This window comes from Geodermatophilus sp. SYSU D00705 (genome assembly GCF_054050135.1).
Genome location: NZ_JBJGYT010000012.1, coordinates 1 through 56,104, shown reverse-complemented (window position 1 = coordinate 56,104; position 56,104 = coordinate 1). Strand labels below are relative to the sequence as shown.

Annotated in this window: 53 protein-coding genes, 2 tRNA genes, 1 other RNA gene and 1 riboswitch; of the genes, 37 read left to right on the top strand and 19 right to left on the bottom strand. The window is 74.7% G+C overall.

Going from position 1 to position 56,104, the window contains the following annotated elements; genetic code table 11:
- Positions 1 to 178: 178 nt before the first annotated feature.
- Positions 179 to 652, bottom strand: coding sequence for a DUF6325 family protein (locus ACI78Q_RS11850; RefSeq protein WP_456923568.1), 474 nt, complete (start codon positions 650 to 652; stop codon positions 179 to 181).
- A 631-nt stretch (positions 653 to 1,283) separates the two neighbouring features.
- Here ACI78Q_RS11850 and ACI78Q_RS11845 point away from each other — a divergent pair.
- A complete protein-coding gene (locus ACI78Q_RS11845; protein WP_456923567.1) occupies positions 1,284 to 1,673 on the top strand; it encodes a hypothetical protein in 390 nt (129 codons plus the stop codon).
- Positions 1,674 to 1,764: 91 nt separating this feature from the next.
- Here the strand turns inward: ACI78Q_RS11845 and ACI78Q_RS11840 are convergent.
- A tRNA-Ile gene (locus ACI78Q_RS11840) sits at positions 1,765 to 1,841 on the bottom strand.
- A gap of 402 nt (positions 1,842 to 2,243) precedes the next feature.
- A riboswitch (cyclic di-AMP (ydaO/yuaA leader) is annotated at positions 2,244 to 2,382 on the top strand.
- A gap of 32 nt (positions 2,383 to 2,414) precedes the next feature.
- On the opposite strand from ACI78Q_RS11840, the gene ACI78Q_RS11835 reads away from it, so the two are divergent.
- A complete protein-coding gene (locus tag ACI78Q_RS11835) occupies positions 2,415 to 3,596 on the top strand; it encodes a M23 family metallopeptidase (protein ID WP_456923566.1) in 1,182 nt (393 codons plus the stop codon).
- A gap of 68 nt (positions 3,597 to 3,664) precedes the next feature.
- Here the strand turns inward: ACI78Q_RS11835 and ACI78Q_RS11830 are convergent, their stop codons facing one another.
- Entirely contained in the window at positions 3,665 to 4,558 is an 894-nt protein-coding gene (locus tag ACI78Q_RS11830) for a maleylpyruvate isomerase N-terminal domain-containing protein (protein WP_456923564.1), read from the bottom strand.
- Between the two features lie 93 nt (positions 4,559 to 4,651).
- Here ACI78Q_RS11830 and ACI78Q_RS11825 point away from each other — a divergent pair, with 93 nt between their 5' ends.
- Together ACI78Q_RS11825 and ACI78Q_RS11820 are read left to right on the top strand one after the other, a co-directional pair.
- Entirely contained in the window at positions 4,652 to 4,903 is a 252-nt protein-coding gene (locus ACI78Q_RS11825) for a hypothetical protein (RefSeq protein ID WP_456923563.1), read from the top strand.
- Positions 4,904 to 5,276: 373 nt separating this feature from the next.
- Positions 5,277 to 5,777 carry a DUF3145 domain-containing protein gene (locus tag ACI78Q_RS11820; RefSeq protein WP_456923562.1) on the top strand — a complete coding sequence of 167 codons (501 nt, stop codon included), beginning with the start codon at positions 5,277 to 5,279 and terminating at the stop codon, positions 5,775 to 5,777.
- Positions 5,778 to 5,935: 158 nt separating this feature from the next.
- On the opposite strand, the gene ACI78Q_RS11815 is transcribed toward ACI78Q_RS11820, so the two are convergent.
- From ACI78Q_RS11815 to ACI78Q_RS11790, 6 genes are all read right to left on the bottom strand, one after another.
- On the bottom strand, positions 5,936 to 7,348 hold the full coding sequence (locus ACI78Q_RS11815; RefSeq protein WP_456923560.1) for an acyl-CoA carboxylase subunit beta: 1,413 nt from the start codon (positions 7,346 to 7,348) through the stop codon (positions 5,936 to 5,938).
- A gap of 98 nt (positions 7,349 to 7,446) precedes the next feature.
- A complete protein-coding gene (locus ACI78Q_RS11810; RefSeq protein ID WP_456923559.1) occupies positions 7,447 to 8,688 on the bottom strand; it encodes a beta-ketoacyl-[acyl-carrier-protein] synthase family protein in 1,242 nt (413 codons plus the stop codon).
- A gap of 102 nt (positions 8,689 to 8,790) precedes the next feature.
- On the bottom strand, positions 8,791 to 9,030 hold the full coding sequence (locus tag ACI78Q_RS11805) for an acyl carrier protein (RefSeq protein ID WP_456849652.1): 240 nt from the start codon (positions 9,028 to 9,030) through the stop codon (positions 8,791 to 8,793).
- 76 nt (positions 9,031 to 9,106) lie between these two features.
- Positions 9,107 to 10,033, bottom strand: a complete 927-nt coding sequence (locus tag ACI78Q_RS11800; RefSeq protein ID WP_456923657.1) for a beta-ketoacyl-ACP synthase III — start codon at positions 10,031 to 10,033, stop codon at positions 9,107 to 9,109.
- A 119-nt stretch (positions 10,034 to 10,152) separates the two neighbouring features.
- Positions 10,153 to 11,355, bottom strand: a complete 1,203-nt coding sequence (locus ACI78Q_RS11795) for an acyltransferase domain-containing protein (protein ID WP_456923558.1) — start codon at positions 11,353 to 11,355, stop codon at positions 10,153 to 10,155.
- Positions 11,356 to 11,504: 149 nt separating this feature from the next.
- Positions 11,505 to 12,680: a PucR family transcriptional regulator gene (locus ACI78Q_RS11790; RefSeq protein ID WP_456923557.1), complete on the bottom strand. Its 1,176-nt coding sequence runs from the start codon at positions 12,678 to 12,680 to the stop codon at positions 11,505 to 11,507.
- A 73-nt stretch (positions 12,681 to 12,753) separates the two neighbouring features.
- Here ACI78Q_RS11790 and ACI78Q_RS11785 point away from each other — a divergent pair, with 73 nt between their 5' ends.
- The 3 genes from ACI78Q_RS11785 to ACI78Q_RS11775 are packed head-to-tail and all read left to right on the top strand — an operon-like array spanning position 12,754 to position 15,222.
- Positions 12,754 to 13,443, top strand: a complete 690-nt coding sequence (locus ACI78Q_RS11785) for a phosphatase PAP2 family protein (RefSeq protein ID WP_456923556.1) — start codon at positions 12,754 to 12,756, stop codon at positions 13,441 to 13,443.
- A complete protein-coding gene (locus ACI78Q_RS11780; RefSeq protein WP_456923555.1) occupies positions 13,440 to 13,988 on the top strand; it encodes a pirin family protein in 549 nt (182 codons plus the stop codon). The genes ACI78Q_RS11785 and ACI78Q_RS11780 overlap by 4 nt, the downstream gene beginning before the upstream one ends.
- Before the next feature lie 31 nt (positions 13,989 to 14,019).
- Positions 14,020 to 15,222, top strand: coding sequence for a M20 metallopeptidase family protein (locus ACI78Q_RS11775; protein WP_456923554.1), 1,203 nt, complete (start codon positions 14,020 to 14,022; stop codon positions 15,220 to 15,222).
- Positions 15,223 to 15,274: 52 nt separating this feature from the next.
- Here the strand turns inward: ACI78Q_RS11775 and aceE are convergent, their stop codons facing one another.
- On the bottom strand, positions 15,275 to 18,082 hold the full coding sequence (aceE, locus tag ACI78Q_RS11770) for a pyruvate dehydrogenase (acetyl-transferring), homodimeric type (protein WP_456923553.1): 2,808 nt from the start codon (positions 18,080 to 18,082) through the stop codon (positions 15,275 to 15,277).
- A gap of 386 nt (positions 18,083 to 18,468) precedes the next feature.
- Between aceE and ACI78Q_RS11765 the strand changes: the two genes are divergently transcribed.
- From ACI78Q_RS11765 to ACI78Q_RS11745, 5 genes are all read left to right on the top strand, one after another.
- Entirely contained in the window at positions 18,469 to 18,894 is a 426-nt protein-coding gene (locus tag ACI78Q_RS11765; RefSeq protein WP_097204297.1) for a DUF3052 domain-containing protein, read from the top strand.
- A 48-nt stretch (positions 18,895 to 18,942) separates the two neighbouring features.
- Positions 18,943 to 19,404, top strand: coding sequence for a peroxiredoxin (locus ACI78Q_RS11760; protein WP_456923552.1), 462 nt, complete (start codon positions 18,943 to 18,945; stop codon positions 19,402 to 19,404).
- A gap of 74 nt (positions 19,405 to 19,478) precedes the next feature.
- Positions 19,479 to 19,550 (top strand) — tRNA-Val (locus ACI78Q_RS11755).
- 211 nt (positions 19,551 to 19,761) lie between these two features.
- A complete protein-coding gene (locus ACI78Q_RS11750; protein ID WP_456923551.1) occupies positions 19,762 to 21,009 on the top strand; it encodes an LLM class flavin-dependent oxidoreductase in 1,248 nt (415 codons plus the stop codon).
- Between the two features lie 11 nt (positions 21,010 to 21,020).
- Positions 21,021 to 21,821 carry an alpha/beta fold hydrolase gene (locus ACI78Q_RS11745; protein ID WP_456923550.1) on the top strand — a complete coding sequence of 267 codons (801 nt, stop codon included), beginning with the start codon at positions 21,021 to 21,023 and terminating at the stop codon, positions 21,819 to 21,821.
- A 51-nt stretch (positions 21,822 to 21,872) separates the two neighbouring features.
- Here ACI78Q_RS11745 and ACI78Q_RS11740 read toward each other — a convergent pair whose 3' ends face one another.
- Positions 21,873 to 22,679: an esterase/lipase family protein gene (locus ACI78Q_RS11740; protein ID WP_456923549.1), complete on the bottom strand. Its 807-nt coding sequence runs from the start codon at positions 22,677 to 22,679 to the stop codon at positions 21,873 to 21,875.
- Between the two features lie 170 nt (positions 22,680 to 22,849).
- Between ACI78Q_RS11740 and ACI78Q_RS11735 the strand changes: the two genes are divergently transcribed.
- Entirely contained in the window at positions 22,850 to 23,743 is an 894-nt protein-coding gene (locus ACI78Q_RS11735) for an alpha/beta fold hydrolase (protein ID WP_456923548.1), read from the top strand.
- 3 nt (positions 23,744 to 23,746) lie between these two features.
- On the opposite strand, the gene ACI78Q_RS11730 is transcribed toward ACI78Q_RS11735, so the two are convergent.
- From ACI78Q_RS11730 to ACI78Q_RS11720, 3 genes are all read right to left on the bottom strand, one after another.
- Positions 23,747 to 24,745: an NAD-dependent epimerase/dehydratase family protein gene (locus ACI78Q_RS11730; protein WP_456923547.1), complete on the bottom strand. Its 999-nt coding sequence runs from the start codon at positions 24,743 to 24,745 to the stop codon at positions 23,747 to 23,749.
- Positions 24,746 to 24,767: 22 nt separating this feature from the next.
- Positions 24,768 to 26,177 (bottom strand): WS/DGAT/MGAT family O-acyltransferase, encoded by a 1,410-nt coding sequence (locus tag ACI78Q_RS11725; protein WP_456923546.1) that lies wholly within the window; start codon positions 26,175 to 26,177, stop codon positions 24,768 to 24,770.
- 86 nt (positions 26,178 to 26,263) lie between these two features.
- On the bottom strand, positions 26,264 to 28,174 hold the full coding sequence (locus ACI78Q_RS11720; protein WP_456923545.1) for an FUSC family protein: 1,911 nt from the start codon (positions 28,172 to 28,174) through the stop codon (positions 26,264 to 26,266).
- A gap of 109 nt (positions 28,175 to 28,283) precedes the next feature.
- Between ACI78Q_RS11720 and ACI78Q_RS11715 the strand changes: the two genes are divergently transcribed.
- The 7 genes from ACI78Q_RS11715 to nadA all read left to right on the top strand — a co-directional run bounded on the left by ACI78Q_RS11715 (position 28,284) and on the right by nadA (position 34,674).
- A complete protein-coding gene (locus ACI78Q_RS11715; RefSeq protein ID WP_456923544.1) occupies positions 28,284 to 28,793 on the top strand; it encodes a GNAT family N-acetyltransferase in 510 nt (169 codons plus the stop codon).
- A gap of 41 nt (positions 28,794 to 28,834) precedes the next feature.
- Positions 28,835 to 29,680 (top strand): Nif3-like dinuclear metal center hexameric protein, encoded by an 846-nt coding sequence (locus ACI78Q_RS11710; protein WP_456923543.1) that lies wholly within the window; start codon positions 28,835 to 28,837, stop codon positions 29,678 to 29,680.
- A 41-nt stretch (positions 29,681 to 29,721) separates the two neighbouring features.
- Positions 29,722 to 30,003 (top strand): DUF3311 domain-containing protein, encoded by a 282-nt coding sequence (locus ACI78Q_RS11705; RefSeq protein ID WP_456923542.1) that lies wholly within the window; start codon positions 29,722 to 29,724, stop codon positions 30,001 to 30,003.
- Positions 30,004 to 30,006: 3 nt separating this feature from the next.
- Positions 30,007 to 31,644 carry a monocarboxylate uptake permease MctP gene (gene mctP, locus ACI78Q_RS11700; RefSeq protein WP_456923541.1) on the top strand — a complete coding sequence of 546 codons (1,638 nt, stop codon included), beginning with the start codon at positions 30,007 to 30,009 and terminating at the stop codon, positions 31,642 to 31,644.
- A 47-nt stretch (positions 31,645 to 31,691) separates the two neighbouring features.
- Positions 31,692 to 32,432, top strand: a complete 741-nt coding sequence (locus ACI78Q_RS11695) for a zinc ribbon domain-containing protein (protein ID WP_456923540.1) — start codon at positions 31,692 to 31,694, stop codon at positions 32,430 to 32,432.
- Complete coding sequence (locus tag ACI78Q_RS11690) at positions 32,429 to 33,523, top strand: bifunctional RNase H/acid phosphatase (RefSeq protein ID WP_456923539.1); 1,095 nt, start codon at positions 32,429 to 32,431, stop codon at positions 33,521 to 33,523. Before ACI78Q_RS11695 ends, ACI78Q_RS11690 begins: the two co-directional genes overlap by 4 nt.
- A 119-nt stretch (positions 33,524 to 33,642) precedes the next feature.
- Positions 33,643 to 34,674, top strand: coding sequence for a quinolinate synthase NadA (nadA, locus tag ACI78Q_RS11685; RefSeq protein ID WP_456923538.1), 1,032 nt, complete (start codon positions 33,643 to 33,645; stop codon positions 34,672 to 34,674).
- A gap of 90 nt (positions 34,675 to 34,764) precedes the next feature.
- Here nadA and ACI78Q_RS11680 read toward each other — a convergent pair whose 3' ends face one another.
- Positions 34,765 to 34,983, bottom strand: coding sequence for a hypothetical protein (locus ACI78Q_RS11680; RefSeq protein ID WP_456923537.1), 219 nt, complete (start codon positions 34,981 to 34,983; stop codon positions 34,765 to 34,767).
- 145 nt (positions 34,984 to 35,128) lie between these two features.
- Entirely contained in the window at positions 35,129 to 35,884 is a 756-nt protein-coding gene (locus tag ACI78Q_RS11675; RefSeq protein WP_456923536.1) for a sulfite exporter TauE/SafE family protein, read from the bottom strand.
- Positions 35,885 to 35,908: 24 nt separating this feature from the next.
- Between ACI78Q_RS11675 and ACI78Q_RS11670 the strand changes: the two genes are divergently transcribed.
- The 6 genes from ACI78Q_RS11670 to rnpB all read left to right on the top strand — a co-directional run bounded on the left by ACI78Q_RS11670 (position 35,909) and on the right by rnpB (position 40,342).
- Positions 35,909 to 36,268 carry a DoxX family protein gene (locus ACI78Q_RS11670; protein WP_456923535.1) on the top strand — a complete coding sequence of 120 codons (360 nt, stop codon included), beginning with the start codon at positions 35,909 to 35,911 and terminating at the stop codon, positions 36,266 to 36,268.
- 53 nt (positions 36,269 to 36,321) lie between these two features.
- Complete coding sequence (locus ACI78Q_RS11665; RefSeq protein WP_456923534.1) at positions 36,322 to 37,848, top strand: MFS transporter; 1,527 nt, start codon at positions 36,322 to 36,324, stop codon at positions 37,846 to 37,848.
- 4 nt (positions 37,849 to 37,852) lie between these two features.
- A complete protein-coding gene (locus ACI78Q_RS11660) occupies positions 37,853 to 38,560 on the top strand; it encodes an alpha/beta fold hydrolase (RefSeq protein WP_456923533.1) in 708 nt (235 codons plus the stop codon).
- Positions 38,561 to 38,590: 30 nt separating this feature from the next.
- Positions 38,591 to 39,151, top strand: coding sequence for a dihydrofolate reductase family protein (locus ACI78Q_RS11655; protein ID WP_456923532.1), 561 nt, complete (start codon positions 38,591 to 38,593; stop codon positions 39,149 to 39,151).
- A gap of 15 nt (positions 39,152 to 39,166) precedes the next feature.
- The gene (locus ACI78Q_RS11650) at positions 39,167 to 39,886 is read left to right on the top strand and encodes a PIG-L deacetylase family protein (RefSeq protein ID WP_456923531.1); all 720 of its coding nucleotides are present in this window, start codon (positions 39,167 to 39,169) and stop codon (positions 39,884 to 39,886) included.
- Positions 39,887 to 39,940: 54 nt separating this feature from the next.
- An RNA gene (gene rnpB, locus ACI78Q_RS11645) (RNase P RNA component class A) lies at positions 39,941 to 40,342 on the top strand.
- 438 nt (positions 40,343 to 40,780) lie between these two features.
- On the opposite strand, the gene ACI78Q_RS11640 is transcribed toward rnpB, so the two are convergent.
- On the bottom strand, positions 40,781 to 41,815 hold the full coding sequence (locus ACI78Q_RS11640) for an AraC family transcriptional regulator (protein ID WP_456923530.1): 1,035 nt from the start codon (positions 41,813 to 41,815) through the stop codon (positions 40,781 to 40,783).
- 219 nt (positions 41,816 to 42,034) lie between these two features.
- On the opposite strand from ACI78Q_RS11640, the gene ACI78Q_RS11635 reads away from it, so the two are divergent.
- The 6 genes from ACI78Q_RS11635 (at position 42,035) to helR (ending at position 49,912) form a co-directional block, all read left to right on the top strand.
- Complete coding sequence (locus ACI78Q_RS11635) at positions 42,035 to 43,021, top strand: quinone oxidoreductase family protein (protein WP_456923529.1); 987 nt, start codon at positions 42,035 to 42,037, stop codon at positions 43,019 to 43,021.
- A 41-nt stretch (positions 43,022 to 43,062) separates the two neighbouring features.
- A complete protein-coding gene (locus ACI78Q_RS11630; RefSeq protein ID WP_456923528.1) occupies positions 43,063 to 43,980 on the top strand; it encodes a TauD/TfdA dioxygenase family protein in 918 nt (305 codons plus the stop codon).
- A gap of 26 nt (positions 43,981 to 44,006) precedes the next feature.
- A complete protein-coding gene (locus tag ACI78Q_RS11625) occupies positions 44,007 to 45,059 on the top strand; it encodes a 3-keto-5-aminohexanoate cleavage protein (protein ID WP_456923527.1) in 1,053 nt (350 codons plus the stop codon).
- 132 nt (positions 45,060 to 45,191) lie between these two features.
- Entirely contained in the window at positions 45,192 to 46,511 is a 1,320-nt protein-coding gene (locus ACI78Q_RS11620) for an MFS transporter (RefSeq protein ID WP_456923526.1), read from the top strand.
- Positions 46,508 to 47,584, top strand: coding sequence for a YeiH family protein (locus ACI78Q_RS11615; RefSeq protein ID WP_456923525.1), 1,077 nt, complete (start codon positions 46,508 to 46,510; stop codon positions 47,582 to 47,584). Before ACI78Q_RS11620 ends, ACI78Q_RS11615 begins: the two co-directional genes overlap by 4 nt.
- Before the next feature lie 183 nt (positions 47,585 to 47,767).
- Complete coding sequence (gene helR / locus ACI78Q_RS11610; protein WP_456923524.1) at positions 47,768 to 49,912, top strand: RNA polymerase recycling motor ATPase HelR; 2,145 nt, start codon at positions 47,768 to 47,770, stop codon at positions 49,910 to 49,912.
- On the opposite strand, the gene ACI78Q_RS11605 is transcribed toward helR, so the two are convergent.
- Positions 49,905 to 50,279: a hypothetical protein gene (locus ACI78Q_RS11605; RefSeq protein ID WP_456923523.1), complete on the bottom strand. Its 375-nt coding sequence runs from the start codon at positions 50,277 to 50,279 to the stop codon at positions 49,905 to 49,907. The two genes, helR and ACI78Q_RS11605, sit on opposite strands and share 8 nt — an antisense overlap.
- 69 nt (positions 50,280 to 50,348) lie before the next feature.
- Here ACI78Q_RS11605 and ACI78Q_RS11600 point away from each other — a divergent pair, with 69 nt between their 5' ends.
- Together ACI78Q_RS11600 and ACI78Q_RS11595 are read left to right on the top strand one after the other, a co-directional pair.
- The gene (locus ACI78Q_RS11600) at positions 50,349 to 50,936 is read left to right on the top strand and encodes a hypothetical protein (protein ID WP_456923522.1); all 588 of its coding nucleotides are present in this window, start codon (positions 50,349 to 50,351) and stop codon (positions 50,934 to 50,936) included.
- 70 nt (positions 50,937 to 51,006) lie between these two features.
- Entirely contained in the window at positions 51,007 to 51,333 is a 327-nt protein-coding gene (locus tag ACI78Q_RS11595) for a TfoX/Sxy family protein (protein ID WP_456923521.1), read from the top strand.
- Between the two features lie 9 nt (positions 51,334 to 51,342).
- On the opposite strand, the gene dhaL is transcribed toward ACI78Q_RS11595, so the two are convergent.
- Entirely contained in the window at positions 51,343 to 53,046 is a 1,704-nt protein-coding gene (gene dhaL, locus ACI78Q_RS11590) for a dihydroxyacetone kinase subunit DhaL (protein ID WP_456923520.1), read from the bottom strand.
- Between the two features lie 64 nt (positions 53,047 to 53,110).
- Here dhaL and ACI78Q_RS11585 point away from each other — a divergent pair, with 64 nt between their 5' ends.
- From ACI78Q_RS11585 to ACI78Q_RS11575, 3 genes are all read left to right on the top strand, one after another.
- Positions 53,111 to 53,629, top strand: coding sequence for a MarR family winged helix-turn-helix transcriptional regulator (locus ACI78Q_RS11585; RefSeq protein WP_456923519.1), 519 nt, complete (start codon positions 53,111 to 53,113; stop codon positions 53,627 to 53,629).
- Positions 53,630 to 53,808: 179 nt separating this feature from the next.
- Positions 53,809 to 55,005 (top strand): cytochrome P450, encoded by a 1,197-nt coding sequence (locus tag ACI78Q_RS11580; protein WP_456923518.1) that lies wholly within the window; start codon positions 53,809 to 53,811, stop codon positions 55,003 to 55,005.
- Positions 55,006 to 55,055: 50 nt separating this feature from the next.
- Positions 55,056 to 56,054, top strand: coding sequence for an ABC transporter substrate-binding protein (locus tag ACI78Q_RS11575; protein ID WP_456923517.1), 999 nt, complete (start codon positions 55,056 to 55,058; stop codon positions 56,052 to 56,054).
- The last annotated feature ends 50 nt before the right edge of the window (positions 56,055 to 56,104 follow it).

Here is a 56,104-nt window from a genome sequence, read left to right as displayed (position 1 = left end):
GCGACGTCGGTAGCGTCGGTCCTCTCGCCGGTCCTCTCGCCGGTCCTCCCGGCGGTCGGTGCGCCTCGCCACTCCGTGGGCGACGACCGCGGCGGTCCCAACGGTCACAGCGGTGCGGGCGACCGGGGCGGGCCCGATGACCGCGGCCCGGCGCATCCTCCTGGCTGCCAGTGGCATGTCAGTCCTCCTGTCTCGCGTCGTCCTCGTCGAGCGCGGCGAGCATGGCCTGGACCGGGATGCGGCCGCTGGCCACCAGCTGGCCGCCGGCGTGCCGGACGGCCGAGGCGAACGGGGCCGCCCAGGTGTTCTCCCAGACCAGCAGCGCCGCGGTGCTCCCTGGCTCGATGGCCGCTGCGACGGCCAGGACGTCCTGCTCGCTGAGCAGCATCGCGAGCTCGCCCTCGTAGGCCCGCAGGGCGCCGACGTCGGACTCGGTGACGTCGCCGAGCTCGAAGAAGTCGAGCGTCCCGTCGTCGTCCTTCCGGATGAGCAGCAGGTCCAGGACCCGGACCATGCCGCGGTCGACCAGCTCGGCGAGGGCGGGGGCGATCTCTCCGTTGAACCTGCTCCCGGGGAACTCGACGACGATCCAGTCGACCGGTCCGAGCTCGTCGACGGCTTCGCGGGCCTCTGCGGTCACCTGTTGTGTCACGCCGCACCTCCCTGTGTCGGCCGGGGCATGGCCCTGGTGGGTGACTGGAGGATCTGCTGGTTCGGCCGGCCGGTCCTCACCCCTCGAGGACGACCTGCCGCGGCGAGGACCCGGCCGGGCCACTCCGGGGTCGCCGCCGGCTCTCGCCGTCAGCCGGCGGGGGAGGCTCCGTGCGGCCACCGAGCCGCCTGCCCGGGGCCGGCCGCGGACGCGGTCGACGGCCTGGTTGGGGGAGGAGGTGCCGAGCTTGCGGTAGATGGAGGTGACCTGTGCCTCGATGGTGTGGACCGACAGGTGCACCGACGCAGTGCTGATCACGCTGTTGCTCGTCATCGGCACCCTGCTGGTCGCGGATGGGCTCAGGGCTGCATGAGCATGGCGGCGCCTCGGATGGGAACCGGTGGGGCGGGTGCGGCTCGAACTGGCGGTTCGTGTGTCCACCGCCCTAGGTGTTCACGGATGGCGCGCGCCGCGTACGGCCAGCTGGACAGCCGTGCCGGACCGGTGCTAGGACGGTCCCCGTCCTGTCGCCCGCGAGCTGTGCCGTCGCGAGCGAGAGAGGGGATCGAGGCCGGCCATCGGGTGACGATCGCTACAACGCTGAGGGGCGATGGCTGTGAGAAGACGTCGCATGGCAGTTCCGGCGGTCGCGGCATCGACGGTGATCGGGGTCGTACTCGCGCCTGCGGCCCTGGCCGGCACGGTGCCTGTCGTCACCACGACGTGTCCGAAGACGCTCACCGTCGCCACGTTCGAGCCGGGGGAAGAGGTGTCAGGCAACGCGACCGTGACCTCACGGGACGCAGCGGACCGGCTGAACCGAGGTGAGGGCCTCTTCCTCCTGGAGGAGGGCACGTCCAGGCCGTTCACCATGGCGGTGCACCTGGGCGCCGAGAGCGACGTGAGCCAGCCCTTCTCCTTCACCGCGTCGGGGACCTCGCTGAGCGCTTGCCTGCTCGCGACGACTCACGGTGGTGGCGAGGAGAACATCGGCACCGTGTGGACGAACGTGACGGCATAGCACCTGGGCCATCGCGGGTCGCTCCGCGGGGGAGCTGAGCCGGGACCGGGACGAGGCCCGCAGGACCGAGGCCCCGGCCTGCGGGCCCGATTGGTGGGGCGGGTGGGGCTCGAACCCACGACCCAGGGATTATGAGTCCCATGCTCTGACCGGCTGAGCTACCGCCCCGGTGTGCTCCAGCCTGCCAGATGGCGGCCGGCCGCCGACGGGGCCGTGAGGGTGAGCCCGCCGGGCGGTTTCGGGGAACTGTGCGCGACATCTCAGCGGCGGCGGCCCGGTGCCCGGGACGTGGCCGGGGCCGCCTGCGGCCCACCGCGCGGCCCGGGCCGTCCTCGCAGGTCACCGCGGGAGTCGCGCGAGCGGTGGAGCGGTCCTGAAGATCAGCTCTCCGGGGTCGCGTACTCACGCCTCGTAGCGGGATGTCACTCCTTCGGGCAACGAGGCGCGCCGGAGGTGTTACTCGATCGTGACCGCGGGGGGTCACTCAAGGTAGTTTTCCCGACGGCCTCGCCGGGTTCCGCTCCTCGACACACGAGGGCACCGGCCTGGCCCCGCCGAACCGCCGACGCCTCCCTCCGGGGGCCGAGACGGACCGGGGACCCACCGTTCCACTGGGGTGAGTCCTGCCTGCGTAGGGGGACGCAGGCGGGTAGGGCGCCGTCCGGCCCGAACCCGTCAGCTAACTCGGTAGGCGGTCGCGAGGATGGGAGAACCGTCGCCTTGGCGACCCTGCACCACCTGATGACCCTGCCTGCGCGCGGAGCGCCGGCCCGCCGGCTGCTGCGTGCGCCTCGCCGGGCGCTCGTCGTCGCCGCCGTGGTCGGCGGGCTGCTGGCCGGCACCCCGGCCGCGCTCGCCGCCCCCACCGTCTCCGGCACCTCCGAGCAGGAGAGCCTGGCCGCCGAGGTCGCCCGCATCGAGCAGCTGGTCACCGCCGCCGAGGAGAAGCTGCAGCGGATGACCGTCGAGGCCGAGGCCGCCGCCGACGCCGCTCTCGTCGCCCGCGCGGAGCTGGCCACCGCCCAGGCTGAGGCCGATGCCACCGCCGCCGAGCTGGCCACCGCCCAGGCCGACGTCGCCGCCGCCGAGGAGGACGTCGCCACCCTGGGGCGGGAGGCCTACATGGGGGCCGACAACCGCTACGGCGACATCGAGCTCATCCTCGACGCCGAGAGCCCCACCGAGTTGCTGCAGCAGGCGGCGACGATGGACGTCCTCGGCGCCCAGCGCGCCGCGCGGCTGACCGACTTCCTCGCCGTCGAGCAGCGGGTCGAGGAGGCCGACCGGGCCGCCCGGGCCGCGGTGACCCGGCTCGACGAGGCCGCCCGCGCCGCCGACGAGGCCGAGGCGGCCGCCACCGCCCACCTCGCCGAGGCGCAGTCCGAGTACGACGCCGTCGCGGCGCAGAAGGCCGCTCTCGACGAGCAGTACCGCGCCGCCGGCGAGCGCCTGCTCGCCGCGCAGGGCGCGGCCGACCCCGCCGCCGCCTTCAACGCCCGGCTCGACGCCCGTGCGCAGGGCACGACCGGCATGCCGACCGCCGGCCGGCTCACCTCCTGCTACGGCGCCCGCTGGGGCACGATGCACCAGGGCATCGACATCGCCGCCCCCATCGGCACCCCGATCTACGTGCCGGAGGACGGCGTCGTCCTCCAGGCGGGGCCGGCCAGCGGCTTCGGCCTGGCCGTGTACGTGCAGCACGCCGACGGTCAGATCACCCTCTACGGCCACGTGAACCAGTTCTCCGTCACCGCGGGCCAGGTGGTGACCGCGGGCCAGCAGATCGCCGAGGTCGGCAACCGTGGCCAGTCAACCGGGCCGCACCTGCACTTCGAGGTGCACCAGGGCGGCCTCTACGCCAACCGGGTCAACCCGATGCCCTGGCTGGCGCAGCACGGCATCGCCCTCGGTGGCGGGTGCTGACCTCGACCTGACCTGACGCGGACGGCCCGCGGCCCCCGGTGCTCCGGCGGCCGCGGGCCGCCGTGCGTTCAGCGGCGGCCGCGCAGCCGCCCGAGCAGGCCGCCGACGCCGCCGAGGGTCTGCGCGGCCAGCTGCAGGATCGGCCCGCCTGGGATGCCCGGCGCGACCTGGACGACCGGGGCCAGCGCGAGCAGCCCGCCGAGCTCGTGCACCCGCAGCCGCCGCCGGGCCAGCGCCGCGACCGGGTTGACCCGACCGGAGGCCGCCTCGAGCAGCAGGTCCGCCGGCGCCTCCACGGCGGTGCCCTGCGGTGCTCCCGGGGCCACCCGCCGCACGGTCCAGCCCGCCGGGTCGGCGGCGAAGGCCCAGCCGCCCTCCGGCGTCGCCAGGGTGGCGCCGCCGGTGATGCCGACGGACGCGGACAGGGCGCCGGTCACGTCCGCGAGGGCCGCCAGGCCCGCCTGCAGGACCGGCTCCGGCACCGGCGGGGCGCCGCACGCGGTGAGATCCAGCCCGTGCACGGCCAGCTCGTACGCCTGACCCAGGACGACGCTGAGCAGGGGCAGGGTGCCCACGACCGCGACCGCCGGTGCGGTGTCCAGCTCGACGGGCCCATCGGCCAGGTAGCGGGCGGTGGCGTCGCGGTTGCGCCGCAGCGCAGCCAGCACCTCCTCCCGCGTCGCGTCCCGGTGGGCGGCGGTGACCCGGGCGTTGGTCGGGTCGACCTCCGGCGGTGTCCCCGCACCCCCGGCCCGCGCGGAGGCGACCAGGTCGGCCAGCGCCGTGTGGTCGTCCCAGCAGCCGAGGTGGACGCAGATCTCGTGCGCCCGCCACCCGGGCAGCCGTGAGGGCCGGTCGAGGTCCACCGCCTCCGCCTGGGCGAGGAAGGCGTCCCAGGCCGGCAGGACCAGCCCCGCGACCTCGTCACGCCCCGCGTCGGCCATCCCCTGGGATCGCTGCATGGCCCGGCCGTTACCCCGGCAGTCCCGCGGTGTACGCCTCCGCCGTGCGGGGCCGTCTTGTCCGCCGGGGCCGGTCCGGCCAGCCTGGGCGGCATGACACGCAGCGGCACGACCCGCGGCACGGTGATCCGCTGGGACGACGCCCGGAGAGCCGGCCTCGTCGAGGCCCCGGACCTGCCCGGCGACTGCTGGGTGGACGCCTCGGTCGTCGACGGCCCGCGCCACGCGCTCCGCGCCGGGCAGGTGGTCGACGTCGAGTGGACCGAACCGGGGGTCGAGGGTGCGGCGTTCCGGGCGACGCGGGTGGTGCCGCGGGAGGACCTGCAGGCCACACTCGGTGCGTGAACCCCGGGTGTCCTGCCGGTGCACACGGGTGTTCGCCGCTACCCTGCGTGAGGGCAGCGCGGTGCCGCCTGCCGGCTCCTGACGGCCGTTCCGCAGGCCGTGCCGTGGCTCGAGCAGGAGGTGCAGGAGGGCGCGAGCGCACGGTGGACGGGTGCACCGTCACCGTGGTATGGCCGCTGACCAGCGCGTAGTGGTCCCCCTCGTGACCATCCGTCACATGTGACCCATCCGCCTCATCCGCACTGGCGCGATGGGGTGACCATCGTGCAAACTGTTCCCAGGACCCCTGGTCCACAACCGCCGAACACAGCCTGTCACCGAATCGATCGTCCGTTGGGGAAGACGAGACCGATCGAGTCGATGGAGGTACCCCGTGCAACGACGGTCTACCCAGGGTGTCGTCTTCGTGCACGCGTGCCCGAAGGCGCTCTGCCAGCACGTCGAGTGGGCGCTCGAACGCGTCATCGGCGCGCCGGTCTCCCTGTCGTGGGCCGACCAGCCTGCGGCACACGGTTCCTTCCGTGCCGAGGTGGCCTGGACCGGCGCCCCGGGCACGGGAGCGAAGCTGGTCGCCGCGCTGCGCGCGTGGCCCATGCTCCGCTTCGAGGTGACCGAGGACGCCAGCTACGGCAACGACGGCGAGCGCATGTCGTACGTGCCCGGCCACGGTGTCTACCGCGCGCCCACGAGCGCCAACGGCGACCTCATCGTCACCGAGCAGCAGCTGCGTCACCTGGCCGCCACCGCGACCTCCATCGAGGCGTTCCGGCACGGGGTGGACGAGCTGCTCGGCGCCGCCTGGGACGCCGACCTCGAGGTCTACCGGCACGCCGGCGACGGGCAGCCCGTGACCTGGCTGCACCAGGTGGTCTAGATCACGATCTGACTACGACGGCCCGGTGGCACCCGAGCACTCGTCGTAGGCTGAGGCCGGTCGTCCGGACGTCGTCGGGGAAGCGGCGTCCGGACGACCACGAGCCCACGTCAGGGCCCGGCACCCCCAGGGGTGCCGGGCCCTGACGCGTTCCCGGCTCAGAGCGGGATGTTGCCGTGGGCCCCGCGTCCGGGCGGGGCCGCCGCGAGGGCGGCGATCAGCCGGCGGCGGGTGCGCGAGGGCTCGACGACCTCGTCGACCACGCCGATCTGCAGCGCCCGGTTCACCCCGCCGGCGATCCGCTCGTGCTCGGCCGCCAGCTGGACGTGCAGCGCCTCCCGCTCGCCGGGCGGGGCGGCGGCCAGCTTCTTCCGGTGCAGGATGCCGACGGCCGCCTTGGCGCCCATGACGGCGACCTCGGCGCCCGGCCAGGCGAACACGGCCGTCGCCCCCAGCGACCGGGCGTTCATCGCGATGTAGGCCCCGCCGTAGGACTTGCGGGTCACCAGCGTCACCCGCGGGACCACCGCCTCGGCGAAGGCGTGCAGCAGCTTGGCGCCGCGCCGCACCACGCCGTCCCACTCCTGCCCGACGCCGGGCAGGTAGCCGGGGACATCGACCAGCACCACCAGCGGGACGCCGAAGGCGTCGCACATGCGCACGAAGCGGGCCGCCTTCTCCGCGGAGGCGGAGTCCAGGCAGCCGCCGAGCCGCAGCGGGTTGTTGGCGACCACGCCCACCGTCCGCCCGGCCAGCCGGCCCAGCGTGGTGACGATGTTCGGCGCCCAGCGCGGGTGCAACTCCAGCCCCGGCCCGTCGAGCACCGCGGCCACGAGCGGCTTGACGTCGTAGGCCCGGTTGGGCTTCTCCGGCAGCAGGGCGCGGAGGTCGACGTCCGGCTCGGCGTCGGCCGGGGCGAGGGAGCCCTGCGCGGCCAGCAGGGAGACCGCCTCACGGGCGGTGTCGAGCGCGGCCTGCTCGGTCTCGGTGACCACGTGGACGACGCCGCTGCGCCGGCCGTGGGTGTCCGGGCCGCCGAGGCGCTCCATGTCGACGTCCTCACCGGTGACCGACCGGACGACGTCGGGGCCGGTGACGAACACCCGCCCGGCCGGCCCCATGATCACGAGGTCGGTGAGCGCCGGGCCGTAGGCGGCGCCGCCGGCGGCCGGGCCGAGGACGACGGAGATCTGCGGCACCCGCCCCGACGCCCGCACCATGGCCTCGAAGACCTCACCGACGGCGTGCAGCGCGGTGACGCCCTCGGCCAGCCGGGCGCCGCCGGAGTGCCAGATGCCCACCACCGGCAGCCGCTCACGCAGCGCGGTGTCGATCGCGTCGACGATGTGCCGGCAGCCGTCGAGACCCATGGCGCCGCCCATGACGGTGGCGTCGGTGCAGTAGGCGACCGCCGGGCTGCCGGCGACGGTGCCGCGGGCGGCCAGGACGCCGGAGGTGTCCCGCGGGCCGAGCGGCGTCATGGAGCCCGCGTCGAAGAACCGCTGGAGGCGGTCGGCCGGGTCACGAGGGTCCGGCGCGGTGGGGACGGGAGCGGCGGACAGGACTGTCACGGGACCTCCGGGGCCTCGGGCTCGGGCGGTTCAGGGCAGGCGCCATCGCTGCACCGGCCCCGGGGCAGGGGCCGGCGCAGTCGGGAGGGCGGGACCGCTCAGGCGGTGGTGAACACCAGCGCGATGTTGTGGCCGCCGAAGCCGAACGAGTCGTTGACGGCGGCGGAGATCTGGGCGCGCCGCGGCTCGCGGCGGACGATGTCGAGGGCCTGGACGGCGGCGTCGTCGTCCGGGTCGTCGAGGTTCGCCGTGGCCGGCACGACCTGCTCGCGCAGGGCGAGGACCGTGAAGACCGACTCCAGCGCCCCCGCGGCACCGAGCAGGTGCCCGGTCTGGCTCTTGGTGGCCGTCACCAGGACGTGCTCGCCGATCGTGTTGCGGATCGCGGCCGCCTCCGCGGTGTCGCCGACGGGCGTGGAGGTGGCGTGGGCGTTGACGTGGCCGATGTCGGCCGCGGTGAGCCCTGCGTCGCGGATCGCGGCGGCGATGGCGCGACCGGCGCCCTCGCCCTCGGGGTGCGGGGCGACGAGGTCGTAGCCGTCGGCGGTCGCGCCGGCGCCGGCCAGGCGCGCGTGCACGCGGGCACCGCGGGCCTTGGCGGCATCGGCCCGCTCGAGCACGAGCGCGGCCGCGCCCTCGCCGAGGACGAACCCGTCGCGGGCCTTGTCGAACGGCCGGGAGGCGCGCTCGGGCTCGTCGTTGCGGGTGCTCATCGCCCGCATGGCGGCGAAGCCGGCCATCGGCAGCGGGTGGACGACGGCCTCGGCGCCGCCGACCAGGACGACGTCGGCGCGGTCGAAGCGCAGCAGGTCCAGGCCCCAGCGGATCGCCTCCGCGCCGGAGGCGCACGCACTGACCGGCGCGTGCACGCCGCCCTTGGCGCCGATGGACAGCCCGACCGCGGCGGCCGGGCCGTTGGGCATGAGCATCGGGATGGTGAAGGGGGAGACCCGCTTGGGGCCCTTCTGCTCGAGGACGTCGTCCTGGCCGAGCAGGGTCAGCGCCCCGCCGATGCCGGTGCCGAAGACGACGGCGATCCGCTCGGGGGCGACGCCGGCGTCGGCGGCGCCGGAGTCGCGCCACGCCTCCTCGGCGGCGACCACGGCGACCTGCTGGCTGCGGTCCAGCCGGCGGGCCCGCACCCGGTCGAGCTGCTCGGCGGGGTCGGTGGGCAGGGTCGCGGCCAGCTGGGCCGGGAACTCCTTGACCCAGTCGTCCTCGAGGCGCCGGACCCCCGACCGCCCGGCCAGCAGTGCGTCCCAGGTGCTGGCCACGTCGCCACCGAGCGGCGTGGTGGCACCGAGTCCGGTGACGACGACGTCGCCGACTGACGTGCTCATGACGGGTTCCTCCTGGGACGTGCGGCCGGGGGCCGGGGTTCGGCCCCCCCTGCGGGGTCCCGCTGCGAGCTCGCGAGCGGTGGGGGGCAGGGGGGTCCTTCTTCAGCCCTGGTTCTTCTGGATGTAGCTGATGGCGTCGCCGACGGTCTTGATGTTGCCGAGTTCGTCGTCGGGGATGGCGACGCCGAACTTGTCCTCGACCGCGGTGGCGATCTCGACCATCGACAGGGAGTCGACGTCGAGGTCCTCCGTGAACGACTTCTCGGGGGTGGCGTCGGCAGGGGCGACGCCTGCGACCTCCTCCAGGATCTCGGCCAGACCGGTCTGGATGTCCTCGCTCACGCGGGGTCCTCTCTCTCGGGTTGGGCGGGGGTCCCGCCGTCGGGCCCTGGTGGCCCGGTGCTTTCGTGGGTGCCCGTCAGGGCAGGCGGAACACCTGACCGGCGAAGGTGAGTCCGGCGCCGTAGCCGAGCACGAGGGCGAGGTCACCGCTCTTGGCCTCGCCGGACTCCAGCAGCGCGGTCAGCGCCAGGGGGATCGAGGCCGCCGAGGTGTTGCCGGACTGGACGATGTCGCGGGCGACGACGGTCCGCTCGCCGAACCCGAGCCGCTTGGTCATCGACTCGACGATGCGCAGGTTGGCCTGGTGCGGGGCGAAGACGTCGATGTCCTGCGGGCCGACGCCGGCGGCCTCCATCGCCTCGACCAGGGTGTCGGTCAGCCGGGTGGTGGCCCACCGGTAGACGGCCTGGCCGGCCATGGTCATCGTCGAGCTGCCCGCGGCGATCTCGATCGCGTTGTGCTGGTCGCCGTCGCTGCCCCACACCACCGGGCCGACGGCCGGCTCGTCGGACGGGCCGAGGACGGCGGCGCCGGCCCCGTCGGCGAAGATCACCGCGGTCGACCGGTCGGTCAGGTCGGTGACGTCGGTCAGCCGCTCCACGCCGACCACCAGCGCGTGCCGCGCCGACCCGGTACGGATGGCGTCGGCGGCCACGCCGAGGGCGTAGCAGAAGCCCGCACACCCGGCGTTCAGGTCGAACGAGCCCGGCCGAGGGACGCCCAGCCGGTAGGCCACCTGCGGGCCGATGCCCGGGATCGGCGCGCGCAGGCTGGCGCTGGCGACGATCACCAGGTCGACCTGGTCTGGGGAGAGCCCGCCGGCCGCGAGCGCCTTGCCGCCGGCGGCCACCGCCATGTCGACGAGGGTCTCGTCCTCCGACGCCCAGCGCCGCTCGGCGATGCCGACGCGGGTCCGGATCCACTCGTCGTTGGTCTCCATCGTCTGGGCCAGCTCGTCGTTGGTGACCCGCCGACGTGGCCGGTATGCGCCCAGGCCGAGCAGCCGCGCACCCGGCGCGCCGTCCCGCAGTCTGATGCGACGACTCGGCTCCGTTCCGCCCTCGTTCCGATCCTCGGTCGCTGGCGCTCCCTGCGATGCTCGCTCGGGCGTCACGTTCGTGGTCACTCCGCAACCTCCGGGTAGAGACGGGCGATCGGGTCGCCTGCGTCGACCAGGTCTCCCTCGTGCACGAGCCACTCGGCGAGTACCCCGTCGTACCCGGCTGAGACGTTGACCTCCTCGCGGCGGCTGCGGATCAGCCCCAGCGGGCTGCCGGCCGGCAGGCGGGTGCCCTCGGCCACCTCCGCCGGGCTGACCGTGCCGCGCACCGGGGAGACGACGACCCGCCAGTCGGGCAGGTGCTCGGCCTCGACCCGGCCGCGCTCGGCGGCGATGAGCTCGCGGGCGCGGTCGAGGTCGGCCGGGCTGCTGACGGCGAGGATCTCGACGTCGGCGCCCTTCCACTGTCGCTTGGCCAGGCCCGCCAGCGCCCCGGCCGGGGGCAGCTCGATCACGGCCGTGACGCCCAGGTCCCGCATCGTGTCCAGGCAGGCGTCGAAGCGGACCGGGCTGGTGACCTGGCTGACCAGCCGGGCCAGGGCCTCGGCGCCGGAGGGCACCGCGGTGCCGTCGGCGTTGGAGAGCAGCAGCCGGCTCGGGTCGGCCGGGCGCAGCCCGCCGACGAGGCCCTCGAGCTCGGCGCGGGCGGAGGCCATGTACTCGGTGTGGAAGGCGCCGGCCACCGACAGCGGCATGATCCGCGCCTTGGCCGGCGGGTCGGCCTTGAGCGCAGCCAGCCCGTCGAGGGGACCGGCGGCCACGACCTGGCCGCCGCCGTTCATGTTGGCCGCCACCAGGCCGTGCTCGGCGAGCTTCGCGGCCACCTCGTCGGGGTCCCCGCCGAGGACGGCGGACATGCCGGTGGGGGTCTGCGCGCACGCGGCGGCCATCGCCCGCCCGCGGACGGCGGTCAGCGCGATCGCCGCCTCGACGCTCAGCACGCCGGCGAGGGCCGCCGCGGTCAGCTCGCCGACGCTGTGCCCGGTGATGACGACGTCCCGGCCGGCCTGCGGCGTGTGCGTCACCGGGCCGGGCAGGCCGCCGAGCTCGCGGGCGATGAACAGGCTCATCGCGACCACCAGCGGCTGGGTGACCGCGGTGTCCTTGATGGCCTCGGCGTCGCCGGTGGTGCCCAGCTCGAGGAGGTCGGCGCCGGCGATGGCACCGGCCCAGCGGAAGAAGGACTCTGCGTCCGGGAGCTCCAGCCAGTCGGTCAGCATCCCGGGTTTCTGCGCACCCTGTCCGGGGGCGAGGACGGCCAGCACCTCCTCACCGTGTCAGACATCGGGGCCGCGCGTGGTGGGGAGCGGCACGAAAGCACACCGGTGCTCTTTGGAGGGTTCCTACAAAGGAAGCGCCGTTCCGGGCGCGTTCGTCGAGTGCCGGTGGTGGGAACCACACTGTCCTGCGGGTCTCAGTGCCAGAGCGAGCGGTCCTGGTCGAGGGCGGCGAGGGCGAGGGCGACCTGCAGGGTCCACCCACCGCGCGCGTCGGTCGCGGACAGCCCCGTCAGCTCCGTGGCCCGCTTGAGGCGGTACCGCACGGTGTTCGGGTGGACGAACAGCACCCGGGCGCTGGCCTCCAGGTTGCCGCCACTGGCGAGGACCGCGCGCACCGTCTCCAGCACCTCACCGCCGGCGCCCTGCAGCGGCATCGCGACCCGCTCCTGCAGCGTGGCCCGCGCCACGGGATCGCCGTCCAGGGCGCGTTCGGGCAGCAGCGCGTCGGCCGGCACCGGCCGCGGCGCCCCGGGCCAGGCTGCGGCCGCCCGCAGGCCGGCCAACGCGGCGGCCGCGGAGTCCCCGGCGCGGCTGAGGGAGTCGACGACCGGCCCCATCACGACCGGGCCGGGGCCGAACTCGTCGCTGACCCGCTCGGCCACCGCCTCCAGCCGCTCCGCCCCGCCCAGCACGACGACGAGCTGGTCGGCGTGCACCCCGACGAGCACCTCGCTGCGCAGCTGCCGGGCAGCGCGGCGGGCGGCGCTGTGTGCGTCGCCGGCCACCGGGGCCGAGCCGACCAGCACGGTGACCGGGCTCATCGCCGCCCAGCCCAGTGCCGACACCCGGCCCGACAGCTCCTCGGTGCGCTCGCCGCGGACCAGGGCGTCGACCACCAGTGCCTCGAGGCGGGCGTCCCAGGCGCCGCGGCTCTCGGCGAAGCTCGCGTAGACGTGGGCGGTGGCGAAGGCGACCTCGCGGCTGAACTGCAGCACCGCCAGGCGCAGCGCGTCGGCGTCGCCGGGCTCGGCCACGGACTCCACGAAGTCGTCCATCACCTCGACGACCACCTTGATCAGGTCGACCGTGTGCTTGAGCGGCACCACGCGCGCCAGCTCGCGGGGGGCGGCGCCGAACACCTCGCCGGTGAGCCGCGGCGGCCGGGTGGGGGTGCGGCACCACTCCACCAGCGAGGCGATGCCGGCCTGCGCCACGAGCATCACCCAGGAGCGCTGGTCGGCGGGCATCGTGCGGAACCACGGCAGGTCGTCGTCCATGCGGGAGACGGCGCGGGTGGCCAGGGACCCCGAGGCGCGCTCCAGCCGCCGCAGCGTGGCGGCGGAGGGCGGGCGGATTCCCCTCTCGGACACGGGACCCACCCTGCCACGCGCCGCCGACAGGGCCCGGATCGTCGCCGGGCGCGGGGTCGGGGAGAGTGGGGTCGTGGACGTGCTCCGGCGGGTCGGGACGGCGGTGCCGCGCCGGCGTGCCCTCGCCGCGGCCGGCGCCGGGCTGGGCGTGGTCGGTGTCCTCGGTGCGGGGGTGCTGGTCGGCTTCGCCCCGCAGGTCCGGCTCGACGAGGCGGTGAGCCGGGCGCTGTACGCCGGCGACGACCGCTCGCGCGCACTCGATGTGCTGCTGGAGGTGCTGACCACACCCGGGGTCGTCTGGTTCCGGGTGCTGGTGTCGCTCCCGTTGCTGTTCTGGCTGGGCGCCCGCCGGGCCTGGCGGACCGCGGCGTGGGTGGTCACCGCCAACGTCGTCGTCGGCCCGCTGACCGCCGCGCTCAAGGAGCTGGTGGGCCGGGTGCGCCCCGCGTTCGAGAACGGCGGTGCCACCTACGAGGGGCTGAGCTTCCCCAGCGGGCACTCCTCCGGCATCGCCACGCTGGTGACCATCGCCCTGGTGCTGGCCTGGCCGCGGCTGGCGCCGGGGTGGCGCGGTCCCGCCCTCGCCGCCGGGGTCGCGCTGGCGGTCCTGGTCGGGCTGACCCGGATGTGGCTGGGCGTGCACTTCCTCTCCGACGTGGTCGGTGGCCTGGCGCTGGGCGTCGCGTGGACGCTCGCGGTGGCCGTGGCCTTCGACGCGCTGCCCGGTGGACGGGCCGCCCTGCTGCCCCGGGAGATGTCATGACGGGCCTGCGCTCCGACGTGCTGCTCGAACCGGACGACGGCTCGCTGGGTCCGCTGCTGCGGCTCGCCGACGACCGCCTCGCGCCGGGCACCGGGTACGGGCGGCACCCGCACCGGGCGGTCGACGTGGTGGCCGTGGTCCTCGCGGGGGAGTTGCGGCACGGGTGGGGGAGCGGCGCGCTCATGGCCGCCGGGGACGTCGCGGTGTTGCGGGCGGGCACCGGCCTCGAGCACGACGAGGTCGCCGGGGACGCCGGAGCCCACGTCCTCCAGACGTACCTGCGCAGCGCCGGCCCCGACGAGGCCGCCACGCACGAGGTGCACCGCAACGCGGACGGCTGGGTGGACCTGCACCGCGCCGACGCGCGGCTCTGGATCGAGACGGTGGACGACGGCACCTCGACGACCGTGCCCCCCGGCCTGCTCGTGCTGGCCGGCCCCGAGGGCACCCGGGTCGAGCGGCAGGACGGCGGGCCGGTGACCGGCCCGGTGGTGGCCGTGGTGTGGGAGCTGGACGCCGGCCGTCCGTCCTGGGCCTCGGACTGAAGCCGCCGCCGGCCTGGTGGACAGTGGGGGCATGCCGACCTCTCCCGCCGACGTCCTCGCCGCGGCGCGCGCCGACGCCGACCGGACCGTGGACCTGCGCCGCCGGCTGCACCGTCACCCCGAGATCGGGCTGCACCTGCCGCGCACCCAGGCCACCGTGCTCGAGGAGCTGGCGAGCCTGCCGGTGGAGGTGACCGTCGGGAAGTCGACCAGCTCGGTCGTCGGCGTCCTGCGGGGCGCCCGCCCCGGGCCCACCTACCTGCTGCGGGCCGACATGGACGGCCTGCCGGTGCACGAGGACACCGGGCTGCCCTTCGCCTCAGAGGTCCCCGGCGCGATGCACGCCTGCGGCCACGACCTGCACGTGGCGATGCTGCTCGGCGCCGCCCGCCTGCTCGCCGAACGCCGCGACGAGCTGGCGGGGCAGGTCGTGCTCATGCTGCAGCCGGGTGAGGAGGGCTTCCACGGCGCCCGGTACATGCTCGAGGAGGGGCTGCTCGACGTCGTCCCGGAGGCGCCGGTGCGCGGGGCGTTCGCGCTGCACGTCTTCTCCACCCAGCCCAGCGGCGTGGTGAGCGTGCGGCCCGGGCCGATGATGGCCGCCGCCGACCACTGGATGGTGACCGTGCACGGGCGCGGCGGGCACGCCTCGATGCCGCACGCGGCGGCCGACCCGGTGCCGGTGGCCGCGGAGATCGTGCTCGCGCTGCAGTCGACGGTGACCCGTCGCGCGCCGGTGTTCGACCCGGCCGTGCTGACCGTCGCGCACCTCACCGCCGGCTCCACCGACAACGTCATCCCCGACACGGCGTTCCTGGAGGGCACCATCCGCACCCTGTCGGCGGAGCGGCGGGCCGACATGGTCGCCGGGGTGCAGCGCGTGGCCCGGCACGTGGCCGCGGCGCACGAGCTGACGGTGGAGTTCGAGCACCGCGAGGGCTACCCGGTGACGGTCAACGACCCGCACGCGGCCGAGTCGGTCCTCGCCACCGCGGCGGCGCTGTTCGGGGCCGAGCGCTGCGTCGTCGCGCGCGAGCCGCTCATGGGCGCGGAGGACTTCGCCTACGTGCTCCAGCACGTGCCCGGCGCGATGGCCTTCCTCGGCGCCTGCCCCCCGGGGACGGACCCTGCGTCGGCGGCCGGCAACCACTCCAACCTCGTCGTGTTCGACGAGGCGGTGCTCCCCGACGGCGCCGCCCTCCACGCCGGGATGGCCCTGGCGGCGCTGGCCTGAACGCCGGACGGCCCGCCTCCCCGAGGGGAGACGGGCCGCCGGCCCCTGCCGCTCAGGCGCTGGGCTGCTGCTCCGGAGTGGTGGTGGTGTCCTCCGGCGCGGCCTGCACGTCGCGGATCTGGTACTTCTCCACCGCCTGCCGGACCACGCCGCGGTCGACCTCGCCGCGCTTGGCCAGCTCGCCGAGGGTGCGCACGACGATCGACTCGGCGTCCACGTGGAAGTACCGCCGCAGCGCCGGGCGGGTGTCGGACAGGCCGAACCCGTCGGTGCCCAGCGTCGCCATCCCGCCGGGCACGTACGGCGCGATCAGGTCCGGCACCGCCCGCATCCAGTCCGACACGGCCACGACCGGGCCGGGCGCGTCCTGCAGCTGCTGCGTGACGTAGGGGACCTGCGCCTCCTCCTCCGGGTGGAGCAGGTTGTGCTCGTCGGCCGCGTCGGCCTGCCGGCGCAGCTCCGTCCACGACGTCACCGACCACACGTCGGCCGAGACGCCCCAGTCGTCGGCCAGCAGCTCCTGCGCGCGCAGCGCCCACGGCACCGCGACCCCCGAGGCCAGCACCTGCGCCTTGGGACCGTCACCCCGGCCGGGGGCGTAGCGGTACATGCCGGCCAGCACGCCCTGGACGTCGAGGCCCTCCGGCTCGGCCGGCTGGTTGTAGGGCTCGTTGTAGACCGTCAGGTAGTACATGACGTCCGGCGAGCGGGAGCCACCGAGCGGGGCGCCCGGGTCCTCGCCGTACATCCGGCGCAGGGCGTCCTTGGTGATGTGACCCAGCTCGAAGGAGAACGCCGGGTCGTAGCAGACGACGCCGGGGTTGGTGTGCGCCAGCAGCAGCGAGTGGCCGTCCTCGTGCTGCAGGCCCTCGCCGTTGAGCGTCGTCCGGCCGGCGGTGGCCCCGAGCAGGAAGCCGCGGGCCATCTGGTCGGCGGCGGCCCAGAAGGCGTCGCCGGTCCGCTGGAACCCGAACATCGAGTAGAAGATGTAGATCGGGATCATCGGCTCGCCGTGCGTGGCGTACGACGTGCCGACAGCGGTGAACGACGCCGCGGAGCCGGCCTCGTTGATGCCCTCGTGCAGGATCTGGCCCTGCTCGGACTCCTTGTAGGCGAGGATCAGCTCGCGGTCGACCGACGTGTAGCGCTGCCCGTGCGGCGAGTAGATCTTCTGCGACGGGAACATCGCGTCCATGCCGAAGGTGCGGGCCTCGTCGGGGATGACCGGCACGAACCGCGGACCGAGCTCGGGGTCCTTGAGCAGCTCCTTGAGCAGGCGGACGAACGCCATCGTCGTCGCCACCTCCTGCTTGCCGGAACCACGCCGGAGGACGTCGAAGGACTTGTCCTCCGGCGCCTTGAGCGTCTTGAACTCCGACCGGCGGCGCGGGACCGCCCCGCCCAGCTGCCGACGCCGCTCGAGCATGTACTGCATCTCGTCGGAGTCCGGCGCGGGCTTGTAGTACGGCGGCAGCGTCTTGTCCAGCGCCTCGTCGGGGATCGGCAGGTAGAGCCGGTCGCGGAACGCGGCGAGGTCCTCGGCGGTCAGCTTCTTCATCTGGTGGGTCGAGTTGCGGCCCTCGAAGTGGCTGCCCAGCGTCCAGCCCTTGATGGTCTTCGCGAGGATGACCGTCGGCTGGCCCTTGTGCTCCACGGCGGCCTTGTAGGCGGCGTAGAGCTTGCGGTAGTCGTGGCCGCCGCGGGAGAGCGCCCAGATCTCCTTGTCGCTCATCCCCTCGACCATCTTGCGGGTGCGCGGGTCGCGCCCGAAGAAGTGCTCGCGGACGAACGCGCCGTCCTCAGCCTTGTAGGTCTGGTAGTCACCGTCGGGCGTGGTGTTCATCAGGTTCACCAGCGCGCCGTCGCGGTCGGCGGCCAGCAGCGGGTCCCACTCCCGGCCCCAGATCACCTTGATGACGTTCCAGCCGGCGCCGCGGAAGAAGGACTCGAGCTCCTGGATGACCTTGCCGTTGCCGCGCACCGGGCCGTCGAGCCGCTGCAGGTTGCAGTTGACGACGAAGGTGAGGTTGTCCAGCTCCTCGCGGGCGGCCAGGCCGATCGCGCCGAGGGACTCCGGCTCGTCCATCTCGCCGTCGCCGAGGAACGCCCACACGTGCTGGTCGGAGGTGTCCTTGACGCCGCGGGAGTGCAGGTAGCGGTTGAACCGCGCCTGGTAGATCGCGTTGATCGGGCCCAGGCCCATGGAGACGGTCGGGAACTCCCAGAACTCCGGCATCAGCCGCGGGTGCGGGTAGCTCGACAGCCCGCCGCCGGGGTGGCTGACCTCCTGGCGGAAGCCGTCCATCTGCTGCTCGCCGAGGCGGCCCTCGAGGAAGGCGCGGGCGTAGATGCCGGGGGAGGCGTGCCCCTGGAACCAGATCTGGTCGCCGCCGCCGGGGTGGTCCTTGCCGCGGAAGAAGTGGTTGAACCCGACCTCGTACAGCGAGGCCGACGAGGCGTAGGACGAGATGTGGCCGCCGACGGCGATCCCCGGCCGCTGGGCGCGGTGGACCATGATCGCGGCGTTCCACCGGATGTAGGCCCGGATGCGCCGCTCGACGTGCTCGTCGCCGGGGAACCACGGCTCACGCTCGGGCGGGATGGTGTTGATGTAGTCGGTGCTGCGCAGGGAAGGCACGCCGACCTGCTGCTCCCGGCTGCGTTCCAGCATGCGGAGCATCAGGTAGCGGGCCCGGCCGCGGCCGGCGTGCTCGACGACGCCGTCCAGGGACTCCAGCCACTCCTGGGTCTCGTCCGGGTCGATGTCGACCAGCTGACTGGGGAGCCCGTTGGTGATGACCGCGCGGGCCTTACCTGCATCGCGGGCGGGGTCCCCGTCCGACTGCTGCGGTGCGCTCATGCGCACATCGTCCCCCGCGGGCCCGTCCGGCGTCACCCGGCCGCCCACGTGTCGGGACGGCGCGGCGGCGCGGTGCCGTTCCGCGAGAGGTTGCACCTGACCAGGCATGCCCTACGCTTCCGCCAACGTCCGACCGGGACCCCCGGCCGGACGGGGCGCCTCGACCACGGAGGTGCGGGCACCGGTGCGGACGGAGAGGGGTGACATGACCAGGCTGCGGGGAACGTTCCCGCTGGTCGTGTCCGGCCCCGGCGGCGTCCGTCCCAGCCGCCGCGCGTGCGGCACGGGTCCGTGCCCGTGAGTCCTCGCCCAGCAACCCGCTGCCGGACGGTGCACGATCGTGCCCACCGGTCAGCAGCATCGGAACCCATGGAGGATCAGCAGGGATGAGCGTCGACTCGGGCAGCGCCAGCATGGCGGCCCGGCTGGGCATCAAGCCGGGCATGGTCGTGCAGGAGCTCGGCTGGGACGAGGACGCCGACGAGGACCTGCGCGACTCGATCGTCGAGGTCTCCGGTGGCGAGATGGTCGACGAGGACACCGACGAGGTGGCCGACGTGGTGGTCCTCTGGTGGCGCGAGGACGACGGCGACCTGTTCGACGCCCTGACCGACGCGATCACCTCCCTGGCCGACGACGGCGTCGTCTGGCTGCTGGTGCCGAAGTCCGGGCGGCCGGGCCACGTCGAGCCCGGCGACGTCACCGAGGTGGCACCGACCGCCGGCCTGTCCCAGACCAGCAGCATCTCCGCGGCCAAGGACTGGTCGGGCATCCGCCTGGTCACCCCCAAGACCGCCCGCAGCCGCCGCTGAAGGAGGCCCCAGGCCGGTTCCGGTGGCCGGGTGGGGCACGATCGGCCCATGAGCCTCTCCGTCGGCGACGTCGCGCCCGAGTTCAGCCTCCCCGACCAGGACAAGCAGGTCGTCTCCCTGAGCGAGCTGCGGGGCACGCCCGTGCTGCTGGTCTTCTACCCCTTCGCCTTCTCCGGCATCTGCACCGGTGAGCTGTGCCAGCTGCGGGACGAGCTCACCACCTACACCGACGCCGGCGTCACGGTGCTCGCGATCAGCACCGACCCCGTGTTCAGCCTCAAGGCGTTCAAGGCCCAGGAGAGCCTGGACTTCCCGCTGCTGAGCGACTTCTGGCCGCACGGCGAGGTGGCCCAGGCCTACGGCGTGTTCAACGACAAGGCCGGCATGGCGGTGCGCGGCACCTTCCTCGTCGACGCCGAGGGGAAGATCGCCTTCGCCGAGGTCAACGCCCCCGGTGACGCCCGCGAGCAGTCCGGCTGGAAGGACGCGGTGGCGAAGATCGCCGCCTGAGCGGTCGGGGAGGGCCGGGCGCGTCCCGGTCCTCCCCCCGACCCGGCGCCCGGGGCCCTTACCCTGGGCGCGCGGGGCGCGTAGCTCAGCGGGAGAGCTCTCGCCTTACAAGCGAGCGGTCGCCGGTTCGATCCCGGCCGCGCCCACCCATCCCGCCCCATCCCCTCCGTGCCGGTCCCGCCGTGCCGCGGCCGCGCGTCCTCGCGCCGCGCCGCCCGCCCGGGCGGTGGCCATCCGCCTGCGGCCGTTGACACGGCGCGACGATCAGTGCTGGGGTGCCGGTGGTGTGACCCGAGTCACACCGTTCTCGGAACACCCGCACCGATCCGCGCGCGCCGACTCAGCCAAGGGATGGCCATGAAGTCGATCTTCTTCCACCTGATGCCCTACCGGGATCTCCCGGCGGACTTCGAGCAGCGTTACGAGAGCATCTGGATCACCCCGCCCAACACCGAGCTGTGCGACCCCGAGAAGGTCGCGCAGTACTACCAGTGGAACCTCGACGAGCTGGAGCTGGCCGACCGGCTCGGCTTCGACGGGGTGGGCGTGAACGAGCACCACCAGAACGGCTACGGCTTCATGGCCTCGCCGAACATCATGGCCGCCTCGCTGGCCCGCCGGACGCCGAACAACAGCGCGATCATGGTGCTCGGCAACACGCTGGCCCTGTACTCCCCGGCGACCCGCGTCGCCGAGGAGATGGCGATGCTCGACGTCCTGTCCAACGGGCGCCTGGCGGCGGGCTTCCCGGTCGGCACGTCGATGGACGTGAACTTCTGCTACGGGGTGCCGCCGACGCAGACCCGGCCGCGGTTCCGGGAGGCCGAGGAGCTGATCATCCAGGCCTGGACCAAGCAGGGGCCGTTCTCCTTCAACGGTCAGTACAACCAGCTGCGCTACGTCAACCCGTGGCCGCAGCCGCTGCAGAAGCCGCACCCGCCGGTGTGGCTGGCCGGCGGCGGGTCGGTCGAGACCTGGGAGCTGGCGGCCAACAAGAACTACACGTACAGCTACCTGTCGTTCTTCGGCGCCAAGTTCGGCAAGAAGCTGATGGACGGCTTCTGGGCGAAGATGGACGAGATGGGGGTCGACCGGAACCCCTTCCGTGCCGGCTTCGCGCAGCAGATCTGCGTCTCGGAGACCGACGAGCGCGCGGAGAAGGAGTACCTCGAGCACGTCTCGTACTTCTTCAACAAGTGCCTGCACATCCCGCCGTACTTCTTCGAGGCGCCGGGCTACCGCACCCGCAAGAGCACCGAGTTCGCCATCAAGACCAACCAGCCCGGCGCCATCGCCGCGGCCGCCGCACTGGAGAAGAACTGGAAGACCCTCAACGAGGAGGGCTTCATCATCGCCGGCAGCCCGACCACGGTCGCCGACCGGCTCATCGAGGTGGCGAAGAGCCTGCGCGTCGGCAACCTGCACGCGCTGCTGCAGATCGGCTCGATGCCGCACGAGCTGACGAAGAAGAACATCACCCTCTTCGCCGAGGAGGTCATGCCCCGGATCCGCACCGTGTGGGACGCCGAGGGCTGGACCCACGAGTGGTGGCCGTCGGGGGCCGCCGTCCGAGCCGTCACCGAGCCCGCCGGCGCCCAGGCCTGAGGAGGAGACCGATGACCACCACCGCACCCGCGCAGGTCGACGAGCGCATCGTCGAGGTCGGTCCGATGCAGGCCCGCGTCCTCGTCGCCGGGACCGGCGACCCGGTCGTGTTCCTCCACGGCGCCGGCGGCCTGGTCTGGGACCCGCTGCTCGAGGCGCTCGCGGCCGGCCACACCGTCTACGCCGTCGAGCACCCCGGGGCCAACGACACCGAGGCGCTGGCGAAGCACCTGCCCGGCATCTGGGAACTGGTGCTGTTCTACGACACCCTGCTGGACTCCCTCGGACTGGACCAGGTGCAGGTCGTCGGCCACTCGTTCGGCGGGATGGTCGCCGCCGAGCTGGCGGCCAACAGCCCGCGGCGCGTCTCCCGGATGGTGCTGATCGCGCCGATCGGGTTCTGGCGGGAGGACAAGCCGATCCCCGACATCGCCGGGATCCCGCCGGAGGCGCTGCCCGGGGTGTGCCTGGCCGACGCGTCCAGCCCGCTGGCCGGCATGCTGACCCCGCCGGCCGACGATCCCCAGGCGCTGTTCGAGGCCGCCATGCGGATGGCCAGCATCCTGCACTTCATCTGGCCGCTGCCCGACAAGGGCCTGAGCCGGCGCATCCACCGGGTCTCCGCACCGACGCTGCTGGTCTGGGGCGCGCAGGACAAGCTCGTCGACCCCGTGTACGCCGAGGAGTTCACCTCCCGCATGCGGGACGCGCGCCTGGAGCTCGTGCAGGACGCCGGTCACCTGCCGCACCTGGAGCAGCCGGAGAGGACCCGGGACCTCGTCCTCGGCTTCCTCGACCAGCGGGAGGCCTGACCGCGGTGTCCTGCCCCCGCCGCTGCGTGCGGCGGGGGCAGGACGCAGGCCTCAGGCCGCGGCGGCCGGCCGCTGCTGCGCGGTGGCGGGTACGTCGGGCCGGGGGAAGGCCGGGCGGAGCACCAGCGGCGGGCGGAACGGCGCCCAGGTGCCCTCCGGCTGCGCCAGCCGGTCGGCGATGGCCCAGAGGGCCGCCGGGTGGTGGCCGAGCCCGAGGTGGCTGGCGAGGACGGCGATGTTCTCGCACCGCGTCCCCGGGGTGTCCAGGCAGGTCTCCCAGTGGACGATGCCGTCGAGGTGGGAGTAGATCGACGTCGCGGGCACCGGCAGCGGCGAGGCGTCGGGCTCCAGTGGCAGCACGCGGTGCTCCACGTGCAGGTGGCTGTAGCGGTCGAACACCTTCGAGGCGTGGCTCTGGCTGTGCCGGGTCAGCCGGAAGGGGCTGCCCAGGGTGATCACCTGGCGGACCGAGTCCGGCGTCCGGCGGGCGAGGTCGCGGGCGAAGATGCCGCCGAGGCTCCACCCGACGAGGCTGACCGGTCGGCCGTACCGGTCGCTGAGGTCGTCGACCCGGTCGCGCATGCCCTGGACGCAGCGCGCCGTGGGGCCGATGTTGCGGCCCAGCCGCCAGCCGTGGACGCGGTAGTCCAGCCGGCGCAGCACCGAGCGCAGCACCCGGGTGGAGGTGTCGTCGCCCAGCAGGCCGGGCAGCACCAGCACCGGATGGCCGTCGCCGTGCGGCAGCCGCGGCACCAGTGCCGGGCGGGTGGCCAGGTAGAGCCCCAGGTCGGCGACCGCACGCCCGGGTTCGGTCAGGTACAGCGGGATGGCCGGGCCATCGCCCCGCAGTCGTGCCACGTCGTCCTCCTCGCCGGCCGACCGTGTCGATCGGCCCTCCGCCCGGTACCACCCGGGGAGGCCCGCGACACCCGGACGCCCCCACCCGGACACATCGGCAGTGTGACTGTGGCCTGTGACACAACGCGCCGGTCCGGGCGCGCCGGTCGAGGGCGTGGAACCGTACGGGCGTGGACGACACGAGCGCGCCCGGGCGCAGCCTGACCGTGGACCTGGGCGGTCCGGTGCACTACGTCGACTTCGGCGGCCGCGACGACGGCCCGATCGTCGTCCTCGTGCACGGGCTGGGCGGCTCCCACCTCAACTGGGACCTGCTCGCGCCGCTGCTCACCTCGCACGCGCGGGTGTACGCCCTCGACCTGCCCGGTTTCGGCCGCAGCGAGCCGGGCGGCCGGACGGCGCGGGTGCGGGACAACGTGGCGGTGCTCGACCGCTTCGTCCGCGACGTGACCGGCGCTCCGGTGGTGCTGGTCGGCAACTCGATGGGCGGGATGATCTCGCTGCTCGAGGCCGCCCGCGCCCCGGCGCGGGTGAGCGGTCTGGTGCTCGTCGACCCCGCCGTCCCGGGCCCCCGCGGCCGGCTGGACCCCGTGGTGGCCCGGGACTTCCTCGTCTACGCCCTGCCCGGGGTGGGGGAGCGCTACCTCGCGGCGCGGCACCGCCGGCGAGGTGCGCGGGGCAGCGTCACCGACCTGCTCGAGGTCTGCGGGGTCGACCCCGCCACGGTGCCGCCGGGGCTCATCGACCGCTCGGCCGCGCTCATCGACGAGCGGCAGGACGTCGCCGGCATGGACCGCGCCTTCCTCGCCGCGGCCCGGTCGCTGCTGCTGCTCCTGGCCGACCCGCGGCTGGTCCGGCGGGCGATGGCGGCCGTCGACGTCCCGGTGCTGCTCGTGCACGGCGACCGCGACCGACTGGTGCCGGTGTCCGCGGCCCGCGACGTCGCCCGCCGGCACCCCGACTGGACGTACGTGGAGCTCGCCGAGGTCGGGCACGTGCCGCAGCTGCAGTGCCCCGAGCGGCTGGCCGGGCACCTGCTCGACTGGCTGCCCGGCGTGGCCTGAGGATCACCGCAGGGTGGCCCGCAACGCCTCCAGCCCGGTCCAGTGCGGCCGCCACCCCAGCCGCTCCTTGGCGCGGGAGGTGTCCATGATCGCCGGCCGGCTCAGCGCCTCCACCCACTCGGCGACCGGCGGCAGGAACGGCAGCCGGGCCAGGGCGCGGGCGGTCAGCTGGGTGGGCGTGGCCGGCAGGGGGACGGGCAGCGCGCCGAGCTCGCGGACGACGTCGACCGCGGTGAGCACGCCGTCCCCGGCGATGTTGTAGGCCCCGGGCGGGCCGGCGCCGACGACGCACAGCTGCAGCGCGCGGCCGACGTCCTCCTCGTGGACGAACTGCACCGGCAGCTCGGGGACGAGGACGGGCAGCGGCAGCGGAAGCCGGCGGGGGTGGCCGAGCAGCCGCCGGCCCAGCGGCGCCAGGGGCCCGGGCAGCACCTGCTTGGCGCCGACCGCGTGCGGGCCGAGCACCACCGTCGGGCGCAGCAGGTACAGCGCCAGGTCCGGGGTGGCGGCCGCCTCGGCGTCGAGGAGGTGCTCGAGCTCGGCCTTCTCCCGGGCGTAGAACAGCCGGGCGGCCGGGCGCACCGGCCAGTCCTCGCCGATCCGCTCGGGGTTGTCCGCGTGCCAGCCGTAGGCGGCGACGGACGAGGCGTGCACGAACCGGCGGGCGCCGGCGTCGGCCGCGGCCCGGAAGACGGTGAGCGTGCCGTCGACGTTGATCGACCGCACCGTCCGTCGCGGGGCGTTGCCGGTGACGTGGAACGCCAGGTGGACGACGACGTCGGCGCCGGACAGCGCGGTCCGCATCGCGGCGGCGTCGCGGACGTCGGCCCGGCGGTACTCGACCTTGGTCCAGCCGTACTCGGCCGGGTCGAACGGCCGCCGGGCGATGCCGACGACGCGCCGGACCCGGTCGTCGGCCTGCAGCAGCGGCAGCAGCCCGGCCCCGAAGGTGCCGGTGGGGCCGGTGACGGCGACGGTCAGGTCGGTGTCAGGCGCGGGCATCTCCCACTCTCCCGGTCGTTCGTCAGGTCGCGGCCGAGGCGGCGGCGTCGCGGGCCGCGGCGACCAGCTCGTCGACCCCGCGGCGGATGCCGCGGGCCAGGACGTCGACGTCGGGGAAGGCGTCGAAGTCGGCGTTGATGCCGAAGGTCATCGTCTGCAGGTAGGAGAAGATGCCGATCGAGACGCGCATGCCGCCGGCGATCGGCACGTAGGCGTGCGCCGAGCACATCCGCCGGCCCAGCACGTAGAGGGGCACACGCGGGCCGGGCACGTTGGTGGTGACCGTCTGGCCGAGCACCTGGCCGGTCGCCAGCGCCGCCCGCACGCCCAGCGAGAGCAGCGTGGGCGCCACGAAGTCGCCCATCGCGATGATCGAGCGGGCGTCGACCGCCGCGAGGGTGCGCTTGTGGTCGTCCATCTGCCGGCGCACCGAGGCCAGCCGCGCCACCGGGTCGGGCTCGCCGACCGGCAGGTCGACGAAGACGGCGGAGATCCGGTTGTCCAGGGTGTTGCGCTCGCCGGCCTGGCGCACCGACACGGGCACCATCGAGCGCACCACCAGCTCGTCGCGCAGGTCGCCGCGCCGCTCCAGCAGGTCCCGGAAGCCACGGGTGATCCCGGCGAGGACGACGTCGTTGACGGTGCCGCCCAGCGCCGCGCGCACGCCCCTGAGCTCGGCCAGCTGCGCCTCGGTCCACGCCCAGCGCCGGTGCGGGCCGATCGGGCCGTTGAGCGACCGGGCGGTGGGGCCGGCGGCGCGGCGGGCGGCCGCCGGGAGGCCGGCCGCGAGCTGGCGGCCGGCGCGGACCGCGTCCTTGGACACCTGCGTCAGGCTGCCGGCGCCCGGCAGCCGGGTGAACTGGCGCAGCGGGTGCGTGACGGCGTCCTGCACGGCGCCGGCGACGACCGAGAGGCTCGACGGGGTGCGCTGCGGCGTCCAGTCCTGGGGCTCGGCGTGGGTGGCGTCCGGGGTCAGGTCGAACACCAGCTGCATGAGGTCGGTGCCGGCGACGCCGTCGACCATGCAGTGGTGCACCTTGGATATCAGCGCCCAGCGGCCGTTCTCCAGGCCCTCGACCAGGTAGAGCTCCCACAGCGGCTTGGCGAGGTCCAGGCGCTGGCCGAGGACGCGACCGGCGAGGTTGCGCAGCTGCTCGTCGCCACCCGGGCTCGGGACGGCGGTGTGCCGCACGTGGTAGAGGATCTGGAAGTGCGGGTCGTCGACCCACACCGGCCGGCCGAGCTGCAGGGGGACCTCCCGCACGCGCTGCCGGTAGCGGGGGACCAGGGGCAGCTTGGCCAGCAGCAGCCGGACCACGTCGCCGTAGGAGGGGGCCGGGCCCTCGAACACCGACACCGACCCGACGTGCAGCGGCGTGTTCTCGCTCTCCGCGTAGTAGAAGCCGGCATCGGTCGGGCTCAAGCGGTCCACGGTCAGCTCCCCGCCTCTCGTCGTCCTCGCTGGGGGCTGCAAGCCGACCACGGTGGCGCCGGTCGCGTCCACCGGGACCGCGCGGGTCATCCCTCCCCGGGGCGAGGGCGGCCGGGGGCGGCGTCGCGGACCAGCCGGCGGGCGGCGTCCACCTCGCGGGCCACGGGGGCCAGCACCCCCTCGGCGTGGATCTCGGCGTCGTCCGGCGCGCGGTGGGCCTCGATGTCGGCCTCCAGCTCCCGGATGGCGCGGCGGAGGACGGCGACCTGCGCGAGGTCGGGCGCCGGCTCGCCCTGGCGGGTGGAGATCACGGCCTCGGTGACGGCGTCCGAGGTCCGCTCCAGCTGCACGATCACCGGCCAGAACGCCGCGGCGCGGGTGCTCACCGGCGGCGGCTCGGCCAGCCGGCGCTGCAGTTGGGTCTGCAGCTCGGTGAGGGCCCGGTAGTTGCGGCGGCGGGCGCGGCGCCGCTCGACGGGACCGCCGGTGAAGGCGGCCTTGACGAAGGCGTCGAGGGCCAGCGCGGCGTCGCGCAGCGCCTCGTCCAGCGGGGCCCGCCAGGTCTGCGGCCAGAGGAGGTAGCCGAAGACGAGCACGATCGCGCAGCCGATGAGGGTGTCCACCAGGCGGGCGCCGACCAGGCCCGGGTCGCTGGGCAGCGCGAGGTCGAGCAGCAGGATGATGACCGGCGTCTGGAAGACCGAGAACAGGCCGAAGTTCGCCGCCCGCGCCCAGGGCAGGACGGCGGCCGCCGCCGCCATGGCCACGAGCACCCAGCCGTTGCGGGGCAGCACCGCCAGCAGGGCCGAGCCGAGCAGGACGCCGAGCAGGGTGCCCGCACCGCGCTGCACGGCCCGGCCGAAGACCGACCCGTAGTCCGGCTTGAGCACGATCGCGACCGTCAGCAGCACCCAGTAGGGGCGCTGCACGGGCAGGTACTGCCGGGCGACCTCGGCGATCGTCATGCACAGCGCCAGGCGGAGGGCGAAGTCGCGGGTGTCCCGGCTGCCGAAGGTGCGGTCGACGAGCTCCCGCAGCCGGGTGCGCAGGTCCACCTCGGGGCGCGGGGCGGCGGCACCCGCCCGCTCCTCGGGGTCGCCGACGACGTTCCACACCAGCCGGACGCCGTGCCGCACCGCCCGGCGGGCCGGCGACCCGTCCTCCAGGGCCGGCGGGCGCTCGGCCGGCAGGTCGCGGGTGCCGTTGAGCGTCGCGGCCAGCGCGTGGACGGCGGTGACGTCCTGCGGGTCGGCCGGGACGCCGGCGCGGGCGGCGGCCACCGTCCCCTCGACCAGCGGCGCGGCCGCGTTGAGCACCCCGGCCAGCTCGGAGAGCTCCCGGCTGCGGCCCGCGGAGTGGCTGCGGCTGCGGATCACCCGGTCGTAGGCGGCGTTCAGCGCCGTGGTGAGGTCCCGCCGCGCGTCGTCCGACCGCGGGGTGCCGCTGGCCGTGAGCAGCTCGCCGATGCGGGTGAAGACGGCGGCGACGGCGGTGCGGTCGGGGTCGAGGACCTCGGTGCGGGCCTGGACCAGCGCGGTGAGCGTCGCCCAGGCGGCCCCGGCGAGGAAGAAGCCGATCTCCTGCGCCGTGGACAGCGCCGTGACCAGACCGGAGGAGAGCGCGGTGTACACGAGCAGCTGGAGGGCGCCCAGCGACAGCGCCGCGTTGATGCCGCTCACCAGCGCCGCGACGACCGACAGCAGCGCGATGACGACGACCGGCTGCCACCCGCCGCCGGTGGCGTACTGGCCGGCCAGCAGGCCGACGGTGCCGAAGCCGACCGCGGCGGCGATGCGGCGCAGCCGGTCCCGCAGCGGCCCGGCCTGGGGTGCGAGGGTCGTGACGAGCGCGCCCATGGTGCCGAACACGCCCGCCGCGAGGGCCGGCCCCGGCTGGACACCGCCGCCGACGACGACGGCCAGCGCGAGCGGGGCGGGGATGGAGACCGCGTACCGGACGACGTCGCGCCACGGCACCGGGGGGCGCTTGGTCCGCACCAGCTCCTCGAGCCACGCCGGTGCCCGCGGGCCCCTCTCCGCCACGGGTCCCGAGCTTTCCATCCCGGTCGGTGGCCCGCGTGCGCCGCTCCTCGGGCAGGCTGCCGCCGTGAGCGACGTCCCGGCGGTGCGGGTCGCCACCGCCGCCGACCTGCCCGGGCTGGCGGCGGTGGAGCTGGCCGCCGACGGGTTGTTCCGCGCCCGCGGCGTGCTCGACCTGCCGCCTCCACCCGCGGTGGAGGAGCGGGCGGCGGCCTGGCGGGTGCTCGTCGCGGGGCGGCCGGTCCTCGGGTTCGCCGTCCTGGAGCGGGTCGACGGCGACGTCCACCTGGAGCAGCTGTCGGTGCACCCCGGCGCGATGCGCCGGGGGATCGGGGCGGCCCTGCTGGCCGCGACCGTCGCGGCGGCCCGGGAGGCCGGCGCCCGGCGGGTCACCCTGCTCACCTACGCCGACGTCCCGTGGAACGCGCCCTGGTACGCCCGGCACGGCTGGCGGGAACTGCCGCACCCGGGGCCGGGACTGCGGGCGCTGCAGGACGCCGAGCGCGCGCTCGGCCTGGACCGGCACGGACGGCGGGTGGCGATGGCGCGGCCCGTGTCGCCGGCACCGACCCCATGATCGACAGGGGGAGGCGGGCGGCGCTCACCTACAGTCCGGCCGTGACCGTGACGCTGGGGGAGGTCGTCGCCGCCCTGGAGGCCCGCTACGACCCCGCGCTCGCCGAGGAGTGGGACGCCGTCGGGCTGGTCTGCGGGGACCCCGACGAGCCGGTGCAGCGGGTGCTGTTCGCCGTCGACCCCGTGGCGGCGGTCGTCGACGAGGTGGTCGAGACCGGGGCGCAGCTGCTGGTCACCCACCACCCACTGTTCCTCGGGGCCGTCCACGGGGTGCCGGCGAGCGACCCGAAGGGCCGCCTGGTGCACCGGCTGATCCGGGCCGGTGCGGGCCTCTTCGCCGCGCACACCAACGCCGACCGGGCGCCGGACTCCGGGGTCAACGACGCCCTCGCCGGCGCGGTCGGGCTCGTGGACGCCGTCCCGCTGCAGCCGACGCCCACCGACCCGCGGGCGGGCCTGGGCCGCGTCGGCCGGCTGGCCGAGCCGATGTCGCTGCGCCGGTTCGCCGCCCACGTCGGGGCCGTCCTGCCGTACACCACGGGTGGCGTCCGCGCCGCCGGCGACCCCGACCGCCGCATCGAGAGGGTCGCCGTCTGCGGCGGCAGCGGGGGCTCGCTGCTCCCCGCCGCGGCCGCCGCCGGTGCCGACGTCCTCCTGACCAGCGACCTGCGGCACCACCCCGTCTCGGAGGCGCTCGAGACCAGCGGTCCGGCGCTGTGTGACGTGGCACACTTCGCCTCCGAGTGGCCCTGGCTGCCGGTCGCGGCGGACGTGCTCCACCGCGACCTGTCCGGGCGGGTGGAGGTGGCCGTCTCCCGGCGCCGCACCGATCCCTGGACGTGGCACGCCGCGGGTGACGGGGACCCGGCCGCGGCCGCGGCCGGCTGAGGCCGAGGGGCCAGCCGACCCCTCGGGGGAGGGGGCCGGAGATGACGACCGCATCGACACCGCCCAGGGACGTCGCGCCCCGGCGCAGTGACCGCAGCCCGTGGAACTGGCTGCTGCTGGTCCCGATCGTGGTGCCGCTGATCGTGCCGCTCTACAACCGCGTCGAGCCGACCCTCTTCGGCTGGCCGTTCTTCTACTGGGCCCAGCTGGCGTTCGTCGCCGTCGGCGTCCTCACCACGGTCGTCGTCCACCGGGCGACGCGGCGGGGCAGGCCCGGGCGGGACGCCGCGCGGGAGCCCGTCGCACGAGACCCGGAGCGCTGAGCCGTGGACGGGGTCAACGTCGTCGAGCTCGTCATCGTCGTCGTCCTCTTCCTCGTCGTCACCGTGATGGGGTTCGTCGCCGCGCGGTGGCGGCGCGCGGAGAGCCTCATGCACCTCGACGAGTGGGGTCTGGGCGGCCGCAGTTTCGGCTCCTGGATCACCTGGTTCCTGCTGGGCGGCGACCTCTACACCGCCTACACGTTCGTCGCCGTCCCGGCGCTCATGTTCGGCGCGGGCGCGGCGGGCTTCTTCGCCGTCCCCTACACGGTCGTGATCTACCCGCTGGTCTTCCTGGTGATCATCCGGCTGTGGTCGGTCAGCCACGTGCGCGGCTTCGTGACGCCGGCCGACTTCGTGCGCAGCCGGTTCGACTCCCCGACGATGGCGCTGCTCGTGGCCATCACGGGCATCGTCGCGACGATGCCCTACATCGCGCTGCAGCTGGTCGGGATCGAGGCCGTGCTCAAGGCGATGGGGGTGGAGGGCGAGCTGCCGCTGATCGTCGCGTTCGTCATCCTGGCGCTGTACACGTACAACTCCGGACTGCGGGCGCCCGCGCTGATCGCCTTCGTCAAGGACACCCTGATCTACCTGACGATCATCGTCGCGGTGATCGTCATCCCGGTGGAGCTCGGGGGCTGGGAGGCGATCTTCGGCGCCGCGGAGGAGAAGTTCTCCGCCACGTCCGGTGTGCTGCTGCCGGCGTCGGGCCAGCTGGGCTACGCGACGCTGGCGCTGGGCTCGGCGCTCGCCCTCTTCCTCTACCCGCACTGCATCACCGGCGTGCTGGCCGCGAGCAGCCGCGACGTGCTCAAGCGCAACATGAGCGCGTTGCCGGCCTACAGCCTGGCGCTCGGCCTGATCGCGCTGCTGGGCTACATGGCCATCGCCGCGGGCGTGGAGCCGATCGGCGGAGACGGCAACACCGTCGTCCCCGTGCTGTTCCAGGAGATGTTCCCCAGCTGGTTCGCCGGCATCGCGTTCGCGGCCGTGGGCATCGGCGCGCTGGTCCCGGCCGCCATCATGTCGATCGCGGCGGCGAACCTGTTCACCCGCAACATCTACAAGGAGTACCTGAAGAAGGACGCCACCCCGCACCAGGAGGCCCAGGTCGCCAAGGTGACCTCGCTGGTGGTGAAGGTCGGCGCGGTGGCCGCGATCCTCTTCATCGACCCGCAGTTCTCGATCGACCTGCAGCTGATCGGCGGGGTGATCATCCTGCAGACGCTGCCCGCGGTGGCGCTGGGCCTCTACACGCGGTGGCTGCACCGCGGCGGGCTCGTCGCCGGCTGGGCGGCCGGCATGGCCGCGGGTCTGCTCATGCTCTACAACATCCCGCGGCTGGGGCCGGACGGCGCGATCGTCCGGGAGCACTTCGGTGGGTCGTCGTTCCCGCTGGCGAAGCTGGGCCTGGACACGACGTGGAGCGTGTACGCCGGCATCCTCGCGCTGCTGGTCAACCTGCTCGTCGCCGTCCTGGTCACCCTGGCGCTGCGCGCGGCGAAGGTGGACGACGGCGTCGACGGGACCGCGGAGACCGACTACACCGCCGAGCGGGAGGACCCGACCGTCCGCGACCTGCCCGACCCGCTGGCGTCCGCGCCTCCGGGAGCGCCGGGGGAGCCCTCCGGGCGGAGGTAGTCGGAGGACTCCCCGTGGCCGGGGCGGTGCCCCGGTAGTTTGGCCGGGTGAAGGCCGACCACTTCGACCAGCAGAAGCTGCTCGTCCTCGCCGCCGAGGACGTCGCGCTGTCCCAGCTGGCCCACCGCGGGCGCACGCTGCCGGAACTGGCCGCGGTCGACAGCGCGGCCGAGGCCGAGCGGGAGTTCGCCGAGCAGGTGGTGCGCGCCGAGACCGAGGTGCGCGACCTGCAGCGCGACGTCAAGCGGCTGGAGGGCGACGTCGACACCGTCCGTCAGCGCGCGGCCAAGGACCAGAAGCTGCTGGACTCCGGCAGCGTCGCCGCCAAGCAGATGACCGACCTGCAGCACGAGCTGGACTCGCTGGCCCGCCGCCAGTCCGACCTCGAGGACCAGGAGCTCGAGCTCATGGAGCAGCTCGAGACCGCCGAGGCCACGCTGGCCCGCGCCCAGGAGGGCCGGGCGAAGGCGGTGGCCGACCGGGAGCGGGCCGAGCAGCTCCGCGACGACGCCCTCGCCGACATCGCCGAGGGCACCACCCGGCACGAGGCCGCCCGGAGCGCCGCCGCGGCCGCCGTCCCGGCCGACCTGCTGGCGCTGTACGAGCGGATCCGCACCCAGACCGGCGGCACCGGCGCGGCGATGCTCAAGGCCCGCCAGTGCCAGGGCTGCCGGCTGGAGCTGTTCGGCCGCGAGCTCGCCGCCGTCCGCAACGCCGACCCGCACGAGGTCGTCCGCTGCGACAACTGCGGCCGGATCCTCGTGCGCACCGCGGAGAGCGGGCTGTGAGCCGCGAGGTCATCGTCGAGGCCGACGGCGGCTCACGGGGCAACCCCGGTCCGGCGGGCTACGGCGCGCTGGTCCGCGACGCGCGCACCGGGAAGGTGCTCGCCGAGCGGGCCGAGTCGGTCGGCCGGGCCACCAACAACGTCGCGGAGTACGGCGGCCTGGTCGCCGGGCTGCAGGCCGTCCTGGACCTGGACCCGAGCGCCGAGGTGGAGGTCCGCATGGACTCCAAGCTCGTCGTGGAGCAGATGTCGGGTCGCTGGAAGGTGAAGCACCCCGACATGCAGAAGCTGGCGCTGCAGGCCCAGCAGATCGCCCGGCAGCTCGGCGGCGTCCGCTACACGTGGGTGCCGCGGGCGCAGAACAGTGCCGCCGACGCCCTCGCCAACAGCGCGATGGACGGCCGCCCCGTGCGCCGCGACCTCGCCGCCGAGCCGGCGACGACCGAGGACGACGTCCAGCCGGTCGCCGCGCCCGCGCCGGCCGTCACCACGGTCACGCACCTGCTGCGCCACGGCCGCACCGAGCACACCCCCGAGCGTCGGTACAGCGGCCGCAACGACCTGCCGCTGTCGGCGACCGGGCGCGCCGAGGCCCAGGCCGCCGCCAAGCGGGCCGAGGAGCTGGGCATCGAGGTCGTCGTCTCCTCGCCCCTGCGGCGCGCGCGCGAGACCGCGGAGATCGTGGCCGGGGCGCTGGGGCTGCCGGTACAGGTCGACGACGACCTGGTGGAGCTGGACTTCGGCCGGCTCGAGGGGCTCACCGCCGACGAGGCGCGCGCCCAGCACCCGCTGGCCACCCGCCGGTTCTCCGAGGGCGTCACGGTCGCGGCCCCGGGCGGGGAGTCGGTGGCCGACGTCAGCGTCCGGGTGGGGCGGGCCCGCGCCCGGGTCCTGCGCGAGCACGCCGGGAAGACGGTGCTCGTCGTCAGCCACGTGACGCCGATCAAGCTGCTGCTCGCGGCCGGCCTCGACGTGCCCGACGACGTCGTCCACCGGGTGTTCCTCGAGGCGGCGTCCTTCTGCACCGTCGCGTGGAGCTCCGACGGGCGTTCCGCCGTCCGGCTGGTCAACGACACGAGCCACCTGCGCTGAGCCGGCTCCCCGGCCGGGAAGGGGCGGTCGGGGAGCGGCGTTGCACGAGGTGCCCCGCACCACACTCGGCCACCGGTGCGGTGGATCATGGTGCTGCACGCCCACACCCGAGGAGTTCCGTGACCGCCACCATCGCGCCCGCCACGTCCGCCGTCGTCGGTGACGAGCGCACCCTGTCGTCCGCCGAGTACGAGAGCTGGGCGGCCGAGGTGCGCCGGCTGGCCGACGAGCGCGGCGCGGTGATCCTGGCGCACAACTACCAGGTGCCCGAGATCCAGGACGTCGCCCACTTCACCGGCGACTCCCTGTACCTGTCGCGGGTCGCGGCGCAGACCGACGCCCGCGAGATCGTCTTCTGCGGCGTCCACTTCATGGCCGAGACGGCGAAGATCCTCTCGCCGGACAAGACCGTGCTGCTGCCCGACCACGCCGCCGGTTGCTCCCTGGCCGACTCGATCACCGCCGAGCAGCTGCGCGAGTGGAAGGCTCAGCACCCCGGCGCGGTCGTCGTCAGCTACGTGAACACCACCGCGGCGGTCAAGGCCGAGACCGACATCTGCTGCACGTCGTCCAACGCCGCCGACGTGATCCGGTCCATCCCGGCCGAGAAGGAGATCCTCTTCTGCCCCGACCAGTTCCTCGGCGCGCACGTCAAGCGCGTCACCGGGCGGGAGAACATCCACATCTGGGCCGGTGAGTGCCACGTGCACGCCGGCATCAGCCCCTCCGACGTGCGCGCGCAGGTGGCCGCGCACCCGGACGCCGAGATCCTCGTGCACCCCGAGTGCGGCTGCACCACCTCGGTGCTGGACCTGGTCAGCCACGGCGACCTGCCGGCCGAGCGCACGCGGGTGCTCTCGACCGGCGGCATGGTCGAGGAGGCGGCGAGGACGTCGGCGAGGCAGGTGCTGGTCGCCACCGAGGTCGGCATCCTGCACCAGCTGCGGGCGCTCAACAGCGGCACGCAGTTCATCCCGATGAACGACCGCGCCGCCTGCCGCTACATGAAGATGATCACGCCGGAGAAGCTGCTGCAGACGCTGCGCACCGGGGAGGGCGCCGTGGACGTCGACCCCGGGACCGCGGCCCGGGCCCGGCGGGCCGTCGAGGCGATGATCGCGATCGGCGAGCCCGGCCGCGGCGGGGAGTAGGAGAAGGACCCCCTGCCCCCCACCGCTCGCAGGCTCGCGGCGGGACCCTGCAGGGGGCCGGGGACCGGAGGTGGGCTCGTCGGCCGGCGGTCAGTTGCGGACGGCGGTGGAGAGGTCGGCGACGATCGCCCGGAAGGTGCGGGTGTCCACCTCGTCGTCGACGGTGACCCGCACGATGTCGGACACCTGCTGCTCGGAGGTGGGCCGGACGGCGGCCACGCGGGCGGCGGCGACCAGGTGCAGCCGCTGCGCCCGGGCGGCGGGGCTCTCGGGGGCGGTCGGGACCGGGGGGAGTCGGTTCTCGCGCATGGGCCGACGGTAGGCAGCCGGAGCCGCCCGGCGGGGCACCGCGAGCGCGTGTCCGCGGTGCCGGTGGACCCGTCCGTCACACGCGTCAGCGGGGTCAGACCCGTAACGCCGCCCACAACGCCGCCCGTGCCCCGTGGAGACAGGGTCAGATGCGGGTGAACAGGTAGCCCGAGACGGCGACGCCGAAGACGACGATGAACACCCGCAGCGGGGTCGCCGGGATGCGCCGGGCGATCCGCGCGCCGACGAACCCGCCCAGCAGGCTGGCCGGGGCGGCGACGGCGACCACGAGCCAGTCCACCGGTCCCCAGATGCCGAAGACGACGAGGGTGACCGTGGCGGTGACCGCCGACAGCGCCGACTTCAGCGCGTTGGCCAGCTCGAGCCGGTGCAGCCCCACCCCGAGGACGCCGACGAGGATGACCCCGAGCGCGCCGCCGAAGTACCCGCCGTAGACGGTGGCCAGGAACAGCGCCGCGTGCAGCCACCACGGGTCGCGGCGGGGGGCGCCGTCCTCGGCCCCGCGCAGCCGCCGGGTGAGCAGCGGCTGCACCGCCAGCAGCAGGCTGGCCAGCAGGACCAGCACGGGGACGACGACGTCGAAGGCCTCGGTGGGGGTGGTCAGCAGCAGCACGCTGCCGGCCGTGCCGCCGAGCAGCGCGACCAGCCCGAACCGCAGCAGCCGCCCGCGCTGGCCGGCGTACTCGCGGCGGAAGCCCAGCATCCCGCCGAGGTAGCCGGGCCACTGGGCGATCGAGTTGGTGACGTTCGCGGCCACCGTGCCCAGCCCGAGCGCCACCAGGGTGGGGAACAGGATGAGCGACCCGCCACCGGCGACGGAGTTGATGACACCGGCGACGAGGGCGACGCCCGCCGTGATGGCCAGGTCGAGGGCGGACACGGACGGCGAGCCTACGGTGGGCCGGTGGGACTCCCGGGCAGGGCGAGGGTGCTGCTGGCCGCGCTGGGCGGGTCGGGCGTGCTGCACCTGGTGCGGCCGCGGACCTTCGAGTGGCTGGTACCGCCCGAGCTCGGCGACGCGCACACCTGGGTGACCGCCACGGGCGTGGCCGAGATCGGGGCAGCGGCGCTGATGGCCGTCCCGCGGACCCGCCGGCTCGGGGGCTGGACCGCCGCGGCGCTGCTGGTCGCCTTCGTCCCGGCGCACCTGCACACGTTCCGGGTGGTGCCGCACCGGCCGGTGCCGCTGGCGCTGGCCGCCGTCCGGCTGCCGGTCCAGTGGCCCCTGGTGCGCGTGGCGCTGCGGGTGGCGCGGGAGCGGTGAACTCCACGGCGAGCGGTCGGTTGCACTCTGCACCGGCAGGGCACCCTGGGCCGGTGCGCACGTGGCTGCCGCTGGTCGCGATCTGTACCGGCACCTTCATCCTGCTGATCGACATCACGATCGTGAACGTCGCCCTGCCCGCCCTGGCGACGGACCTGTCGACGTCCTTCGACCAGCTGCAGTGGGTGGTCGACGTCTACGCGCTGGCCCTGGCCGCACTGGTGCTCGGCGCCGGCTCGGTCGCCGACCTCTACGGACGCCGCCGCGTGTTCCTGATCGGCCTGGTCGTGTTCGCGTTCGCCTCCCTGGCCTGCGGGCTGGCGCCGAGCGCGGGCTGGCTGGTGGCGGCCCGGGGGCTGCAGGGCGTCGGCGGGGCGGCGATGTTCGCGACCACCATCGCGCTGATCAACGACAGCTACGAGGGCCGCGACCGGGGGACGGCGTTCGGCGTGTGGGGCGCGGTGGTCGGTGCGGCCGCGGCGCTGGGGCCGATCGTCGGCGGTGCCCTCACCGAACTGTCGTGGCGCTGGATCTTCTTCGTCAACCTGCCGGTGTGCGCGTTCGCCGTGGTGCTGACCCTCGCCGTCGTCGGTGAGTTCCGGCAGTCGGCGGCACCCCGGCCCGACGTCCTCGGGATCGCGCTGTTCACCGCCGGTGCCGGAGGGGTCGTCTACGGGCTGGTCGAGGCCGCCGCCGCGGGCTGGGGGGAGCCGCAGGCGTGGGGGCCGCTGGCCGGTGGCCTCGCCGTCCTCGCGCTGTGGGTCGCGGTGGAGCTGCGCCGGAAGGCGCCGATGCTCGACGTCCGGCTGTTCGCGAACCGGTCGTTCACCGGGATCATGATCGGCGCCCTGCTGCTGAACCTGTCCGCGTTCTCCGAGCTGGTCTACGCCTCGCTGTGGCTGCAGTCGATCGAGGGCCTGTCGCCGCTGCGGGCCGGGCTGGTGTTTATCCCGCTGTCGTTCATGAGCTTCGCCGTCGCCGCCGGCACCGGACGGTTCCTGCAGACCCGGTCGCCGCGGCTGGTGCTCGGGTCGGGGCTGGTCCTCATCGGGATCGGCGCGCTGCTGTTGGCGTTCGTGGACGCCGGCTCGAGCTGGACGGTGCTGGTCCCCGGCCTGGCCGTCATGGGCATCGGGGTGGGGGCGTCCAACCCGACGCTGGCCTCGGCCGCGCTGGCCGCGGTGCCGCGCGAGCGCAGCGGCATGGCCTCCGGCGCGGTCAACACCGCCCGCCAGCTGGGCCTGGCGGTGGGGGTGTCGATCCTCGGTGCGGTGTTCACCGCGTCCGCGGGGGCGACGCTGCGCGACGGCGGGGTGCCCGACCCCGCGGGGACGGCGGCGGCGCTCTCCGGCGGGCAGGCCCCGGCGATCGTGGCCGGCGCCGACCCGGCCGCCCGACCCGCGCTGGGCGAGCTGGTCTCCGCCGCCTACGCCGACGGGCTGCGCGACGCGTTCCTCGCCTGCGGGGCGGCGGGCCTGGTGGGCGGCCTGCTGGTGTTCTGGCTGGTGCGCGCCGGGGCGCCGGCCGCGCACCGGCAGGCGGCCCCGGAGGCCGGCCGGGAGCCCTCCCCGGCACGATGACCGGATGACCGACATCGTCCTCGTCCACGGCGCCTGGCACGGGGCCTGGTGCTGGCGGCGGGTGCTGCCGCTGCTCTGGGCCGCCGGGCACCACGTCGTCCCGGTGACCCTGTCCGGGCTGGGGGAGCGGGCCGCCGCCCTGTCACCGGCGACGACGCTCGACACCCACGTGCAGGACGTCGTGAGCGCCGTCCGGGCCGAGGAGTGCCGGGACGCGGTCCTGGTCGGCCACAGCTACGGCGGCATGGTGGTCACCGGGGCGGCCGACCGGCTGGGGAACGAGGTGCGGCGGCTGGTCTACGTCGACGCCGTCGTCCCGACGCCCGGGGAGAGCTGGTCGACCCGCAACCCGCCGGAGGCGCAGGCGGAGCGGCGGGCGGCGGTCGCGCGCGACGGGGTGATCCCGCCACCGCCGGCGTCGGTGTTCGGGCTCGCCGGGGAGGACGCCGCGTGGGTCGACCGGCGGCAGACCCCGCAGCCCGGCGGCGTCTACGACGACCCCCTGCACTTCGACGCCGCGCGGTGGGCGGCCCGCCCTCGGACGTTCGTCGACTGCACCTCCCCGCCGCTGCCGACCATCGAGCCGTCGCGGCGGCTGGTGCGCGAGCAGCCCGGCTGGGAGGTCGTGGAGCTGGCCACCGGGCACGACCCGATGGTCAGCGCGCCGGAGGAGCTGGCCGCCGTGCTGCTGGAGGTCGCCGGGCGCCGATGAGTTCCGGCCCGCCGCCGAGTCGGATCGGGCATGGGACAGGTGGTCATCACCCAGAACAGCACCCTGGACGGCGTGGTCGAGGCCCTCGACGGGTGGTTCGACCCGCAGGGGGACGAGGAGGACACCGCCGACGTCCTCGCGGTCGTGCAGCAGCAGATGGCCGGCCAGACCGGCTTCCTGGTCGGCCGGCGGACGTTCGAGGCCATGCGCGGCTTCTGGCCGGCCCGGACCGACGACCGGACGGGGATCACCCGGCACCTGGACGGGGTCCGGAAGTTCGTCGTCTCCCGGACCCTCGGAGAGCCGGGGTGGGCGAACACGCGCGTGCTGTCCGGCGACCCCGTCGAGGAGGTGTGCGCGCTGCGGGCCGCGTACGACGGCGAGATCGGCGTGACCGGCAGCATCACGCTGTGCCACGCGCTGATCGGGGCGGGGCTGGTCGACGAGTACCGGCTGTTCGTCTTCCCCCGCGTGCTCGGCCGCGGCCGCCGGCTGTTCCCCGACGGCGTCGACGTCCCGCTGGAGCGGATCGGCGCGCAGGAGTTCCGCGCCGGGACGACGCTGCTGACCTACCGGCCGACGGCCGGCTGACGGGACACTGCCGCCATGCCGACCCAGCCCATGCCCGCCGACTGGCAGCGGGCCCTCGTCGTGGCCGCCCACCCCGACGACATCGAGTACGGCCTCGCCGCCGCGGTCGCCGTCTGGACCGCGGCCGGCAAGGAGGTCCACTACCTGCTGGCGACCCGCGGGGAGGCGGGCATGGCAGGCGTGCCGCCGGAGGAGGCGGGGCCCCTGCGCGAGGAGGAGGAACGCCGGTCGGCCGCCGCGGTCGGGGTCAGTGAGGTCGAGTTCCTCGGCCTGCGCGACGGCCGGCTGGTCGAGGGGCTGGACCTCCGGCGGGCCATCGCGGGGGCCATCCGGCGGCACCGGCCGGAGCTCGTGGTCACCGGCTACTTCGGCCCGACGTGGACGCCGCCCGGCCTGTCGCCCGCGTACGTGAACTCCGCCGACCACCGGGCGCTGGGGCAGAGCGTGCTCGACGCGGTCGCCGACGCGGGGAACGAGTGGATCTTCCCGGAGCTGACCGAGCCGCGATGGGGCGGTGTGCAGTACATCGCGGTGAGCGAGATGCTGGACCCGCCGCACGAGGTGGACGTCGGCGACCAGGTGGACGCCGCGGTCGCCTCCCTCTGCGAGCACCGCCGGTACCTCGAGCTGATCTCGACCGACCCCGTCGAGGAGCAGGCACGTCAGATCGTCGACATGGCGACCCTCACCGAGGACGGCCGACGGCGGGTCGGGTTCCGTCTCTACTGGGGCTGACGGCCTCGTCCGTCCCCTGACCCGGGCCGTTCACTAGACTGGGCTCACGACGGACGAGTCGGCTGGGCGGTCGCGTCGGCGGGGGAGACCCCGTCGCCGAGGAACGTCCGGGCTCCACAGGGCAGGGTGGTCGCTAACGGCGACCCGGGGTGACCCGCGGGACAGTGCCACAGAGAACAGACCGCCAGCGCGTGCGCTGGTAAGGGTGAAACGGCGGTGTAAGAGACCACCGCACACCGGGTGACCGGTGTGGCTCGGTAAACCCCACCCGGAGCAAGGTCGAGAGGGACGGCGGTCGCACCGCCGTCCTGCGCAGGCGTTCGAGGGTTGCCCGCCCGATGCCTGCGGGTGGACCGCTGGAGCCTGCCGGCAACGGCAGGCCTAGATGGATGACCGCCCATCGGGAGGCCGCGAGGCACCCGGGGACAGAACCCGGCGTACAGGCCGACTCGTCCGTCGTCCCCCGCTGACCAGCCCTTCTGCAGCCTCCGGTTGCGGCGGCAACGCGAGGCACGCTCCGTCAAGCCCCCAGCACGCGTAGTCGTACGACCCCGCATCTGGGGGTGCTCCGCCTCCCGGCCGGGAGGCAACGTGACCCCCGCGACGGGTCGCTCGCCTCTCCCCCGTGGGCGAGCGGCCCGTCGCACCCGAACAGCGCGAGGGGGACGTCGATGGTCTGGTGGATGTGGCCGCTCCTGGCGTGGCTGCCCTTGTCCGCCGCGCTGTGGTCCGGCTGGCGATGGGCCACCGCGAGCGCGGAGGAACCTGAGGAGCACCGGGCGCCTCGGGCGTCGGCCGCCGGGTGGGCCGATGCCGGTGCTGTCCGGGAGCGGCCCACGCAGGGGAGCCGTCGAGCCCGTCCGATCGGCTGATCGACGCCGCCGCGGACCGGCTTCACGCGGAGGAGGGCGGGGAGCCTCCGCCGGCCGCCCGGCGGACCGTCGCCCGCCACCGGGACGGCGTGACGCCGAACCGGGTGCGGAACCACCGCGAGAAGGCGCTCGGCGCGGTGAACCCGAGCAGGTGGGCGACGTCGGTCAGCGTGTGGCGGTCGTCGGCCAGGTAGCGCTCGGCCAGCGCGGCCCGCCGCGCGTTCACGATCCCGGTGAAGCTCTCGTCCTGGGCGGCCAGCCGGCGGTGCATGGTCCGCTCGGTCATGCCGAGGCTGCGGGCGACCTGCGAGGTCGAGCACCGGCCCAGCGGCAGCAGCACCTCGACGTGCTCCCGGACCCGTTCGGCGACCGTCGCGCCCCGCGGTGCGGGGATCGACCGCAGGAACTGCCGGGCGTAGGGCCGCAGCAGCGGGTCGGCCACCGCGTTCGGGGCGTCCAGCTGGTCGGCGTAGAACACCAGCCCGGTGAACGGGTGGTCGAACCGCAGCCGTGGGCCGAAGGTGGCGTGGTGCGTCCGGAGCACCTCCGGCGGCGGGTGCGCGAAGCACACGGCCAGCGGCTCCCAGCCCCGGCCCAGCAGCTCGCCGATGATGCCGTGCAGGGCCGCCGTCGCCAGTTCCAGGGACTGGCGGACGGGCGCCGGCTCGGCGAACTCCAGCCACAGCCGGATGGTCGCGAGGCCGTTCGCCTCGTCCAGCCGCAGGTGCAGGGCCTCGTTGTAGCTGCGCTCGTAGCCGCCCAGCAGGCCGAGGGCGCTGCGCAGGTCGGGCTCCTGCCGGAGCACCACGCTGAGCGGGCCGAGCGTGGCGAGCCGTCGGCGGGCGGCCAGCATGAGCCCGAGGTCCTCGTGCCCGGACCGGTCCGCGGACAGCTGCAGCAGCCGCGCGACGTCGGCGGCGGGGATCCACTTCTCCGGGGTCGCGAGATCGGCCACGTCCAGCCCCACGCTCCCCAGCAGCCCGACCGGGTCGAGGCCGAGGGAGCGGGCGAGTTCGACGTAGCCGTCGAGCGTGGCGGCGCGGACGCACGGGCGCATCCCGATCACCCCCTGAGGGATGTCCGAAGACGCTAAGGCATCTGTCCGGATCGGTACAGCTCGCCGGCTCTCCTCCCGCCATCGTTGACCTCGTTCGAAGCGACCCGATGGGCCCACGAGCGGACGACGGAAGCGTCGCCGCGGGCCTCGCGGTCATCGCAGTTCCCACGCATCGGCGACCTGCCGACGTGCCCCCGTGCCGGTTGGAGGAGACCACCCATGGCCAGAGGTGTCCGTTTCTACGAGGCCGGCGGTCCCGAGGTGCTGCGCTGGGAGTCCATCGACGTCGGGGACCCCGGTCCGGGGCAGGTGCGGGTCCGGCACGCCGCGGTCGGTCTGAACTTCGCCGACACCTACTTCCGGACCGGCCTGTACCCCGCCGCCCTCCCCGCCGGGATGGGCGTCGAGGCGGCCGGCGTGATCGAGGCGGTCGGGCCCGGCGTGACCGGCTTCGCCGAGGGCGACCGGGTCACGTACACCGGCAGCCCGCTGGGCGCCTACAGCACCGAGCGCGTGATGGACGTCGCCCCGCTGGTCCAGCTCCCGGACGCGATCCCCTTCGAGACCGCCGCCGCCATGACCATGCGCGGCCTCACCTGCGCCTACCTGCTGCGCCGCATCGCACGGCTCGAGCCGGGGGACACCGTCCTGCTGCACGCGGCAGCCGGCGGCGTCGGGCTGATCTTCACCCAGTGGGCGAAGCTGCTCGGGCTCACGGTGATCGGCACCGTCTCCACCGACGACAAGGCCGAGGTCGCCCGGGCCCACGGGTGTGACCACACGATCATCCACTCGCGCGAGGACGTCGCCGCCCGCGTCCGCGAGCTCACCGACGGCGCCGGTGTCCCCGTCGCCTACGACAGCGTCGGCCGGACCACCGTCGCGTCGTCCCTGGACTCGCTGAGCCGGCGCGGGCTGCTCGTCTGCTTCGGCACGGCGTCCGGGCCGGTCCCGCCGATCGACGCGGTGCAGCTCGCCGTCAAGGGCTCGCTGTTCGTGACCCGCCCGGCGCTCGCCGACTACATCGCCGACGAGACCGAGCGGGCCGCGCTCGCCGGTGAGCTCTTCGACCACGTCGGCTCCGGCCGGATCGTCGTCGAGATCGGCCAGCGCTACGCGCTCGCGGACGCCGTCACCGCCCACCGCGACCTGGAGTCCGGCCGCAGCGTCGGCTCCTCGGTCTTCTGCCTCGAGTCCGCTGCCTGAGCGGGCCCGCCACCCCACACCGCACCGAACAGGAGCCATCCATGCACACCGTCGTCCACGGACCCGCCCTGCGCGAGGACCTGCCCTCGCTCCACGTCGGCCCCCGCGCGATCGAGGTCGTCCCGCTGACCGCGACCATCGGCGCCGAGCTGCGCAACGTCAGCCTGGCCCAGGCCTCGCGCGACGCCGCGCTCTTCGGGGAGCTCCGGGAGCTGCTGCTCCGGTACAAGGTCCTGTTCTTCCGGGACCAGGACATCACCCGCGCCGAGCACGTCGCGCTGGCCGAGCGGTTCGGCCCGCTCGAGGACCACCCGGTGGCCGGCAGCGACCCGGAGCACCCGGGGCTGGTCCGCATCTACAAGGACCTCGACAGCCGGCCCGAGCACTACGAGAACGCCTTCCACTGCGACGCGACCTGGCGGGAGATCCCGCCGATGGGCTCGGTGCTCCGCTGCGTCGAGACGCCCCCCGTGGGTGGCGACACCATCTGGGTGGACATGGCCGAGGCGTACCGCCGGCTGCCCGCGCACGTGAAGGAGCAGATCGCCGGTCTCCGGGCGCGGCACAGCATCGAGGCGAGCTTCGGCGCCGCGATGGACCCCGACCAGCGGCGGGCGCTGCACGAGCGCTTCCCCGACGCCGAGCACCCGGTCGTGCGGACGCACCCCGAGACCGGCGAGGAGATCCTCTTCGTCAACGCGTTCACGACGCACTTCGTCAACTTCCACACGCCGGAGAACGTGCGTTTCGGATTCGACTACGCACCCGGTGCCGGCGAACTGCTGCACTACCTGATCCGCCAGGCCGCCGTGCCCGAGTACCAGGTCCGCTGGCGGTGGACCGAGAACAGTTTCGCGATCTGGGACAACCGTTCGACCCAGCACTACGCCGTGCAGGACTACTGGCCCGCCGTCCGCAAGATGGAACGCGCGGGAATCGTCGGCACCGAGACCCACTGACCATTCTTCCCGACAGGAGAAATGCCGTGTACTTCCTCGACGACTCCCTGTTCCCCGAGAACCAGGAGAAGCTGGTGATCACCGCCGCGCCGTACGGGCCGGAGTGGGAGCCGGCGGACTTCCCCGAGGACATCCCGCTGACCATGGACCAGCACGTCCAGCAGGCGGTGGACTGCTGGGAGGCCGGCGCCACGGTGCTGCACATCCACGTGCGCGAGCTGGACGGCAGGGGCTCCAAGCGGATGTCCCAGTTCAACGAGCTGCTCCGCCGGCTGCGCGAGGCCGTGCCGGAGATGATCCTGCAGGTCGGCGGCTCGATCTCCTTCGCCCCGGAAGGGGACGGAGCCGAGGCGAAGTGGCTCAGCGACGACACCCGGCACATGCTCGCCGAGCTCGACCCGAGGCCCGACCAGGTGACCATCGCGATCAACACCTCGCAGATGAACATCGTCGAGCTGATGACCGACTCGGACATCGCCGGGACGTCGTTCCAGCGGCCCGACCTGTACGAGACCTACCGCAACATGGAGGTGCCGGCGAGCCCCGCGTGGGTCGAGGAGCACCTGCGGCGCCTGGTGGCGGCCGGCATCCAGCCGCACTTCCAGCTGGCCCACTCCGCCCAGCTGGAGACCGTGGAGCGGCTGGTCCGCCGCGGCGTCTACACCGGCCCGCTCAACATCACCTGGGTGGCCATCGGCGGCGGCTTCGACGGCCCGAACCCGTACACGATGATGGAGTTCATCCGCCGGGTGCCGGACGGCGCGTCGCTGACGCTCGAGAGCATCATGCGCAACGTCCTGCCGATCAACACGATGGCGATGGCCCTGGGCCTGCACACCCGCTGCGGCAACGAGGACACGCTCTGGGGCCGCCTGGGCGAGCGGTGCACCTCCGCCGACGCCGTCCGTCAGCTGGTGCGGATCGCCGGGGAGCTCGGGCGCGAGGTCGCCACCGGCAAGGAGGCCCGCGAGATCTACCGGCTCGGCGAGTACTACGGCAGCGCCGACGAGGCGCTGGCCCGGCTCGGCTACCCGCCCAACCGCCGGCCCGGCCAGGTGGGCTTCCTGCACCACGCCTGACCCATCGTCCGGGGGGTGCGCGCCCGGTGGCCGCACCCCCCGCCCGGTCGACCGCGTCCGCCGTCGACCGTTGTCGCTCGCACGCCGGAACGGGGCACGGCGTCGTACCCTCCGTCGCACTGGAGCGTCGTCATGGCATCCCTGGTCACCGAGGGCGAGGTCGGCACCGTCGTCGACCGGGCCCCCTCCGCGCGCACCCGCCGGGTGTTCCCCTGGGTCGTCTTCACCCTCACCTTCGCACTGCTCCTGTCGGACTACATGTCCCGGCAGGTCCTCTCGGCCGTGTTCCCCTTCCTCAAGCTGGAGTGGGCGCTGACCGACACACAGCTCGGGGCGCTCACCAGCGTCGTCGCGCTGACCGTCGGGCTCCTGGCCGTCCCGCTGTCGCTGCTCGGCGACCGGTGGGGCCGGGTCCGCGCGATCGTCCTCATGGCCACGATCTGGGGCCTGGCCACCGTCGGCTGCGCGATCGCGGCCAACTACGAGCAGCTGATGCTCGCCCGCGTGTTCATCGGCCTGGGTGAGGCCGCCTACGGCAGTGTCGGGCTGGCCGTCGTCCTCGCCGTCTTCCCGGCCTCGCGCCGGGCCTCGTTCACCGGCGCCTTCATGGCCGGCGGCTCCTTCGGGTCGGTGCTCGGCGTCGCGCTGGGCGGCGCGCTCGCCGTCCACCTCGGGTGGCGCTGGTCGTTCGGCGTGCTGGCGATCCTCGGGCTGGTCCTGGTCGTGCTCTTCCGGGTGTTCATCAGCGACGCGAAGCTGGCCCGGTACCGGGTCGACGAGGTCGCCGAGGGCGAGCCCGTGTCGGCGACGGGAGAGCGGGCGCGGCTGCGCACGCTGTTCAGCACGCCGTCGGTCATCTGCGCCTACCTCGGCAGCGGCCTGCAGCTGTTCATCGCCGGCTCGCTGTTCGCCTGGCTGCCCAGCTACCTCAACCGGGCCTACGACCTCCCGCCGGACCGGGCGGCCGCCCTCGCCGCCGTCGCCATCCTGTTCATGGGGACCGGCATGATCGCCTGCGGCTGGATCACCGACCGGCTGAGCCGGCGCGTGGCCATCCGCAAGTGGACGTCGGCCATCGTCTACTCGCTCGTGTCGCTGCTCTTCCTGGGTGGCGCGTTCGCCCTGGGGCCGGGCGCGGCGCAGCTGCTGCTCCTGGCGATCGGCGTCTTCTTCGCCGCGGGCACCGCCGGCCCGGCCGGTGCGATGGTGTCCAACCTCACCCACGAGTCGATCCGGGCCACCGCCTTCGGCACGCTCACGCTGGCCAACAGCCTGCTGGGGCTGGCGGCCGGCCCGCTGGTCACCGGCATCCTGGCCGACCGGCTGGGCCTGGGGACGGCGATGCAGCTCGTGCCGCTGGCCGCGGCCGGCGCGCTGGTCGCGCTGGTGCTGGGCCGCCGGGCCTACCCGGCCAGCCTCGCCCGGGTGGGCGCTCCGACGGTGGCCCGGTGAGCGCGGCGACCGTCGACCGCGGCCCCGTGGAGGACGACGCCGCCGTCCGGGACGCCGTCGAGGGCGGGACCGCGGGTGTCGTCCCCGCCGCCCGCCCCCGGCGCTGGCCGGGGCTGGTCGCCGCGGCCCTGGGCCTCGGTGGCGCGGTGCTGGCCCACCGCCTGGTGCCCGCGGTCGGCGTCCTGACGTGGGCCGTCGCCCTCGGCATGGTCGCCGGGAACACCGGGCTGCTGCCCGGGGCGGCGCGGCAGGCGCTCGGCCAGGTGACCAGGCGCCTGCTGCGGATCGGGATCGTGCTGCTCGGCTTCGCGGTGTCCTTCGGCGCCATCGTCGCGCTGGGCGCCGGCACCGTCGCCCTCGTCGCGGGCACCCTCGTCGTGACCCTGCTGGTCACGACCTGGCTGGGGAACCGGCTGCGGCTCGGACGGGCCCGCAGCCTCCTGATCGGCACCGGCTTCGCCATCTGCGGCGCCTCGGCCATCGCCGCGATGGAGGACACCGCCGGGGCCGACGAGGAGGACGTCGCGGTCGGGATCGCGATGGTCACCCTGTTCGGGACGCTGGCCATGGTGCTGCTGCCGCTGCTGCAGCGGCCGCTGGGTCTGAGCGACGTGCAGTTCGGGATCTGGGTCGGGGCCAGCATCCAGGAGGTCGGGCAGGTCGTCGCGGCGGCCGGCACCGGTGGGGCCGCCGTCGTGGCCGTCGCCGTCGTCGTCAAGCTGACGCGGGTGCTGCTCCTCGCGCCGGTCGTCGCGGCGGTGAGCGTGCGGCGTCGGCTGGCCGAGCCCGGGCGGGAGACCGCGGCGACACGACCGCCGCTCGTGCCGCTGTTCGTGCTCGGTTTCCTCGCCTGCGTCGCCGTGCGCAGCACGGGGATCGTCCCGGAGGACGCGCTGACGGTGATCTCGCAGGTGCAGGTGGCCGCCCTCGGGGCCGCGCTGTTCGGCATGGGCGCCGGGGTGCAGCTGCGCTCGCTGTTCCGCGGCAGCGGCTCCGCGCTGCTCGTGGCGACGGCCTCGACGCTGCTCGTCGCCGGCGTCTCGCTGGCCGGGGTCGTGCTGCTCGGCCGGTGACCGGCACGCACGTCGACCCGGACGCGGAAATGGAACGGAATGGATTCTCTCCACTTCAACATATAGCGCCACGGGGGACTTGTGGCAAGACCCGGGGTGGGCCGCAGAATCGCCGGCCGAGGTCGAGGAAGTGCGGGATCGGGATGCGATTCCTGCGGTCGGCCTCGGATCGGAGCAGATGACGTGAGTCCGCTGACCACCAGCGCGTTCGACCTCCCCGACAACCTCGCCGCCAAGGCCGACCCGGCTCTGATCGCCCGCGACGAGCAGCACTTCGCCGCCATCGCCGACAGCCTCGAGCAGGCCATCGCCGACCTGACCGACCGGCTCGCCGCCGAGCGCAGGGCGCCCGGCGGCATCGGCCAGGAGGCGCTGGACCGGGACCTGGAGATCCACCGGCTGACCGCCCGCCTGCGCGCCCTGCGTCGCTTCGGACTGGACCTCTGCCTCGGCCACGTGGTCGGTGCCGACGACGGCGAGCCTCTGTACGTCGGGCGGCTCGGCCTCACCGACAGCACGGGCCGCCGGCTGCTGGTCGACTGGCGCTCCCCGGCGGCGGAGCCGTTCTTCGGGGCGACCCACGCCGACCCGATGGGCCTGGCCAGCCGCCGCCGGTACCGATGGACCCGCGGCCGGATCAGCGACTACTGGGACGAGGTCTTCACCGCGGACGGGTTCGAGGGGCACGCGGCGGCCCTCGACGACCAGTCGGCCTTCATCGTGAGCCTCGGTGGCACCCGGTCGGACCGGATGCGCGACGTGCTCGCCACCATCCAGGCCGACCAGGACGCGATCATCCGGGCGGGGTCCGCGGGGCCGCTGGTCGTCGACGGCGGCCCGGGGACCGGGAAGACCGTCGTCGCCCTGCACCGCACCGCCTACCTCCTCTACGCCGACTCCCGCCTCGGGCACCGCCGGGGCGGCGTCCTGTTCGTCGGGCCGCACCAGCCCTACCTGGCCTACGTCTCCGACGTCCTGCCCAGCCTCGGCGAGGAGGGCGTGCAGATCAGCACACTGCGCGACCTCGTCCCGCAGGGTGCCACCGCCGGGGTCGAGCCGGACCCGCACGTGGCCGCGCTCAAGTCGTCGGCGGACCTGGTGGCGGCGGTCGAGACGGCGGTGCGGTTCTACGAGGAGCCGCCCACCACGGGGATGTGGGTCGAGACCCCCTGGTCCGAGGTCTGGCTCGGCGCCGAGGACTGGGCCGAGGCGTTCGGGACGCCGGATCCCGGCACGCCGCACAACGAGGCACGCAACCAGGTCTGGGACGCGCTGGTGGCGATCCTGGTGGACCGGCACGAGGACGACGACGCCGCGCCGGAGCTCGTGCGCCGGTCGCTGCTGCAGAACCGGGAGCTGGTCGCGGCCGTCGACCACGCGTGGCCGCTGCTCGAGGCGACCGACCTGGTCGGGGACCTGTGGTCGGTGCCGGCCTACCTGCGCAGGTGCGCGCCGCGGCTCGATCGTGAGGACGTCCGGGCCCTGCAGCGCGACGACCCCCACGCCTGGACCGTGTCGGACCTGCCGCTGCTCGACGCGGCCCGTCAGCGACTCGGCGACCCGGGGATCTCCCGGCGCCGGCGTCGTCAGGAGGCCGCGGCCGCCGCCGAGCGCGACCGCATGGCCGACGTCATCGACGAGCTCATCGCGACCGACGACTCCGAGCTGCTGCTGATGACGACCCTGCGCCACTCCGACCTCCGCGAGGCCCTGGTCGACGAGGCCGCCCTGCCCACCGCGGACCCGGACCTGCTCGCCGGCCCCTTCGCGCACGTCGTGGTGGACGAGGCGCAGGAGCTGACCGACGCGGAGTGGCAGATGCTGCTGCTGCGCTGCCCGTCGCGGAGCTTCACCATCGTCGGCGACCGGGCGCAGGCCCGGCACGGCTTTCCCGAGTCGTGGGAGGAACGGCTCCGGCGGATCGGGCTGGACGACGTCCGCCTGGCCTCCCTCACCGTCAACTACCGGACGCCGGCCGAGGTGATGGCCGCGGCCGAGCCGGTCATCCGTGCGGTGCTGCCGGACGCCAACGTGCCGACGTCCATCCGCAGCGGGGCGCCGGTCGTCCACGGGGCCGTGGCGGACCTGGGCGCGGTCCTCGACACCTGGCTCGCCGCGCACGCCGAGGGGATCGGCTGCGTCATCGGCGACCCCACGTTCCGCGGGACGCCCCGCATCCGGTCGCTGACCCCGGAGCTGGCCAAGGGGCTGGAGTTCGACCTGGTCGTGCTCGTCGACCCCGAGGCGTTCGGCACGGGCATCGAGGGCGCGGTCGACCGCTACGTCGCGATGACCCGGGCGACCCAGCAGCTGGTCGTCCTCACGTGAACCAGGTGACCCGCTCCGGCTGGACGGTGAACGGGTTGGCCCACTCCGAGGGGGTGCCGGTGATCGGCTGGGCGTCGGTCACGACGACGAACGGCGTACCGGGGTAGACCGCGAGCACGCGGGACGTCGAGGTGAGGGTCTCGGTGCGCTCGACGAGCTCGCCGCGACGGAGCTGCTGCGTGGTCCGCTGCCCGCGCAGCTCCTCCCCGACCTCGGCGACCCACTCGGCGCCGTCCTGGGTGAAGACGATCGACTGCACCCGCCGGCCCGGTGGGGCGGGCTCGCACCCGGCGAACTCGGCGAGGGCGTCGTAGAGCCGCTCGGCCTGCTCGTCGTCGCTCGCCCGCGGGAGGAAGAAGGCCACCATGCCCCCGATCCTGCCCGCAGGCACCGACGGTCGGGCTGCGCGGTCGCGGCTGGGGTGCCACCGTCGGGCATGCGCACCCGCGGACCGCTGCTGGCCTCGGCGCTCGTCGTCCTGGTCCTGAGCGGCTGCACCGGCGAGGCGGTCGAGCCCGCCGCCGGCACCAGCCCGGCGACGGCCGCTCCGGAGCCCGCACCACCCGACCCCGCACCACCCGACCCCGCACCACCCGACCCCGCGCCGGCCGACCCGGCGCCGGCCGACCCGGCCCCGGACCCGGCGGCGGTCGCGGCCGCCGAGTCGGAGGTGGCCGCGCGGGAGGCCTCCGTCACCGTGTCGCCGGTGGTGGCGGCGTGCGACGAGGTGGTCGAGGAGCTCACCGACGCGGTGACCCGCTACGAGGTGGAGGCGCTCTCGGAGGGCGCCGGCGGTGGGGACCGGAGCGCCGCGGCCGCGGACATGCGGGCGGCGTGGCAGCAGGCCGAGGACGCCGCGCAGCGGGGTGGCGCCGGGCTGTCCGCGGCGGCCGCGCCCGCCATGGCCGCGGTCACCGTCCTGCACGACGGTCTCGCCGTCCGTGTGACGCTCGACGAGAGCGACGCCGATCCGTGGCGCGACGCCCGCGAGTCGCTGCAGGCCTGGTGCCGCGCGCAGGCGTGAGCCGGGGACCGGCCCGGACCGGCAGGATCCCGGACGTGCCCGCCGCCGACGCCGCCGCCTGACCGCAGCCGTGCCCCACGACCGCGAGACCGCCGACCGCGTGCGCCGGCTGCTGGGCGCGCACGGCGACGTCGTGGAGAAGCCGATGGTCGGCGGCGGCCGCTCCTTCTCCGTGCACGGGCGCATGTGCTGCGGCGTCACCGCGACGGGGCTGCTGGTGCGGGTCGGGCCGGAGGCGGTGGCCGCCGCCCTCGAACAACCGCACGTCGGCCCCATGGAGCTGGGCGGGAGACGGCTGTCCGCCTTCGTCCTGGTCGACCCGGCGGGCTACGCCACGGACGCCGCGCTCGACGGCTGGCTGCGCCGCGCCCTCGCCGTCGTCGCGGGCCGGGAGTGAGCCGGCGGCTCAGTCCGCCAGGGCGACCATGACGGCGGCCAGCCACAGCGCGACGGCGTGCGCGCCGGGGTCGGGGTGCCCCACGGCGCGCGCCCCGAGGTAGCTGGACCGGCCGAGCCGCGCCTCGATCTCCGCGGTCGCCCGGGTGCCCTCCTGCGCCGCGGCCACGGCCGCCTCCAGCGCCGTCCGGGGGTCCGAGCCGCCGGCCACGCCGCGGGCGAGGGCGTCGGCGGCGGGGCGCAGGGCGTCGACCATGGTGCGGTCCCCAGGCCGGGCGCCGCCGATCTCCTGGACGCCGTCCACGGCCGCGGTGAACGCCGCCGCCCACCCGGCCGCGCCGGCAGCGCCATCGTCGGGCAGCGCGGCCGCGGCGCGCATCAGCATCGCCGCGTACAGCGGCCCCGAGGTCCCGCCGACCGACCTGCGCACGGTGGCCGACGCGGCCCGCAGCACCGCCGCGGGGCCGTCCTGGCCCGGGTAGCCGGCGACGTCGGCCAGCAGCTGCCGGGCGCCGCGCGCCAGGCTGGTGCCCAGGTCGCCGTCCCCGACCTGCCGGTCGAGGTCGGTGAGCTCCTCCTCGGCGTCGAGCAGGCACCTGGCCGCCGCCTCCAGTGCCCGCCGCAGCGGGTCGCCGGCGGCCAGCTCGCCACCGGCAGCCGGGTCGTCGGCGTCGGGGACCGCGACGGTGCCCGGCTCCGCCGGGGGAGTGCCGCCGTGCGCCGACCAGGCCGGGGCGGTGGTGGGGGCGTCGAGCGCGGCCAGGACGTCGTCGTCCACCGGCAGCAGGCTCAGCGAGCAGCCGGCCATGTCCAGTGCGGTGAGGAAGCTGCCCACCCAGACCCGCTCCACGACCAGGCCGCGGCGGCGCAGGTCGGCCAGCGCCGCGCGGGCCATCACGTCGAGCTCGATCGGCGGGGTCGCCCCGAGCCCGTTCACGAGCAGTGCGACGCGGGTGCCCGCGCCGTGGCCGCCGTCGGCGACGATGCGGTCGAGCAGCCCGGCGGCGATCTCGTCGGCCGACCGGGCGGGGGTGCGCTCGACCCCGGCCTCGCCGTGGATGCCCAGCCCCCACTCGATCTCGTCGGCGCCCAGCGAGAACGAGGCGCGGTCCGCGCCCGGCACGGTGCACGCCGACAGGGCGACCCCCATGGTCCGGACGGCGCCGGCAGCCGCGCGCGCCCGGGCGGCGACCTCGGTCAGCGGCAGGCCCGCCTCGGCCGCGGCGCCGGCGACCTTGTGCACCAGGACGGTGCCGGCGATCCCGCGGCGTCCGGCCCCTCCCGCGGCCGCCAGGGCCACGTCGTCGGCCACCACGACCACCTCGACCGGCGTCCCCTCGGCCCGCGCGAGCTCCGCGGCCAGGCCGAAGTTGAGCCGGTCGCCGGTGTAGTTCTTGACGATCAGCAGCACCCCGGCCGGTGACGCCACGGCGCGGACGGCGGCCAGGACGGCGTCCACGGACGGCGAGGTGAAGACCTCGCCCGCCACCGCCGCGGTCAGCATCCCGGCCCCGACGTAACCGGCGTGGGCGGGCTCGTGGCCGGCGCCGCCGCCGGAGACCACCGCGACCCGCCCCGCGTCCCGGACCGCCGCCACGTCGCTGCGCACCGCCGTCGTCCAGCCCGCGAGGCGGGACGTGCCGGCGACGGCGCCGGTGAGGCCGTCGAGGGCCTCCGCGACGACGGTCCGGGGCTCGTTGATCAGCTTGTTCATGGGATGGTCTCCTCGACGGGCTCGGGGTGGGGAGGGCGCGGACACGACAGGGAGGGGAGCCGGGGTGAGCGGTCGGGAACCGCACCGGGACAAGCTGCCGGTGACCATCGACCGCGAGGCGTACACGCCCGCCTACCTGGCCCTGGTGTCCAACGCCCTGTCATGGGGCTCGACGTTCCAGTACATGCGCCGCTTCGGCGTGGGGGTCAACGACTGGCGGATCATCTCGGCGCTCGGCAACCACCCCGGTGCGACAGCGGGAGAGGTCTGCACCGTGCTGGGGCTGAACAAGTCGGTGGTCTCCCGCAGCGTGGCCGGGCTGGCCGAGCGGGACCTCGTGACCATCGAGCGGGCCGACGGCCTGCGGCGGCTCTACCTGACCGCCGACGGCGTCGCCCTGCACGACGAGCTGCTGCCGCTCGCGCTGGAGCGGGAGCGGTGGATGCTGCGCGGTTTCAGCGACGCGGAGCTGACCCAGCTGCGGGACTTCCTGCGCCGCATGCACGACAACCTCTCCGAGGTCGCCGACCCCGGCGCCGGCCTCGACGGCGACGCCGCACCGGAGCCGCGTCCGGACCGCTGAGCGGCGGCGGGCCATCGGCATCGGTCCTCCTCGCGGGGGGTCGGGCAGGGGTCGGTGCTCGGCAGTTCATCAAGCAACTCATGCGTGGGGCGCTCTTGACAAGCCGTCCCGGCGAACTGTCCACTACGCCGAGTTGATTTAGCAACTGCCATCCCCGGCCACGCCCCTGGAGCTCGATCATGACCAGCACCACCGGACGCCCCGTCGTGGACGTCGACCCGTTCAGCAGGGCGTCGCTGGCCGACCCGCTGCGCGTCGACACCCTCGTCCGCGAGACCGCGCCGGTCGTCTGGCTGCCCGCCCACGAGGTGTGGGCCACCGGCCGGCACGACCTGGTCGAGGAGGTGTTCAAGGACTGGGAGCGGTTCACCTCCACCGCCGGGACGGGCGTGACCAACACCCGCCGCGCGGAGAACTGGCGGGAGCCGAGCGTGCTGCTGGAGGCCGACCCGCCGGACCACACCCCGCGCCGGGCGGTCATGACGCGGGTCCTCGGGCCGGCCGCCGTCCGCCGGCTGCGCGCGGACTTCGCGGCCACCGCCGAGCGGCTGGTCGACGAGGTGCTGGAGCGCGGGGAGTTCGACGCCGCCACCGACCTCGCCCAGGCCTTCCCCCTCACGGTGCTGCCCGACGCGGTCGGCTTCGTCCCCGAGGGGCGCAAGCACCTGCTGCCGTACTCGAACCTCAACTTCCAGGCGATGGGCCCCCGCAACGAGCTCTACGACGAGGCCGTCGAGCTGGCGGGGGACTCGCCGGCCTACGTGGCCTGGCAGATGCGGCGCGAGGCGCTGCGGCCCGACGGGCTCGCCGCGGACATCTTCGCCGCCGCCGACACGGGGGAGATCTCCGAGCACGAGGCCGCGATGATGGTCCGCTCCATCCTGTCCGCGGGCGTCGACACCACCATCTACGGCGTCGGCCTGACGCTGCGCGCGCTGATCGAGAACCCCGACCAGTGGCAGTTGCTGCGCGAGACGCCCACGCTCGCCCGGTTCGCCTTCGACGAGGGCCTGCGCCACACCGCGCCCAGCCCCATCATCGGGCGGACGACGAACGTGCCGGTCGAGCTCGGCGGGGTCCGGCTCGGCGCCGACGAGAAGGTGCTGCTGTTCCTCGGCGCGGCCAACCGCGACCCGCGTCGCTGGGAGGACCCGGACGAGTTCCGGATCACCCGCCGCGCGACCGGCCACCTGGCCTTCGGCACCGGCATCCACGGCTGCGTCGGCTCGCTGATCGCCCGGCTGGAGGCGGAGTGCCTGCTCTCCGCGCTGGCCCGCCGCGTCGACCGGTTCGAGCTGACCGGCGAACCCCGGCTGATCGCCAACAACTGGCTGCGCGGACTGCAGTCCCTGCCCGTCCGCGCGCACGCCGCCTGACCGACCCCGCGCACCACCCCCCGACCCCTCGTCGACCAACGGAGGACGACATGAGAACCCCCACGCGCTCGCTGCTGGCCGGCCTGGCCGCCGCGACGCTCACCCTCTCCGCCTGTGGGAGCGGCGACGGCGACACCACCGCCGGCGCCGCGAGCACCGGCGCCGGCGAGCTGCAGAAGGTCACCGTCGGCGTCGTCCCGGTGGTCGACGTCGCAGCGCTGTACGTCGGCGAGGCCCAGGGCTTCTTCGCCGACCGCGGCATCGAGCTCGACATCCAGTTCGGCACCGGCGGCGCGGCGCTCGTCCCCGGCCTGATGAACGACTCCTACGACTTCGTCTACGCCAACGTGGTCACGCTGTTGCAGGCGCGCGACGAGGGCCTGCCGCTGTCGGCCGTCGCCGAGGGCGGCCGGTCCACCGGTGAGGAGGGCGCCGACCACGGCGGTGTCCTGGTGCCCGAGGCCAGTGACATCCAGGACGCCGGTGACCTCGCCGGCCGCCGCGTCGCGGTCAACGCCCTGCTCGGCCTGCACGAGCTCACCACCCGCGCGGCGGTCGAGGCGGCCGGCGCCGACCCGGACTCGGTGGAGTTCGTCGAGCTGCCGCTGCAGGACATGGCCGGCGCCATGGCCGCCGGTCAGGTCGACGCGATCGCGACCAGCGAGCCCTTCCTCGGCGTGGCCAAGGCGCAGGGCAACCGCCTGGTCGCCTCCCAGTTCGTGGAGACCGACCCCGACTTCGTCACCGCGCTGTACGTGACCACCGAGCAGAAGACGCAGCAGGACGCCGAGCTGGTCGAGGCCTTCACCGCCGCGGTCGAGGAGTCCATGGAGTACGCCGCCGGCCACGACGACGAGGTCCGTGCCGAGCTGCCGAACTTCACCCAGATCGACCCGGCGCTGATCCCGACCATGGTCCTGACCCGGTTCAGCAGCGACCTGCCCCGCGAGCCGCTGGAGCGGGTCGCCGAGGTCGCGGAGGACAACGGCGTCCTGGAGGACGGCGCCACCGCGCTGGACGGGCTGCTGGCCCACCACGAGGAGGGCTGACCGACCGCCGTCCGCACGACCGGGGCGGGGACGGGGGCCGCGGGGCGCGG

Bases quoted from the DNA above. Each gene is read 5' to 3' on its own strand.
- ACI78Q_RS11845 (WP_456923567.1), top strand. From the start codon at position 1,284: ATGGCAGTTCCGGCGGTCGCGGCATCGACGGTGATCGGGGTCGTACTC.
- ACI78Q_RS11835 (WP_456923566.1), top strand. From the start codon at position 2,415: ATGACCCTGCCTGCGCGCGGAGCGCCGGCCCGCCGGCTGCTGCGTGCG.
- ACI78Q_RS11830 (WP_456923564.1), bottom strand. From the start codon at position 4,558: ATGCAGCGATCCCAGGGGATGGCCGACGCGGGGCGTGACGAGGTCGCG.
- ACI78Q_RS11825 (WP_456923563.1), top strand. From the start codon at position 4,652: ATGACACGCAGCGGCACGACCCGCGGCACGGTGATCCGCTGGGACGAC.
- ACI78Q_RS11810 (WP_456923559.1), bottom strand. From the start codon at position 8,688: ATGAGCACGTCAGTCGGCGACGTCGTCGTCACCGGACTCGGTGCCACC.
- ACI78Q_RS11780 (WP_456923555.1), top strand. From the start codon at position 13,440: ATGACGGGCCTGCGCTCCGACGTGCTGCTCGAACCGGACGACGGCTCG.
- ACI78Q_RS11775 (WP_456923554.1), top strand. From the start codon at position 14,020: ATGCCGACCTCTCCCGCCGACGTCCTCGCCGCGGCGCGCGCCGACGCC.
- aceE (WP_456923553.1), bottom strand. From the start codon at position 18,082: ATGAGCGCACCGCAGCAGTCGGACGGGGACCCCGCCCGCGATGCAGGT.
- ACI78Q_RS11765 (WP_097204297.1), top strand. From the start codon at position 18,469: ATGAGCGTCGACTCGGGCAGCGCCAGCATGGCGGCCCGGCTGGGCATC.
- ACI78Q_RS11760 (WP_456923552.1), top strand. From the start codon at position 18,943: ATGAGCCTCTCCGTCGGCGACGTCGCGCCCGAGTTCAGCCTCCCCGAC.
- ACI78Q_RS11750 (WP_456923551.1), top strand. From the start codon at position 19,762: ATGAAGTCGATCTTCTTCCACCTGATGCCCTACCGGGATCTCCCGGCG.
- ACI78Q_RS11745 (WP_456923550.1), top strand. From the start codon at position 21,021: ATGACCACCACCGCACCCGCGCAGGTCGACGAGCGCATCGTCGAGGTC.
- ACI78Q_RS11730 (WP_456923547.1), bottom strand. From the start codon at position 24,745: ATGCCCGCGCCTGACACCGACCTGACCGTCGCCGTCACCGGCCCCACC.
- ACI78Q_RS11705 (WP_456923542.1), top strand. From the start codon at position 29,722: ATGACGACCGCATCGACACCGCCCAGGGACGTCGCGCCCCGGCGCAGT.
- ACI78Q_RS11680 (WP_456923537.1), bottom strand. From the start codon at position 34,983: ATGCGCGAGAACCGACTCCCCCCGGTCCCGACCGCCCCCGAGAGCCCC.
- ACI78Q_RS11660 (WP_456923533.1), top strand. From the start codon at position 37,853: ATGACCGACATCGTCCTCGTCCACGGCGCCTGGCACGGGGCCTGGTGC.
- ACI78Q_RS11655 (WP_456923532.1), top strand. From the start codon at position 38,591: ATGGGACAGGTGGTCATCACCCAGAACAGCACCCTGGACGGCGTGGTC.
- ACI78Q_RS11650 (WP_456923531.1), top strand. From the start codon at position 39,167: ATGCCGACCCAGCCCATGCCCGCCGACTGGCAGCGGGCCCTCGTCGTG.
- ACI78Q_RS11640 (WP_456923530.1), bottom strand. From the start codon at position 41,815: ATGCGCCCGTGCGTCCGCGCCGCCACGCTCGACGGCTACGTCGAACTC.
- ACI78Q_RS11635 (WP_456923529.1), top strand. From the start codon at position 42,035: ATGGCCAGAGGTGTCCGTTTCTACGAGGCCGGCGGTCCCGAGGTGCTG.
- ACI78Q_RS11630 (WP_456923528.1), top strand. From the start codon at position 43,063: ATGCACACCGTCGTCCACGGACCCGCCCTGCGCGAGGACCTGCCCTCG.
- ACI78Q_RS11620 (WP_456923526.1), top strand. From the start codon at position 45,192: ATGGCATCCCTGGTCACCGAGGGCGAGGTCGGCACCGTCGTCGACCGG.
- ACI78Q_RS11605 (WP_456923523.1), bottom strand. From the start codon at position 50,279: ATGGTGGCCTTCTTCCTCCCGCGGGCGAGCGACGACGAGCAGGCCGAG.
- ACI78Q_RS11600 (WP_456923522.1), top strand. From the start codon at position 50,349: ATGCGCACCCGCGGACCGCTGCTGGCCTCGGCGCTCGTCGTCCTGGTC.
- dhaL (WP_456923520.1), bottom strand. From the start codon at position 53,046: ATGAACAAGCTGATCAACGAGCCCCGGACCGTCGTCGCGGAGGCCCTC.
- ACI78Q_RS11580 (WP_456923518.1), top strand. From the start codon at position 53,809: ATGACCAGCACCACCGGACGCCCCGTCGTGGACGTCGACCCGTTCAGC.
- ACI78Q_RS11575 (WP_456923517.1), top strand. From the start codon at position 55,056: ATGAGAACCCCCACGCGCTCGCTGCTGGCCGGCCTGGCCGCCGCGACG.